Source organism: Humiphilus diazotrophicus, assembly GCF_059726315.1.
The window spans coordinates 346,029-403,699 of sequence record NZ_AP040869.1 but is presented as its reverse complement, the minus strand read 5'-3'; the positions used below and the strand labels follow the sequence as shown (position 1 = coordinate 403,699).

47 protein-coding genes and 2 pseudogenes (1 of these 49 only partly in view) are annotated in these 57,671 nt (G+C 51.9%); 29 read left to right on the top strand and 20 right to left on the bottom strand.

Translation table 11 applies throughout. The annotated features are described in order from the left end of the window. A protein-coding gene (locus AC6I7T_RS01390; protein ID WP_497787993.1) for an SDR family oxidoreductase crosses the window boundary here: on the bottom strand, positions 1-490 show its 5' portion. The gene continues 257 nt to the left of window position 1, outside the view; 490 of the gene's 747 nt are visible here — the first part of the coding sequence; the start codon lies at positions 488-490; the stop codon falls past the left edge of the window. A gap of 297 nt (positions 491-787) precedes the next feature. On the opposite strand from AC6I7T_RS01390, the gene AC6I7T_RS01385 reads away from it, so the two are divergent. Continuing rightward, on the top strand, positions 788-1,810 hold the full coding sequence (locus AC6I7T_RS01385; protein WP_497787992.1) for a GlxA family transcriptional regulator: 1,023 nt from the start codon (positions 788-790) through the stop codon (positions 1,808-1,810). Positions 1,811-2,132: 322 nt separating this feature from the next. On the opposite strand, the gene AC6I7T_RS01380 is transcribed toward AC6I7T_RS01385, so the two are convergent. Further along, a complete protein-coding gene (locus AC6I7T_RS01380) occupies positions 2,133-5,399 on the bottom strand; it encodes a ligand-binding sensor domain-containing protein (protein WP_497787990.1) in 3,267 nt (1,088 codons plus the stop codon). Positions 5,400-5,621: 222 nt separating this feature from the next. Between AC6I7T_RS01380 and AC6I7T_RS01375 the strand changes: the two genes are divergently transcribed. The 3 genes from AC6I7T_RS01375 (at position 5,622) to AC6I7T_RS01365 (ending at position 8,506) form a co-directional block, all read left to right on the top strand. Next, positions 5,622-6,251 carry a response regulator gene (locus AC6I7T_RS01375; protein ID WP_497787988.1) on the top strand — a complete coding sequence of 210 codons (630 nt, stop codon included), beginning with the start codon at positions 5,622-5,624 and terminating at the stop codon, positions 6,249-6,251. Between the two features lie 304 nt (positions 6,252-6,555). Beyond that, positions 6,556-7,524 (top strand): sensor histidine kinase, encoded by a 969-nt coding sequence (locus AC6I7T_RS01370; RefSeq protein ID WP_497787987.1) that lies wholly within the window; start codon positions 6,556-6,558, stop codon positions 7,522-7,524. Positions 7,525-7,786: 262 nt separating this feature from the next. Next, positions 7,787-8,506 (top strand): response regulator transcription factor, encoded by a 720-nt coding sequence (locus AC6I7T_RS01365; RefSeq protein WP_497787986.1) that lies wholly within the window; start codon positions 7,787-7,789, stop codon positions 8,504-8,506. Positions 8,507-8,913: 407 nt separating this feature from the next. Here the strand turns inward: AC6I7T_RS01365 and AC6I7T_RS01360 are convergent, their stop codons facing one another. From AC6I7T_RS01360 to AC6I7T_RS01345, 4 genes are all read right to left on the bottom strand, one after another. Continuing rightward, entirely contained in the window at positions 8,914-9,300 is a 387-nt protein-coding gene (locus AC6I7T_RS01360) for a hypothetical protein (protein WP_497787985.1), read from the bottom strand. 50 nt (positions 9,301-9,350) lie between these two features. Further along, positions 9,351-9,809 carry a DUF6130 family protein gene (locus AC6I7T_RS01355; RefSeq protein WP_497787984.1) on the bottom strand — a complete coding sequence of 153 codons (459 nt, stop codon included), beginning with the start codon at positions 9,807-9,809 and terminating at the stop codon, positions 9,351-9,353. 78 nt (positions 9,810-9,887) lie between these two features. Next, entirely contained in the window at positions 9,888-10,445 is a 558-nt protein-coding gene (locus AC6I7T_RS01350) for a DUF417 family protein (RefSeq protein WP_497788338.1), read from the bottom strand. Positions 10,446-10,581: 136 nt separating this feature from the next. Next, a complete protein-coding gene (locus tag AC6I7T_RS01345) occupies positions 10,582-11,406 on the bottom strand; it encodes an alpha/beta fold hydrolase (RefSeq protein ID WP_497788337.1) in 825 nt (274 codons plus the stop codon). 89 nt (positions 11,407-11,495) lie between these two features. Here AC6I7T_RS01345 and AC6I7T_RS01340 point away from each other — a divergent pair, with 89 nt between their 5' ends. Then, a complete protein-coding gene (locus tag AC6I7T_RS01340) occupies positions 11,496-11,690 on the top strand; it encodes a hypothetical protein (RefSeq protein ID WP_497787982.1) in 195 nt (64 codons plus the stop codon). Here the strand turns inward: AC6I7T_RS01340 and AC6I7T_RS01335 are convergent. Next, positions 11,687-12,418 carry an SDR family NAD(P)-dependent oxidoreductase gene (locus AC6I7T_RS01335; protein WP_497787980.1) on the bottom strand — a complete coding sequence of 244 codons (732 nt, stop codon included), beginning with the start codon at positions 12,416-12,418 and terminating at the stop codon, positions 11,687-11,689. The two genes, AC6I7T_RS01340 and AC6I7T_RS01335, sit on opposite strands and share 4 nt — an antisense overlap. A gap of 122 nt (positions 12,419-12,540) precedes the next feature. Further along, a complete protein-coding gene (locus AC6I7T_RS01330; protein WP_497787979.1) occupies positions 12,541-12,801 on the bottom strand; it encodes a XapX domain-containing protein in 261 nt (86 codons plus the stop codon). 351 nt (positions 12,802-13,152) lie between these two features. Here AC6I7T_RS01330 and AC6I7T_RS01325 point away from each other — a divergent pair, with 351 nt between their 5' ends. The 7 genes and pseudogenes from AC6I7T_RS01325 to AC6I7T_RS01295 all read left to right on the top strand — a co-directional run bounded on the left by AC6I7T_RS01325 (position 13,153) and on the right by AC6I7T_RS01295 (position 20,432). Then, entirely contained in the window at positions 13,153-14,040 is an 888-nt protein-coding gene (locus AC6I7T_RS01325; RefSeq protein ID WP_497787978.1) for an alpha/beta fold hydrolase, read from the top strand. Positions 14,041-14,105: 65 nt separating this feature from the next. Beyond that, positions 14,106-14,410, top strand: a pseudogene (locus AC6I7T_RS01320) (DUF1348 family protein); the annotation flags it as partial. 322 nt (positions 14,411-14,732) lie between these two features. Next, a complete protein-coding gene (locus AC6I7T_RS01315) occupies positions 14,733-15,401 on the top strand; it encodes a cysteine hydrolase family protein (protein WP_497788335.1) in 669 nt (222 codons plus the stop codon). A 519-nt stretch (positions 15,402-15,920) separates the two neighbouring features. Then, entirely contained in the window at positions 15,921-16,433 is a 513-nt protein-coding gene (locus AC6I7T_RS01310; RefSeq protein ID WP_497787977.1) for a cytochrome P460 family protein, read from the top strand. A gap of 109 nt (positions 16,434-16,542) precedes the next feature. Next, positions 16,543-16,611: pseudogene (locus AC6I7T_RS01305) on the top strand (hypothetical protein); the annotation flags it as partial. Between the two features lie 10 nt (positions 16,612-16,621). Then, a complete protein-coding gene (locus AC6I7T_RS01300; protein WP_497788346.1) occupies positions 16,622-17,047 on the top strand; it encodes a hypothetical protein in 426 nt (141 codons plus the stop codon). A 931-nt stretch (positions 17,048-17,978) separates the two neighbouring features. After that, positions 17,979-20,432 carry an ABC transporter permease gene (locus AC6I7T_RS01295; protein WP_497787976.1) on the top strand — a complete coding sequence of 818 codons (2,454 nt, stop codon included), beginning with the start codon at positions 17,979-17,981 and terminating at the stop codon, positions 20,430-20,432. Between the two features lie 1,172 nt (positions 20,433-21,604). Here the strand turns inward: AC6I7T_RS01295 and AC6I7T_RS01290 are convergent. After that, a complete protein-coding gene (locus tag AC6I7T_RS01290) occupies positions 21,605-21,886 on the bottom strand; it encodes a hypothetical protein (protein WP_497787974.1) in 282 nt (93 codons plus the stop codon). A gap of 931 nt (positions 21,887-22,817) precedes the next feature. Next, on the bottom strand, positions 22,818-23,474 hold the full coding sequence (gene trhA, locus AC6I7T_RS01285; protein ID WP_497787972.1) for a PAQR family membrane homeostasis protein TrhA: 657 nt from the start codon (positions 23,472-23,474) through the stop codon (positions 22,818-22,820). A 160-nt stretch (positions 23,475-23,634) separates the two neighbouring features. Between trhA and AC6I7T_RS01280 the strand changes: the two genes are divergently transcribed. Further along, entirely contained in the window at positions 23,635-23,931 is a 297-nt protein-coding gene (locus tag AC6I7T_RS01280) for a hypothetical protein (RefSeq protein WP_497787971.1), read from the top strand. 331 nt (positions 23,932-24,262) lie between these two features. Further along, entirely contained in the window at positions 24,263-25,969 is a 1,707-nt protein-coding gene (locus AC6I7T_RS01275) for a GNAT family N-acetyltransferase (protein WP_497787969.1), read from the top strand. Positions 25,970-26,105: 136 nt separating this feature from the next. On the opposite strand, the gene AC6I7T_RS01270 is transcribed toward AC6I7T_RS01275, so the two are convergent. From AC6I7T_RS01270 to AC6I7T_RS01260, 3 genes are all read right to left on the bottom strand, one after another. Continuing rightward, entirely contained in the window at positions 26,106-26,663 is a 558-nt protein-coding gene (locus AC6I7T_RS01270; RefSeq protein WP_497787968.1) for a DUF4879 domain-containing protein, read from the bottom strand. 525 nt (positions 26,664-27,188) lie between these two features. Beyond that, a complete protein-coding gene (locus AC6I7T_RS01265; protein ID WP_497787966.1) occupies positions 27,189-27,455 on the bottom strand; it encodes a DUF3644 domain-containing protein in 267 nt (88 codons plus the stop codon). Between the two features lie 740 nt (positions 27,456-28,195). Next, positions 28,196-29,518: a winged helix-turn-helix domain-containing protein gene (locus AC6I7T_RS01260; RefSeq protein ID WP_497787965.1), complete on the bottom strand. Its 1,323-nt coding sequence runs from the start codon at positions 29,516-29,518 to the stop codon at positions 28,196-28,198. A 333-nt stretch (positions 29,519-29,851) separates the two neighbouring features. Here AC6I7T_RS01260 and AC6I7T_RS01255 point away from each other — a divergent pair, with 333 nt between their 5' ends. The 3 genes from AC6I7T_RS01255 to AC6I7T_RS01245 all read left to right on the top strand — a co-directional run bounded on the left by AC6I7T_RS01255 (position 29,852) and on the right by AC6I7T_RS01245 (position 37,056). Beyond that, on the top strand, positions 29,852-33,661 hold the full coding sequence (locus AC6I7T_RS01255; protein ID WP_497787963.1) for a TonB-dependent receptor: 3,810 nt from the start codon (positions 29,852-29,854) through the stop codon (positions 33,659-33,661). A gap of 85 nt (positions 33,662-33,746) precedes the next feature. Continuing rightward, a complete protein-coding gene (locus AC6I7T_RS01250) occupies positions 33,747-34,883 on the top strand; it encodes a glycoside hydrolase family 88/105 protein (protein WP_497787961.1) in 1,137 nt (378 codons plus the stop codon). 85 nt (positions 34,884-34,968) lie between these two features. After that, positions 34,969-37,056: a heparinase II/III domain-containing protein gene (locus tag AC6I7T_RS01245; protein WP_497787959.1), complete on the top strand. Its 2,088-nt coding sequence runs from the start codon at positions 34,969-34,971 to the stop codon at positions 37,054-37,056. A gap of 224 nt (positions 37,057-37,280) precedes the next feature. On the opposite strand, the gene AC6I7T_RS01240 is transcribed toward AC6I7T_RS01245, so the two are convergent. Both AC6I7T_RS01240 and AC6I7T_RS01235 read right to left on the bottom strand, forming a co-directional pair. After that, on the bottom strand, positions 37,281-38,207 hold the full coding sequence (locus AC6I7T_RS01240) for a helix-turn-helix domain-containing protein (RefSeq protein WP_497787958.1): 927 nt from the start codon (positions 38,205-38,207) through the stop codon (positions 37,281-37,283). A gap of 33 nt (positions 38,208-38,240) precedes the next feature. Next, positions 38,241-38,540 carry a hypothetical protein gene (locus AC6I7T_RS01235; RefSeq protein ID WP_497787956.1) on the bottom strand — a complete coding sequence of 100 codons (300 nt, stop codon included), beginning with the start codon at positions 38,538-38,540 and terminating at the stop codon, positions 38,241-38,243. A 76-nt stretch (positions 38,541-38,616) separates the two neighbouring features. Here AC6I7T_RS01235 and AC6I7T_RS01230 point away from each other — a divergent pair, with 76 nt between their 5' ends. The 3 genes from AC6I7T_RS01230 to AC6I7T_RS01220 all read left to right on the top strand — a co-directional run bounded on the left by AC6I7T_RS01230 (position 38,617) and on the right by AC6I7T_RS01220 (position 39,884). Further along, entirely contained in the window at positions 38,617-38,790 is a 174-nt protein-coding gene (locus tag AC6I7T_RS01230; RefSeq protein WP_497787954.1) for a ferritin-like domain-containing protein, read from the top strand. A gap of 97 nt (positions 38,791-38,887) precedes the next feature. Continuing rightward, a complete protein-coding gene (locus AC6I7T_RS01225; protein ID WP_497787952.1) occupies positions 38,888-39,496 on the top strand; it encodes an FMN-dependent NADH-azoreductase in 609 nt (202 codons plus the stop codon). 10 nt (positions 39,497-39,506) lie between these two features. Continuing rightward, a complete protein-coding gene (locus AC6I7T_RS01220; protein WP_497787950.1) occupies positions 39,507-39,884 on the top strand; it encodes a VOC family protein in 378 nt (125 codons plus the stop codon). Positions 39,885-40,356: 472 nt separating this feature from the next. Here AC6I7T_RS01220 and AC6I7T_RS01215 read toward each other — a convergent pair whose 3' ends face one another. Together AC6I7T_RS01215 and AC6I7T_RS01210 are read right to left on the bottom strand one after the other, a co-directional pair. After that, positions 40,357-42,198 (bottom strand): flavin monoamine oxidase family protein, encoded by a 1,842-nt coding sequence (locus AC6I7T_RS01215; RefSeq protein WP_497787948.1) that lies wholly within the window; start codon positions 42,196-42,198, stop codon positions 40,357-40,359. Positions 42,199-42,597: 399 nt separating this feature from the next. Then, a complete protein-coding gene (locus tag AC6I7T_RS01210) occupies positions 42,598-42,726 on the bottom strand; it encodes a hypothetical protein (RefSeq protein ID WP_497787946.1) in 129 nt (42 codons plus the stop codon). A gap of 1,546 nt (positions 42,727-44,272) precedes the next feature. Between AC6I7T_RS01210 and AC6I7T_RS01205 the strand changes: the two genes are divergently transcribed. Together AC6I7T_RS01205 and AC6I7T_RS01200 are read left to right on the top strand one after the other, a co-directional pair. After that, positions 44,273-44,575, top strand: coding sequence for a helix-turn-helix domain-containing protein (locus AC6I7T_RS01205; protein WP_497787945.1), 303 nt, complete (start codon positions 44,273-44,275; stop codon positions 44,573-44,575). Between the two features lie 172 nt (positions 44,576-44,747). Next, on the top strand, positions 44,748-46,076 hold the full coding sequence (locus AC6I7T_RS01200) for an NHL domain-containing protein (protein WP_497787943.1): 1,329 nt from the start codon (positions 44,748-44,750) through the stop codon (positions 46,074-46,076). 973 nt (positions 46,077-47,049) lie between these two features. On the opposite strand, the gene AC6I7T_RS01195 is transcribed toward AC6I7T_RS01200, so the two are convergent. Then, on the bottom strand, positions 47,050-48,660 hold the full coding sequence (locus AC6I7T_RS01195; protein ID WP_497787942.1) for a hypothetical protein: 1,611 nt from the start codon (positions 48,658-48,660) through the stop codon (positions 47,050-47,052). Between the two features lie 1,073 nt (positions 48,661-49,733). Here AC6I7T_RS01195 and AC6I7T_RS01190 point away from each other — a divergent pair. The 4 genes from AC6I7T_RS01190 to AC6I7T_RS01175 all read left to right on the top strand — a co-directional run bounded on the left by AC6I7T_RS01190 (position 49,734) and on the right by AC6I7T_RS01175 (position 52,160). Next, the gene (locus tag AC6I7T_RS01190) at positions 49,734-49,898 is read left to right on the top strand and encodes a hypothetical protein (protein WP_497787941.1); all 165 of its coding nucleotides are present in this window, start codon (positions 49,734-49,736) and stop codon (positions 49,896-49,898) included. Positions 49,899-49,918: 20 nt separating this feature from the next. Further along, entirely contained in the window at positions 49,919-50,311 is a 393-nt protein-coding gene (locus AC6I7T_RS01185; RefSeq protein WP_497787940.1) for a thioesterase family protein, read from the top strand. Positions 50,312-50,614: 303 nt separating this feature from the next. Then, positions 50,615-50,947, top strand: a complete 333-nt coding sequence (locus AC6I7T_RS01180) for a helix-turn-helix domain-containing protein (protein WP_497787938.1) — start codon at positions 50,615-50,617, stop codon at positions 50,945-50,947. After that, positions 50,937-52,160 carry a type II toxin-antitoxin system HipA family toxin gene (locus AC6I7T_RS01175; RefSeq protein WP_497787936.1) on the top strand — a complete coding sequence of 408 codons (1,224 nt, stop codon included), beginning with the start codon at positions 50,937-50,939 and terminating at the stop codon, positions 52,158-52,160. Before AC6I7T_RS01180 ends, AC6I7T_RS01175 begins: the two co-directional genes overlap by 11 nt. A 469-nt stretch (positions 52,161-52,629) precedes the next feature. Here the strand turns inward: AC6I7T_RS01175 and AC6I7T_RS01170 are convergent, their stop codons facing one another. Further along, the gene (locus AC6I7T_RS01170) at positions 52,630-54,675 is read right to left on the bottom strand and encodes a S53 family peptidase (RefSeq protein WP_497787935.1); all 2,046 of its coding nucleotides are present in this window, start codon (positions 54,673-54,675) and stop codon (positions 52,630-52,632) included. A gap of 1,104 nt (positions 54,676-55,779) precedes the next feature. Between AC6I7T_RS01170 and AC6I7T_RS01165 the strand changes: the two genes are divergently transcribed. Next, the gene (locus tag AC6I7T_RS01165) at positions 55,780-55,938 is read left to right on the top strand and encodes a VOC family protein (RefSeq protein ID WP_497788334.1); all 159 of its coding nucleotides are present in this window, start codon (positions 55,780-55,782) and stop codon (positions 55,936-55,938) included. Between the two features lie 277 nt (positions 55,939-56,215). Here AC6I7T_RS01165 and AC6I7T_RS01160 read toward each other — a convergent pair whose 3' ends face one another. Beyond that, the gene (locus tag AC6I7T_RS01160) at positions 56,216-56,338 is read right to left on the bottom strand and encodes a hypothetical protein (RefSeq protein ID WP_497787933.1); all 123 of its coding nucleotides are present in this window, start codon (positions 56,336-56,338) and stop codon (positions 56,216-56,218) included. 52 nt (positions 56,339-56,390) lie between these two features. On the opposite strand from AC6I7T_RS01160, the gene AC6I7T_RS01155 reads away from it, so the two are divergent. Beyond that, positions 56,391-56,642: a hypothetical protein gene (locus AC6I7T_RS01155; protein WP_497787931.1), complete on the top strand. Its 252-nt coding sequence runs from the start codon at positions 56,391-56,393 to the stop codon at positions 56,640-56,642. Between the two features lie 119 nt (positions 56,643-56,761). Then, positions 56,762-57,382, top strand: coding sequence for a beta-class carbonic anhydrase (locus tag AC6I7T_RS01150; protein ID WP_497787930.1), 621 nt, complete (start codon positions 56,762-56,764; stop codon positions 57,380-57,382). Positions 57,383-57,671 lie beyond the last annotated feature (289 nt).

Here is a 57,671-nt window from a genome sequence, read left to right as displayed (position 1 = left end):
ACCAACTGCGAGCAAGAGATCGTACTGCGGCCTTCGCGGCTGCGGTCAATGAGAGGCCATGCTTGCCGGTCTGTGCGATAAACGAGGTATTGAGGATGACAGACGAACCCTCTCGTAAGTAAGGCAATGCCGCCTGGAGAGTGAACACCACGCCCTTGATGTTGATATCCATGATCCCGTTATAGAGATCTTCGTCGATATCGTTGAGTGCGGACGGAAAGGCTCGACCTGCGTTAGCGAACACTACATCGAGGCCGCCAAACGTCTCTTTCACGGTAGACGCAATCACCCGCATGTCCTTAATCGAACGTACGTCTCCCTTGAGAACGAGCGCGTTCCCACCAAGCTCGGCCTTCACTCGCTCAAAGACGGCCTCATCGCGTCCTGTGACCGCCACCCTGGCACCTTCCGCAATAAAGAGCTTCGCGGTTGCGAGACCGATGCCACTCGTGCCGCCAGTGACCAACGCCGATTTGTTCTTAAGTCTCATCTTCTGTTCCTTTCTCTGCTTCGTGACTGATCATGCCGATCGTTCAACGCTCAATCTTGTCTGCGCTTGTCTCGGCTTGATTTCCTGAACAAATTATGGAGCGTGAAGTGCTTGGCGCAAAGGACATATAAACCTCGAATTAAGCCATGCAATCGGTTAAACTGATAGCGAAAGAAGAAGTTGCAAACGCCCTTTACAGCATGGCGTGATATGAGGGATTTATGTCATATAGGTCTTTAGGCAAAACGAGTATTCTCGGCGCCGGAATACTCGTTCCTGATTCAGTGGTGGTTACATATGTCTAGGCGCATTGGATTCCTGGTTTACCTCGGCCACCAGATGCTCGATCTGTCGGGGCCCTTGTGTGCCTTTCAGGCGGCCAACATTCTCTCCGGCGAGAAGCTATATCAATTTGAAATCCTCTCGGTCGAGGGGGGCACTATCCAGAATGGTTTGGGTCTTGGCATAGAAACGCTGCGGATTGGGAAGCGGCACCTGGACACGCTCATCGTGGTTGGGGGTACCTTGCCAAATGAGTTCGATCCTTCGATCATCCAATCCCTGCGCGCCCAATCGAAGCGATCACGAAGAATTGCAAGCGTGTGCACGGGAGCTTTTCTGCTTGCTCAAGCGGGCCTGTTAGCCGGAAAGCGTGCGACCACTCATTGGCGATATGCACACCGTTTAGCCAAAGAATTTCCGCTCACGAAGGTTAACGGAGACGCGATTTTCGTGAAAGACGGCAATACTTGGACCTCGGCAGGGATCACGGCGGGGATGGACTTAGCGCTTGCGCTCATCCAAGAGGATCACGGGGTATCGCTTTCAAAGGCTGTCGCCCAAGACCTCGTGATCTATCACCGGCGCCCAGGTGGACAGACACAGTTCTCAGCTTTGGCAGATATGTTTCCCGAAACAGAGAGAATGCAACACATCATCGGATACATCCGAGACAATCTCTCGAACAGCCTGTCCATGGAAGAGTTGGCCGGGGTTGCACACCTGAGCGTTCGTCAGTTTGGGCGAACCTTCAAGGCAGAGACCGGCGAGACCCCATCCAAAGCGGTTGAGCGAATCCGGGCCGAAGTCGCCCATTCGCTTGTCGAAGCGACTAGCGAGCCGGTCGAAGCAATCGCCGAGCAGGTCGGATTTAGCGATCCTGAAAGGATGCGCCGGGCGTTTCTCCGAATCTATGGTCATCCACCACAAGCGGTGCGTCGTAACGCTCGGATAGTCACGCGTGCCTCGGACTCTGCCTGGAGGCAAACAAAAACCGCGTCGCCGTCAGTTCCTGCGGCTCACCATAAGAGGAAGCGGTGAGAGCCGCCCACGAGTTAAGAGCCTGGGGATTGACCATTGGCAGACCTGTTATCGCAGTGCGTTGAGTTGAATAAGTAATCTGTCGCGTGACTTCCGGAATGCTCATAAACGCATCTGCCCTTGCTGATGCATTCCGATTCTCAGTATTTCGTTGGTGTCGCCTGTCGGGTCGAAGCTTTCTCCAGTTGCAGTCTACGCTTCAGCTCGGCACCCGGTAGTCAACATGACGCCATTGGAGCGCGAGATGGTTACAAAAAAGCAGCAAAGAGAAGCACGAAGCAAGCTACGAAGAACGCGACTAGAGCATACCTGTTCGGGATGTTTAACGTTGGGGCCTGCGAAACAGTGCGCGCAACTTTTCGAGCCGCGTGATCATAATGGGTTCCGGCTTTTTGAAAATGAGGCTGCCCGGAATCCTTACCGTGATCTGAGTTCCGGATGCTGCGGACGTGACAAGACTAAATTCTCCTCCGATCCTCGATGCTCTCTCCTTCATTCCTCGTATCCCGAAGTGCCCGGCTTTGCCTTCCTCGACAATGCCCCGGGAAATACCTCTGCCGTTGTCACTTATCCGCAAAATAAAATCCTTGGTATAACATAGTTCCACATCAATGCGACTGCCCGCAGAATGCAAGAAGGCGTTGCGCATTGCCTCGCAAGCAATGCGATAGATCTCTCCACTGAGAAGAGGATGCAGCCCTTTAATTTCACCTAGCACTTCGAACCGGACCTGTATCGGACCACGAGCCTCAAATTCCTGCGCCAATCTCTGGAGCGCCTCCAACATGTCATTTGTCTGAGCTTTCGCGTTACGCAGGGAATCTAGCGCTGCGCGTCCCTCTTCCGTTGCTTGGCCAAGCCAGTTCGACAACCTCTTCATTGCCAGTCGCATGCCAGAAAGATCTGTCGACTCATCCAACGCATCATCCGCAAGCATTTTGCTGGATTGAATCGTTTGCAAAAGGGTGTCATGAAGTTCGCCGGCTAATCGCGTTCGCTCGCTGACACGCTCTTCCAGGCGAATGTTGAATCGCTGAGCTATTTGCTGCAGGCGATAGAGATACGCGATCAGGATCAACGACGCGATTAGGGTGACATAGCTTGTCCTGAACCACCACGTGGCCCACCACGGAGGAAGTATCTCGATGTCTAAGGTAGCGCCCGACTCGCTCCAGGCACCTCTGCTCGTGGCTCCCTCTACTCGAAATGTGTACTTCCCGGTAGGCAAGGTCGTGTAGCTTGCAATTCTCTGGTCGCTCCCTACCTCATGCCATCGGTCATCCAACCCTTCCAATTTGTACCGATATCGGTTCGTCGCCGGATTGAAATAGCTGAGCGCTGAGAACGCAATGGCGAAGATGTTCTGCCGGTGAGAAAGTGTGATTGACTTGGCATAAACGATGGATTCCCTGAGCGGCGAGCCGGACCCAATCGGAGCTGAAGTTCCCGACAACTGCAAGTCGGTCAGAACTATTTTGGGGATAAAGGAACTAGCCGAGATGTTTTTGGGGTAGAAGGCAGTAGCCCCACTGAAGCCGCCAAAGAACAACTCACCAGCAGAACTCTTAAAGCAGGTAGACCAGCCCGAGAGGTCTGGTCCAGGAAGTCCATCGGCCACTGAGTAATTGCTGAACTTCTCCGTGCGGGGATCAAAGTTGGAAAGTCCATTATTGGTTCCCATCCACAGGGTTCCGCGCTCATCCTCAAGGATGCAACTTACAACGTTTCCGGCGAGACCATCCTTCTCGTAGAAGACCCTGGCGGTGCCCGACCGTGGATCAAACTTATCGAAACCGTTTTGAGTCCCAAGCCACATTCCACCAGAATGATCGAAAAGCACAGATGTTACGCGGTGATCGCTTACCGAATGGGGATCGTCGGGATTATGTTTGTAAATAGTAAATTGCCCCGTCATAGGGTCGAACCGCTGAAGCCCCGATTCTCCTCCGAGCCACAATGCGCCGCTGGCGTCCTCTTTGATATCGGAATAGGCTACTGTGTCCTGTGGATTGGGTTTGTAAGTCGTGAATTCCCCATTTGTTGAATTGAATCGTCTGAGACCTCCCCAAGTCGCGGCCCAAAGTGTACCAGCGTGGTCGATAAAGATTCGTATGATCGGGTTGTCGCTTTGGTTCGAGAGAGCACCGCGACTGCGGAGATATGGCGAGGCCTCTCCAGTGGCTGGATTTAATCGCAGAAGTCCCTGCCGGAAAGTGCCGGCCACGAGTGTTCCTGACCTATCCTCGAGAATTGAGAGTATCTCCCCCTTTACGCCCACTTCTGGAGGTACTGAATTCGTACCTTTTATTCGATCGATTCGGTTTAGCGCGCCCGTGGATCCAATCCAGAGTGTTTTCTGTCGATCCTCGTAAATGGATGTTACAAGAGAACCGCGCAAACTTCCCCTTGGCCGAGTAAAGTTTTCGAACACCGGCCGTCGCTCAGAAAAGAAATACGGCTCCATTTGATGCAGGTCTACCCAGATGTTGTCTTCCGCATCCTCATATAGATAAGTGACACTGTCGGCGCCCAGGCTCTCGCTATCCTCAGGATGATTTCTGTAACGGGTGAGGATGTTGTGTTCACGATCATAGCCCAGCAAACCGGCACCCGCTGTGGCCATCCACATTCTGCCGTCACGTGATTCGAGTAACGAGTAGATTCCTGCAATTGTCGTTGTCTGCTGTGGCCCGTCGTAGATAGAAAAGCAGGTGAGCGTGTAGTCCTTGCGATCCAGCACCCCCAACGGGCACTGAGGCGAAGTATTGATGATCCAGAATGTACCAAACTTATCTTCATGGAACATGGACACAATGTGGCCGTCCAAGGAAATATGTGACGTCACCTTCCCCGTAGTTCGATCGAATGCGTCGAGCCCCCCATCTGTCGCGACCCAAAATGTCCCCTGCCGGTCTTCGTCGGAGAAGGTTGTGTCATTACCGCTGAGGCTAGAGGGATTGTTCGGATCATGCGTATACCGGGTTGTGTGCCCGTCGGCCGGATCAAGCATGAATAGTCCCTTGGCGGTCGACAACCATAACTTACCGGACCGGTCTTCGCTAATGTGAAGCGCTGGACCGTCATTCTCATCCGTGTCTTGCTGGCTTATTCGAAAGTGCGTGAATGTTTCCGTGGTCGGGTCGAATTTGTCGAGCGATTGATCACAGCCAACCCAAAGAGTGCCGGAATGGTCGATAAAAAGGCTTCGGACATACACGCCGCTCAGACTGTTTGGTCGCCCTGGCTCATGCCGGAATACTTTGAACCTGTAACCGTCGAACCGATCTAGCCCGTACTGCGTCCCAAACCAAAGAAACCCCAGTCGATCCTGTACGGTAGCCCCGGCCCTGGTCTGCGATAAGCCATTCACGCTCTGAATCTGATGAAATCTGATATCCGCGCCATCAACCAAGGGCAATCTGACTGTCTTGGTGTGGACTTTTACGGTCGTCACACTATGTATGGGCACACTGTGATCATTCCCGCCTGCGGGCTGGTTCTCCGCAGGCGATGTTGGACAAATCAGCGAGAGAAGGGCGACGAGCGCCCAACACAGAACGAAGCGGTTTGGAGGAGAATTCCCCTGCATTTCATTGGACCTTCGGGATTTTCTCGCATTTCAAGGAAGCTGGGCTCCCACCCCTGATAGTAAAGCTCTCCCGAGGCGGAAACGGCGAAGTTTTAGCCTGAAAGAAAGGATAGACCGAATCAGCAGGATTCAGCGGTCCTCAGCCCTTTGCAATCCGAGTTTTTACATGCAGCGATTCCTGCACTTGGCTACAATTGGCGAAAGGCAGAACGGAGTCCGCTTTTGGTGCCAGACACATCGATTCGCATCCTGATCGTCGACGATCATCCGCTCTTCCGCGAAGGATTGGCAACGATCATTGGCTCCAAGCCGGACATGGTGGTGGTTGCCCTGGCGGCTAATGCTCAGGAAGCGATCGAACAGTTTCAGATCCATCGACCGGACGTTACCCTGATGGATCTTAGGTTACCCGGACGCAATGGCACCGATGCTCTTATCGCTATACGTGGTGACTTTCCAAAAGCTCGTGTGATTATGCTGACCACTTCGGATGGTGACGCCGAAATACAGCAGGCGCTAAGAGCGGGTGCAGCGGCCTATGTATTGAAGAGCATGCCCAGGGACGACTTGTTAGCCGTGATTCGGTCTGTACATCAGGGCCGGCGCCATATTCCGCCCGAAGTAGCCTCACGTCTAGCTGAGCATTTTGGCGACGAATCTCTCTCGAATAGAGAGTTACAGGTCCTGCGACTCATCCGGGACGGCCATCGTAACAAGCAGATCGCCGACGAACTGCAAATATCAGAGACAACCGTCAATTTCCACATTAAGAATATTGTCGAAAAGCTCCAGGCGAATGATCGCACCCATGCGGTGACGATTGCGCTGCGCCGCGGCATCCTCCAGATCTGAGTTCAGATTTCAGCCTACAGAAAACTACAGTTATCCAACTGAGAAATTCTATGTTTCTCGGACCGACCCGCAGCGATAGAGTTGAGAGATGCTTGAATCGTGACCCTAAAGCATTTCCCGAAATACTGTGAACTTTCCGCGATAGGTGAAGAGCGGCTTTCTTTGACGGAAAGCCGCGCCAACTTCTATTGCTTCGATCTACATCTTTTCGGAAAATGCGCTAGCGTCTACGAATTCTTGCTCCAGTAACGGACCCTGGACATCGCAGTGAAAAGCATGGAGCTTGGCCCGAAGACGGAGTCACATGACTGGATCGGGAATGGGTTCCTGCAACTCGATGTGGTTTATCATCGCCCTCGCTGCTGCCGATGTAGACTTTCGGAAAACTCCTCTCCTGCGTTTTCCGACCGGGAGCGAGTTCGTATCTACCTCACTCTTCAAAGAGTCTTTCCCTTGGGGCACTTCGATATGGCCTTGCCTCCTTTATAGCGGCGTCGTGCTCCTTTTCGCATATCTGATCCACCGTTTGCGTGTAAGGCAGATCGAAGCGCAGCTCACAACTCTTTTTCATAGTCGTTTGGCCGAGCGCGCCAGTATTACCAGAGACCGGAATGATTCATTGCTTCAAACCATTGAAGCCAGCAAGCTGATTGCTGATGACGCCCTCGACCCCTCCACAGACATGGCTCGCATGCGTGAGGCGATGGAGCGGCTGTCAAATTGGCTTGGGCAGGCGACCGGCGAAGGACAGGCGGCGCTAAATTCTTTAGGTATTGCCGGTTACGATGGAAACGATTTAGCTTCCAGCTTCGGAAGGGTGGCCGAAGAATGCCTCTCTCATCGTTCAACGGAATTTGCATTGTTGGTGACCGGAGCGCACCGAGACATGCATCCGTTGGTGCGCGACGAGGTGTACCGCCTTGGCTGTGAGGTCATTCGTAATACCTGCCTGCGTCGAGATGTTGGCCGTGTGGACATTGAGTTGACCTATGGGTGGACTTTCTGCCTGCGGGTCAGATCGAGCGACCGCTCACTTGGATCGCCAGTCACGAAAACAGGCGAGGGCGAGCATCTCGACATCGATCAGATGCGGCGGCGCGCAGAACGATTTGGCGCTTCGTTCGATGTGACAGCGTCGTCCGGTTCGGTCGTCGAGCTTACGCTTACCGTGCCGGGCGGAGTCATCTTCCAAAACGCATCTTCTGTGCTGCCTCGATGGCTCACGCACCTATGGCATCGTCTTTTCCGTTCAGGAAAAGGCATTGCATCCTAAGCAGGCGCTCCGCTCCCTTTTGCACTGAGGCTCAAATCGCCATGAACTCAAGTGTGGTCGTTTGACTGGAGATAAAGGCAGGAGCCGCACTGCGGTTTCTTATGTTTTCAAGATTTGCGCGCTTGGCTAGGATGCTTCATACGAAGAGCTAGTTCCCATCGAAAGACCACCAAAACTTCCCCAGGTACGAGCTCAGAGGCATCACTCTCCAACTCGTCCCGAAAGTTGGCCTTCAATGCAATCCACTCACCACGAAGCCAATATGGTTAGGTGTTCCCATTTTAACGTGAAGCAGGACTTTCAAATCGCCACCAACGAATGCTGCGGCGACTTCGCATGGAACACCGCCTACCTCATCGATGACGATTTATCGGTGCTCGAAGCACTTTCTGCATTCTTGAGGTCAGCTGGCAGAACTGTTGTCTGTTTCAAATCGGCCGCAGAATATCTCGAACATGGAAAGCCGCAAGAAGCAAGCTGCCTCATCATTGATATGCAATTGCCGAATAACAGCGGTCTTGATCTGCAGCGAAAGATTGCGCAGGAGATGAGTCCTTCCATCATCTTTCTTACCGATCAGCCCGACATAGCCACCACAGTATTTGCAATGAAGGCGGGAGCTATCCATGTTCTCGCGAAGCCGGTAAACGAATCGGTACTGGTTGAGGCAGTGGCCGAGGCTTTCGTTCAGGACAGAAGAGGACGGCTCAGGAAGGCGGAATTGGCTAAGCTTGAACAACGCTTTTCTCTCTTGACGCCCAGGGAGCGAGAGGTTGTCCCACTTGTTGTGGGTGGTCTACTCAATAAACAGGCTGCATCAGTGCTCGGAATTTCAGAAGTGACGTTCCAAATTCACCGAAGCAAGATGATGCACAAAATGCTTGCCGGCTCCGTGGCAGAGTTAGTCAGAATGGCCTTTAGGTTACGGGTTCCCTATTGGAAGGGAACACTCCCAGAGTCCAGGGTTATGCAAAAATATTGATGACCCGAAGCACGGGATAGTCTTCTCCTCGCCTTGCAAGGCATTTGCAACCATTTGTTGTGCGTGGGACGGAATGTGAGTAATGATGAGATTATCTCTGATCGAACTCACGGCTCAACAGAAATCTTCTTCTAATCGTTCGGGCGAGGTCGCTATCTGGAGCCGCGTCTAAGGTCCCCGTGAGGCTGGTTCTTATTACAAAGTACGATCCTCTATCAATTGGGTGAATTCGTCCGTGTCGATGTTAAAGACAAATCCAACGATCTTTACGTTCTTCGGGATTCCCGGCGATGCTCGCAGCAAATCAACATCATGCTTTAATGACGAATGAAAATTGTGAATAGCTAGGATCTCCTTTTCATAGACCTCCGCGAGGTTCACCCCTTGTTCAGCTTTGAATGCCTCGATCAGACCGTCCGCGGTAAACTTGTTGTTCCGCAATTCGTGTGGTGCACAACCACAATATTCTGAACTCCAAATAGATGTTGCCCGATCGAGATCGATCGAAGCGCATCAACGGCGCGGCCTCCCGCGACGACGATCGGAAAGATGGTTGTTGTTGAACCCACTTTATTTCCGGCTGAGTCGAGAATCAACTCACCTGGATAGACTTCATCGGGCCAAATGGCGGTTAGCGCCTTTGGGATGGCTGCAGCACGTGGATCATAGCAATAGATCACGATAGTTCGAAGCGGCACCGTGCGTTGGAACGCTTCGTGAAGTTGAGGTTCGTTATAACCTTCGCGCATGGAATACACGTACTGATCAAAATCTTTCGATGTTGCAGATGCCATTTGACTACTCATATTCAGGTGAAGATGCGGTGAATGTTTTTGTAAGCTGTTCATTTGGCGGTGGAGGTTGAATTGTGAACCTCGGGGACATTGAATTCGATAGTTTTGTTCGCGATTACTTTGTGGGCGGGATCGGCAAGTTCAATCAGAATCGAGTGCGGGCCAGGCACCAGTCCCACAAGAATGATCGTTTCCCCGCTTGCGTCGACGAAGTGCCATGGAGCATGATCAACGGTGATATGGACATGGCCAATGCGAGGAGACACGCTGACGGCGGCCTTGCCAAATACAGGCACAATTCTGAGGTTTTCTGCCCGGTATTGGATGTAAACGCGCCCCGCGGCTAACGCTTCCGGAATTGGCTGGTCGACGATCAGGCGAGGTGCCGGCTCGTTCTCAATCGCGACCAACGGCGATGCTCCGCGAATGTCCCTGGCGCTCTGCGCCAAAGCTCTTGAGTTGAGACTCGTGCTGATCAGGACCGCAGCGACGATAAGCGTAGAGTGCATCTTTAATCCTTTGGAAAGGCGAGCTGGTTGTGAATGGTATGTGAGAAAGGCTCTCTGCCTGACGCGAAGAACAATTCTCTAGCGTCTGCGTAATGGCGCCTTGGCGGAATCAGCCAGCGTCACCATTGCCGCCGCCAGCATGATGCAATCCTTTACGATCAGCCGGCCCGCTCCGGATAGATAAGGAAATCCGTGCTCTGCATCTCCAATGGCGGGTACCCACGCTTCAGGAGTAGTGATCAAGAATGAGAGCGTCGTGCAGGACATCACGATTAACAAGAAGCTGCCAAGTGCGGACAGTTCTGGTTGAAGCGGATAAAGCGCAATCAAGATTCCGATCGACACAATGACGATTCCCAAAACGTGTGAGAACAAATAGGTGCCATTCTCTTCATGCCAGGCACGATGCTGCAGGTTCAGCTCCCCTTCCTTATTCATGTGGAGCCGATACTCTGACGGTTGGTGATAGAGAAACCTCATCAGAGGGCTGTTTGCTACGAGGGGAACAATACTGTCAGCCTCGTAATTCACAAACTTCAGACCGCCTGTCCAAACGAGAACAAGTACAAGAGCAGCCCGCAGCATTCCCATCGCAACCCGGTCCAGCCTTGATGCCGCTGAGAAAATAGTCAGCATCAAGAATTTCGCTTTCGATGACGATTCGTGTTCCCACGTTAGATCCTGACGCATCGAGTGTTCTTCCTCTCCCATTGATGGTCCATCAGATGCACGAATCGGGAAGGGACTGCTGCAACCCTCCCGAGCCTCGTCCCTAGCCCTTAATGAATGCGAGCAGGTCGGTGTTAATGGTCTCAGCATGTGTGGTTGGCATGCCGTGTGGGAAGTTCTTGTAGGTCTTGAGCGTCCCGTTCTTTAGCAGCTTTGCCGACAATGGCCCAGCGTCCGCGTAAGGAACGATCTGATCATCCTCACTGTGCATCACCAACACCGGAACGGTGATCTTCTTGAGGTCTTCTGTGAAGTCGGTCTGTGAAAAGGCGACAATGCCATCATAGTGCGCCTTGGCACCGCCCATCATGCCCTGTCGCCACCAGTTCCGGATGGCGGCTTCGGAGGGTTTCACTCCCGGTCGATTGAAACCATAGAAGGGACCGGACGCCACGTCTAGATAGAATTGCGATCGATTGGCGGCGAGCTGGGCCTGAAATCCGTCGAAGACATCTTTGGGAAGTCCACCGGGATTGGCCGCCGTCCTTACCATCAGCGGCGGCACTGCGCTGATAAGCGCCGCCTTCGCCACGCGGCTTTCCCCGTGTCGTGCCAGGTAATGCGTAACTTCACCGCCACCCGTCGAATGGCCGACATGTATGGCGTCCTTCAGATCAAGATGTGAGGTCAACGTTGCAAGATCATCGGCGTAATGATCCATATCGTGCCCATCGCCTGTCTGAGTGGACCGCCCGTGGCCGCGACGGTCGTGGGCTATGACTCGATACCCGTGATTCAGGAAGAAGAGCAACTGAGCATCCCACTCATCGGCGGAAAGCGGCCAGCCATGGCTGAACACGATGGGCTGACCTGTGCCCCAGTCCTTGTAATATATTTGCACTCCCTCTTTCGTAGTGATCATGTCCATCTTCTCTTCTCCTTGAGCAAAGTTGGGCGAACGGGGAACGCTCGCGGGGTTTGATTCGAGCGCCGATGTGATCGGCGAAGCAGCCATAAGTGCCACCGAAGCCGCGCCGCCCAGAATCATGGCACGTCGTGCAGGTCCGTAGTTCCGACCATGGCACGAGCAGATTCGCCGATCCTCCTACCCTCTGTATCGCCTTTGTTGAATTCCATCTCACTCCTTACTATTTCTGGCGCATCGCCGCGTTCTTCTTTCAATTGCCAATTGCCGTCCGTCTTGGCTACTAAATTTGACTGGTTCCGCCATCCACGAACAGCTCGATCCCATTTACAAAGCTTGAATCGGAAGACGCAAGGAAAAGGGCCGCAGTCGCAATCTCTTCAGGTCGTCCCATCTCGCCGCGGGGAATCGAAGCCTTGAAGCTGTCTTTCGCGTCTTGCCCCAGGGGGTCCAATGCCGGCGTGTCAATAGGTCCCGGACTTATCACGTTAACGCGGATGTTCCGATCTTTGAGGTCCACGAGCCATGTGCGAGCAAATGAGCGAACTGCAGCTTTGCTTGCCGAGTACACGCTAAAGACCGGATATCCTTTGATGCCGGTTATGGATCCATTCAAGATGATCGATCCGCCATCGTTGAACAAGGGCAGGGCTTTTTGTACCGTGAAGAGCGTGCCGCGTACATTCAAGTCGAACGTCTTGTCGAAATGTTGTACTGTGATCTCTCCAATTTTTGCGAATTCGCCGAAGCCGGCGCTTGCGAACAGAATGTCGATCTCCCCCTGTTCCCTCTGGACGGTCTCGTACAAACGGTCCAAGTCATCCAGATTCGAGGCATCACCTTGCACGCCCATCACATTCCTACCAATCGCTCTCACTGCTTCTTCGAGCATTTCCTTCCGGCGGCCCGTGAGAAATACATACGCACCTTCTTCCACGAACAGCTTTGCTGTGGCCAAAGCCATTCCTGAAGTGGCAGCTGTAATCACGGCGACCTTCCCTTGCAGCTTGCTCATAGATGCTCCCTCCTTGATCGTGAATGCCGGTGAATTCTATCTCGACGTTCTACTAATTACCGGAGAGTAGTGAGATCACGACCGTGGCGTCTATCACGCTTTTCTATTAAGGCACTTCTCTATCACTCGCAGGCAGGAGACGAGTGATGGAGAAGTGCCTTCTCGCTAACCACCGTTGCGCCAGTTGAACCGCCACAAAGGTGTGTGGTTGTTGCCAGGCTTCCCTTGCGATTGAGGAGCACATTCGTCGATGAATAGCCAATCGTCATCGCAAGCACCAACAGTGCACCTGGAATCACTGGCGGACTCGGAACTGGTATATCGAAGTATCGACAGCCCACACCGACGACAAAACTGACCACAACGCCGATCAGAAACTTCATGAATTCCTCCAATAATTCTCAAGGAGTTGAAAAGCATGCTGAGTGCGAAAGCGGTGTGCCACATTGTCTTTTGCGCGGCCCGCCTCTAATCCCAAGCTGCTTACTTCATGCGTCACGTTAGCGGGAATTAAAATCTGTAGCAATCACGTGTTTCCATTAGCTACGCCTTTTGCGCTCGGTCAAGAACATTTTGGGTTCGGTGATTGATTGTGTCAGCTCGTGAAGGACGATCTTCAAATGCCTATCAGACAGGGTAATGGAAAGACGTAATAGTCAAGATATTCTGCGGTGGCTATTATCGGGACTAAATGGGAATTCTGCTTTCCCAAAACTTCTCATAAGGAACTCTCCATGACTACCGCTGCCGTTTTACCTGAGTTGACTACGACCGTACACTACAACATAACCCGCATCGGAAATGTTGATGTTTTCTATCGTGAGGCAGGTTCAAAGACTGCACCTGTCCTGCTCCTTTTGCACGGTTTTCCGACTTCATCGAATATGTTTCGCAACCTAATTCCCCGACTCGCAGGATCATTTCGCGTCATCGCACCCGATTACCCCGGATATGGTTTCAGTAGCATGCCGGACCGCAAGGACTTCTCCTACACATTCGAGAACATGACGACAATCGTAGAGCAATTGCTTGCAAAACTCGACCTTAGGGCGTATTCGCTTTACGTGATGGACTACGGCGCGCCTATCGGATACAGGCTTGCTCTTCGCCATCCGGAGCGGATCAAGGGGCTCGTTGTTCAGAATGGTAACGCGTACGACGAGGGACTGCTCAAGTTTTGGGACCCCATCAAGAAATATTGGTCAGACGCTTCTGCCGAGAATCGGGCCGCACTCAATTTCTTGACGGCAGCCGAAGCTACAAAATGGCAATACCAGAACGGAGTGAGTGAGGTGACTCGACTTGATCCCACGACTTGGACCCTTGATCAGGCACTGATGGACCGTCCCGGCAACGGCGACATCCAGTTGGACATGCTCTACGACTACCGGACCAACGTGCCTCTATATCCACAGTTCCAGGACTTCTTTCGTAAGTATCAACCGCCAATGTTGATTGTTTGGGGGAAGAACGACTTCATTTTTCCGCCTGAGGGCGCAATCCCATACAAACGGGATCTCCCCAACGTTGAGACACATCTACTCGACACTGGGCATTTTGCCCTCGAGACTCACGGCGAGGAAATCGCCTCACGGATCGAACGCTTCTTTCACCACAAATGATGCCTATGCCGGCGGAGAGTGACTATTCACGTTCCGCCGGCGACATTTAGCAGGACGGCGCTGCAATCCAGAAAGTGCGTCTGGCAGAAAATGGCTGGAACACACGTGATCCTGAAAAGGTGTCTCTTGCCTACATGATCAATTCCAAGTGGCGAAATCGGGATGAATTCCTTATCGGCAGAGCGCAGATTGGCGCTTTCCTTTCGCGGAAGTGGAGCCGGGAGCTGGACTATCGACTGATCAAGGAGTTGTGGGTACTCCGAGAGAATCGAATCGCCGTTCGATTCGCGTATGAAATACCACGATGATTCTGGCAGCTGGGTATTGAGCCTATGGGAACGAGAATTGTGAATTCGATGATCAGGGTCTGGGCCAAGCAGCTTATTTTAAGGAAACCACACTCGTCTTCAGCATTCATGTCGAATAACCACCGCTAATAGAAACACGTGATAGGCGGATCAGTAAGTTCGGGATACGATCACGTTGTTTATGTGGGAGCCGCATCGGTCTCACCTTGTCTGGTTACATCGGATCAGAGCACTGTAAGGAGTGATATGGAAATCAACGATACTCTCAATACTTCTCGTCGGCGCTTTCTCACAGCCGCAAGTGCATCTGCAGCTGCCGCGCTATTCATTTCACAGAATCTCGCTGCTGAGGCCGGCGAGAGCGAGTCGGCCTCGGCAGAGTCGATGCCCTCTTTGAAATTGGATAAGGCCGACACGGCTGTCGTAATCATCGATCCTCAAAATGACGTACTGAGTGAAAAGGGCCTCGCTTGGCCACTCCTACATGAAAGCCTCAAGGAAATCAACACAGTTGAGAACATTGAGCGTATTTTCAAGGCCGCTAAGGTGCTGGGGTTCGAAGTGTTCATTTCCCCCCACTATTTCTTTCCTGTAGACAAAGGATGGAAGTTTAACGGTCCCCTCGAAAAGGACGAGGCAAACTCTGGCTTGTTCGGTCGCAAGGGCAGATTGACTCTCGATGGTTTCAGAGGGTCGGGCGCGGACTGGTTGGAGCGCTACAAGCCTTACATTGAAGACGGCAAGACTATCGTGGTTTCGCCGCATCGAGTCTGGGGGCCGGAAACGAATGACTTGGTTCTGCAACTACGCAAACGCAGAATCAGCAAAGTCATTCTCGGCGGAATGCTGGCAAACATGTGCGTCGAATCTCACCTGCGGGAGCTCCTTGAGCAGGGGTTCGAGGTAGCCGTCGTGAAAGATGCTACCGCGGCGCCGAAGCACCCCGAGTGGGGATACGGCTACACAGCGGCGCTGATTAACTACGCGTACCTCGCGCACGCGGTTCTTACAACTGACGACGCCGTCAAAACGATGGAGCGAGGTTCGCGGTAGATAGTGATGGCTGGGACGTCGACCTAGTCCGCAGAGAACAACCCACTGCACAAGAGAAATTGCCGAGTGCTAAATGAAACCGTTGTGCTACTTGGCACTCATATTCATTGATGCATTCGGAATCACGCATCCGACGATAGAAGCACGTGATCGCGCCTCCAGACCAGATATGTCGCTTTCCTGATGATTGGGTTCTTTGGTGACTGTTTGCTTGGCTTTTTCCTGGGGTCTGCATCTCCTGTCCGGATGGTCCCGACGCGGCTCCATATTCAGTAGCGCATGCGCAGCCACAATCTCATCCGGCGATGAAGCCTCGCTTTCTGGAGATGGTCACTGGGTAGGTACGGTCGTTGTCTAGCGGTAGCACTGCTCTGCGCTCGGTACAGGGCCGTATTAGTAAGAGTGAATCAACGTAGACCGCAATGAGCCGCACAGAATAATGGGAGCACGTGATAGGCACTAGCTTTTTGTCGGGATACGATCGTATTGCTCAAGTCACCCGTTAGCTCCGGAGGTCTTATGGATCAACTAAAGTACAGACATATTTTGGCATCCATCGCAGCATTGTTATTGCTGGCCACAATCTGTGCGGAGCCCAGGGCCGACGAGATTAGCTTCCCGAGCGAGTTCCGGGATTGGTTTGCAGTGAACTCGATGGTAGTGGAGAAAGACAGCCCGATCTTCAGCCAGATTGGGGGAATGCACATTATCTACGTGAACGCCAAAGGACTTTCGACCCTGAAACGCGGCGGCCCGCTTCCGTATCCCGACGGAACGATGTTCGCGGATGACGTTCATGATTTCTCGGTGAAGGACGGGTCGTACGTTGAAGGTCGCAAGAAGGCAGTAACGGTGATGGTTAAAGATGCAAAGAAGTTTCCAACAACGGGCGGATGGGGATTCCAGGTTTGGGCCGGAGGCGACCGCACGAAACCACTCGTTCCCGATACCGCTCATGCCATTAAGGCTTGCTTCACCTGTCACATACCCCGTAAGGATCAGGATTACACCTTCTCTACATACATCCCGTGACGTAGAGAAGATCTTCGCACTTCGATGATTTTGCCTCGAATCTAGGCCCTTTGACACAGGAAAGACTGGTCGTCGGTGCCTGTTTGCCGAGGCTCCGGAGTTGCCTGTTATGCGCCGGCAAAAAGAAGGGCTCGTCATCTACATCGGCTCGACAACGGCGCGCTTACCGGAGCCCTTTTTAGCGCCCTATGTCGCCAGCAAAGCAGCAGGCGAAGCTCTGGCCGAAGCGATGGCTCCGGGAACTGCGACCATTCGGAGTCGAGAGTGTCGTGGTTGTTCCAGGCGCCTTTCCGGACGGCACAGAGCATTTCGCTCATGCGAACCCGCCTGACTCGCCCGCTGTTACCAGTCAATATGGCTCGCTTTCTCAGATACAAGAGCTACTACCCTCTCGGCTGAGAGAGATCGATGCCGCCAATGGGGGGTCGTTTGGTGTGGCCGCAGTAGGTAGAGCAGTGTGCGGACTTCTCTTGCTGGAGAGAGGTAAGCGTCCATCGCGAGTGCATGTCGATCCGCAGAACAAGGGGCTTGACGAGATCGATCACCTCATTGATGAGAAGCGGAGAGCTTTTCTTGCTCAGCTCGGTCTTGAGGATCTGTTGCTCCTGGCCTGAGTGAACCCTTGCATGAAGGGTACCGCTGCCCAATGCATAGTACTGTGTGCTGTGCATACGTGAAAGTTTGCTATCGCGGCTTAAAGAAGAACCACGAGTGATTGTGTGCCGCCTTTGCGCTGGTCAGTCTTTATCAGAACCGTAAACGGTTGGCAAAGAGCAACCAGCGGCTTGCCCCTCAAGGGGTGTAGTGTGGGTCCTTGGGAGGTTTTACGTGCCTCCCAAGGATAAAAACGAAAAGGGGAATCATCTAAAAAATACTACTTTTGAACCGCTAAGTTAAAAATTCCGCCTCCCGACTTAATAACTCGATATTTTTCAGAAGCTCCTTTATGCGGCCGCTCGGAATGGCAGTTTGTCTTCATGGAGACCGGATCCCCTTCGCTTTTCGCGCCAGCAGGCTTTAAGGGGATCACAGTTCATGTAATCTGTGGACGTCGACCATGCATTTTTGCATCGGAGTATGTCGATCTTGCATCATGATGCCGCCTCTATGGTTTTTGAGGGGAGAACGAGGGCCATGTTGTGACGAAAGGGAGCTTGACGGCCCCAGGTTGAAGATCTACTTCCGCAGGGATGTCGATTCCGAAGCCTCCCCGCTAAAGTGGATCGCTAGATTTTCCGCATATGCAACGCGCGTATTTGCCGCCTTTTCGATGTTTTTTTGAGAACTTATATCCAGGCACTAAGAAGATCTATGGTCGATTGCTGATGCGGGGGCTGGTTATCGCAGGCTTTGCCCTCTTCTGCAGAGCTTGTTTTTTCGCGAGAAGAGTATTTCTATTTATAACTTGTAATTGGTAGTTATAGCGGCTGTACTCACTATCAATTGCCTGATATTATGGCGGTCTATCGAGATGGACGTTGGAAGTTGTGGCCTTCCCTGAAACTGGGTCGGTAAAAACAGTAGCAAGATATTACTTAACATATTATGCTTGCCATAAATTACGATATGCGTATTGCCGTTCGGCAGCTATGCAAGAACGTTGCCTTTAGCCTCACTACGATTTTGACTCTGGCGCTGGCGATTGGTGCCACAACAGCTATCTTCAGTATTGTCGACACGGTAGTTTTGCGGCCATTGCCGTTTCCCGAGCCAGACCGGCTGGTGGCACTGCAGCAAATGGACCGTCCCCCGCAGTCGGCAGCTCATGGGAACTCCGGAGTTCTGGAGTCACTGAGCTACCCCGATTTCTTCGATTGGCGAGCGCAAGCCCATTCCTTCAGTGCGATGGCAAGTTATCGCAATGCCAATTTCACGCTGAGAGGCACCGGCGATGCCAGACATCTGCCTGGAGAAGTCGTGTCGTCGGATTTCTTTAGGGTACTCGGTATACATCCAGTTCTGGGGCGAGGATTTGTCGAGAGCGATGACCGGCAGGGAGCACGGACCGTAGTACTGAGTAATGAGTTGTGGCGATCACAATTCTCCAGTGCGCCGGATGTGATAGGGAAGACGGTGAGTCTGTCTGGTGATTCGTACACCGTCATCGGGATAATGCCGCGTGGATTCGTCTTTCCGATTCGGAATCCTGCGCCTGAGCTCTGGACAAATTGGGGTGAAGATGCTGTTGGGGAAAGACCTGTGACCTCTAAGCGGGGTGTTGATCAGCTGGATGTGATAGGTCGGTTAAAGCCCGGGGCTTCGTTAAGTGAAGCAAAATCGGAGCTGAATGTGACGGTAAACCGACTGTCTGCTGCTTATCCAGCGACGAACAGTTCGCATGTGGCGGCGATTGTGGAGCCGGAATTGGAACACCTTGTTGGCGATGCCAAACCGGCATTGCGGGTTTTGTTCGCCGCGGTTATGTTGTTGCTGGTTATTGCCTGCGCGAACGTGGCGGGATTATATGTTGCTGATAGTTCGCGCCGTGAATCCGAAATCGCATTGCGAGCTGCTCTAGGGGCCAGACCGGCTCAGATCATTCGACAGGTATTAGTCGAGTCATTGGTGTTGTCTGCAGGCGCTGGTGTGTTAAGCATCTTGTTCAACTTTGCGATCATTCGTGGGGTGATGCGTTTTATTCCGCATAATTTGCCGCGAGTCACTGAGATCTCGATCAATTCCCATGTGATTCTTTTCGGATTGCTGGTATCGGTTTTGACTGGACTACTGTTTGGGGTACTTCCAGCGTTCCGCATGTCGCGTGCCGATCCGCAGATGGTGCTGCGACAGGGAAGCAGGAGCGTAGCCGGAGGGCGGCATCAGGGGAGGATTCATAGCATATTGATCGTGGCCCAGACTGCCATGGGAATGGTTCTACTGGTGATCTCTGGCTTATTAATGAGGAGCTTCGTCGAGGTGTTACGGGTGGATCCAGGCTTCGATCCCGAACATGTACTGACGGCTCGCATCGATCTACCGGACAACCAATATACGACGATACAACAATCGCAGTTTTATGATCGCCTGCTGTCGCAACTCAGCGCTCTGCCGGGCGTGACGTCGGCTTCGGCGGGGTGGCCGTTGCCGCTTTCGACTAGCAGTGCCGTTGTAACGTTTACGATCGAAGGACATCCGTCGAACGATGACTTGGCCGAACCGCTGAATGTGGTGACGCCAGACTATTTCAGGACGTTGCGCATCGCTGTGCGCGCAGGGCGTTCGTTTACGGTGCGCGACGATGCGAATTCTCCGCCGGTGATAATGGTGAATGAGGAATTTGCAAGGCATTATTTCCCGGGAGAGAATCCGATCGGGAAACGCATCACGGTGCTTGCCGGAGATAACGTGGTGAAGAAGCCTATGAGGGAGATTGTCGGGGTGGTCGGCAATGTACGTCGTACAGGCTTAACCGCTGCCGTTGACGCGCAGTATTACCTGCCCTTCGCGCAGGCGGTTCTCGTGTCGCCGCCGATTTGTGTTCGAACTACCGGTGATCCTTTGATCTTGGCTCGGCCGCTGCATGATCAGGTGACCAGCATGGATCGTGGTATCCCCGTCTTTCAGGTTCGGACACTCGAAGATTTTGTTTGGCAGTCTGCTGCTCAACCACGGTTTCAGGCGGTGTTGCTTAGCTGTTTTGCGGGAATCTCTCTTTTATTGTCGGCACTGGGATTGTATGCAGTATTGTCCTATACCGTGGCTCAACGAACAAAAGAGCTTGGTGTGCGATTGGCGCTCGGGGCACGCCCGAGATCAGTGTTATTTCTGATTCTGGGGCGCGGCTTGCGGTTGGCGCTGGCAGGACTTGTGATTGGATTAGCTATCTCGGCGATGCTAACAAGTGTCGTTGCCGGGATGTTATACAAAGTCCGCCCTTTCGATCCGATCACACTCGGATCGGTGGCATTGATCCTGCTATCGGTTGCACTGATTGCCTGCTGTGTACCCGCCATTCGTGCAGCGAGATTGGATCCGATAGATACGCTTCGAGATTCGTAGCTAATCAACCGCTCGAGCGTTTTAGATTTCGGGTGCAAACCGAGAACTGGTATCTGCGTGGCCATTCCGATAAAAGGATGGAAGGAGTGTGCAAAAGCGCATGCAGTAGATGTTCTTACGGAGGTGAAGATCTGCCCTATTTTCGCGAGCGAAGCGAGTTAAGGTGGGCTTTTCAAAAACTTCAGTAGAGGTAACCGAACAACACTAAGTATGTTGTCGCTAGATTTACTGTGATACGAATACTCTCCAGTTTCATTCCGAGAAGTTCTAACGTTTGTATGGCGGAGGTGATATCGGGGCTGTCCGCAATGGCGGAATTAACAGCATCAACCAGCTTCAGATAGGCATCGAAATGCTCCCTCGCATGAGCTCTCTCTTTCATTACCGGCTAGAGTAGAGTATATTTTCATTCTTCTCAATGAAAATAGTTCCGGTTGAGAGTTGATTCCCGCTGTTTATAGCTTCTCTAGGATGGAGCCCCTCTTTCAGTAGGTACAAACTTTTCTTTGATTTCCTCTGCCAGCGGAGGACACCGTTGTTGGTGTGTGGGAATATCGAAGCAGAGGAGTCAGGTGGTGAAAAGAAATTGCGAATTGGAGGCCAATTCCGAGAAGATAGCGCTCTTGGGACTAAAGATAATTTCTCTGGATATGACGTCGCATGGTCTCGTCCCTGTGGACACGAGACCATGATCGATGATGAAAGTACCACCATCCAAGTGATATCAATATGCCCAAGAATGCCGCAAGGGAAACACCGATCCAGATATGGGTATGCATTTTCCTGTATACCTTAGTTCAATTGTTTCTGTCATTCAAGAGTTTCCATCTACCTTGTGAATACTGCCCAGTCTGGTCCAACTGTCCAATTCTTTATAGGTTCGCCTGGAAGCCACATGCCTTCTACATCAGTAAACCCACTTCTTTATAGAAGATTGTCTGAAGTCAGTACGTATTAGGAGATCAGAGGGCGGTAGCTAAGAAAGTGTCGTCCAATGCCACGACACAACGTCATGCACGTTGTGTCGTGGCGTGGCATTGAAATAGTTGCTGTTCCTATTAGAGCATCTCCCGCATAGGTATAGACTTGCTGAATATTGCGTAGCGCGGCTTTCTTTGGGCGGAAAGCCGCATAAGCTTTGTGACTTAGTCTACATCTTTCCGAGAAAGCCTCTAGCTGGCCTTTCGCATCTCCATCATGGACAGACTTGCGTCCTTGTATCCGCATCTATATAGCTGTCTCTCAATGGCACCAAGAACAATGTCGTGAAACGAATGATTTCTCCTGCCTTCGTAAGTTGCATGTGGCCAGAAATCGTCGGTGGCGTCCTTGGTGAGTTCCTCCAGGTTCGATACACGAAAAAAGCCGACACCAAGTAGTGCCTCATCGAGCTTTCTTGCTCCGAACGTACCTGGGTTACTTTTGAGAAAGACCTGAATTCTGAAGACGTGCACCGCAGTCACCTCCAGAGTTCACAAATAATAGCACAGTTCTAAATTTTCCTCGGGACTCTATAGGGTGCGGAAGCTGATGTCCAGTGAAATCAATATTCACATTCGCGCATCCTAAGTTCGAGAAGGTTTCCAGCTGCCCGGGTGAGCGGCAGAAAACGTAGAAAATATTAAAGTGAAATTTTAAATCATCCGCGCTTCCTAGATGCGTTCGTACTTACAGCAGGACATGCTGGACAGTAAATGTTGCGACGGGGCCCAGATTATTGTCTTTGGCTTTAGCTTATGGTACTAAGATAAGTTTTACCTGTTATGGCTTGATCCGAGGACTTAACGACGGTGGCCTTTTTATCTCTATTAAGGAACCTCTTAAAAAATCGAGGTATTAAGTAGCGGATGGAGTTTTTTACATAACCAACCCCAAACAGCAATTTGCGGTGATTCCTCCTCTCATTTTTATCCGTCGGTCGGTCTTCGCCGACCATTTCGGGTTGGACAATGAGGGTGCCGATGTACATGTCGAACGATGTCGGTAAAGAGTGCCATCCGATCTCTATTCTCAATAATGCAGGTTCACATGCCTCCGCATGGATTCATCATTCTTGGGCAGTGACCAGGATCTACGGCGTTGATAGCACCATAGCCAAAATGCTAATACAGAAAAAAGAACTGCTGCGCTGATTTCCAAATAGATTTGCATCAATCGAACACCACAAATCTGATTATTGCCCGTTCTCCACAGAACCAGGCGCTCAAAAGACAAGCGCCTGGAGAAGGTGCTTAAAATGGGAACCGTCCCGGAAGGATCGAATAGAGTGCTGTTAAATTTCGGTTCAGCCCCTTGGAAAAAACTGTGCGTTGTGCACCTTCAATTTCTTTCAGAGTGGGCGGGGTCCTGACTGGTTATCATTTGCCTCGAAGTCCTTATTTTGAATCACCTTACACTCCTAGGGACGACATAGAAGAATATCGTGAAGTAATGAAGGATACTTCCAGCCAAGACGAAGACATGCCAAAGAGCATGGAAGTAGCGCAGCCGGTCGTTGGCAAAGAAGAGCATTCCTAAGGTATAGGCAACTCCGCCCGCGCCAAGCCACATGATTCCGTGCCACGTGATAGCACGTGCCAATGGTCCAAGGATCAGTATTGCCAGCCAACCCATTCCGATATAGATCAGCGCGGAAACGACAGCGAACCGATCGACGAACAGACTCTTAAAGACCACCCCTAATACCGCTAAAAACCAGATCAAACCAAAGACGAACCATCCGAGAGGGCCATGCAGAGATATCAATGCAAAAGGAGTATACGTAGCGGCAATAAGCAGGTAGATGGCGGAATGGTCGAGCACGCGCAACACGTGCCGGGCTTTTGTGCGAATGAGGGAATGATAGAGTGTCGAGCTGATATAGAGCAGCAGCAAGCTAGCGGAGTAAATGCTGCAACTTGCAATACAACGAGCATTGCCTCGCGTCGAGGCGCAGACGAGGACCACTGCACCTGCGATGGCGAGGAGAATTCCGAAGCCATGCGAAATCGAACTCGCGAGAATATCTCCCAGTTCCTGTCTCGCCGGTATTTGGGTAATCATGTATCTATTGTTGCGCTACCTTCAAAGCACAACCAGTAGTTTATTCAAGAGAGAACAACGGCAGCAATCACGTTCTGCAGGATAAATCACAACAGTTTTGCATTGAGTGGTCTCCAGAAAGGCAACTGAGCCTCGTTTGACATCGATTGCTGGGAAGGAGATGCACAAAGTACAATCTCCAGTATCTATTATGGATAGCTATACGGGAGATGGAATGTCAGAGGAAGAGTTGAAGGCAAAAGTCGAGAAGACATCTGAGGAAAATGAGCAGCTGAAGAACAAACCAGTACGTGGATTGACCCTCAAGGTCAGTGAAAAGGGTGCGGTTTCGTTATATGGGCTAGGAAGGTTTCCTGTCACGCTCTACAAAGAGCAATGGGCAAAGGTTCTTGGGATGACGGGGGAGATTGAAGCATTCCTTCGCGACAACGACCACCTTCTTAAGAGCAAGGATTGAGCGAGGAAGCTGGTTTCTCAATTCACGCTTTCTTTCATACGTGGCGAGGCATTCCAGGGCTTTCTCCTCCAGTCTCGGATCCGCTGTTTGTATCAGAGAGGAATGTCTCGCTCAAACGTAGCTTCTGCCGAGATTTACGCTCTTGCTCGTTTGGCTACGCTGGAATGAGGGCTGATGCCGGCAGATTCTTTAGCTGCATCTATTACCACTGGCAGCACACGGTGATCGCAGCATATAATGCGTTGCCGCTGAACCCTGGCGAAGAACCCTGTTGAATTTTTCTGAAGAGAATGTGGGATAAGAGACGTTTTGCTTGTTCGGAGGAGGTATTATGTCGGCGCAGCCAGCAAAGCCACTTCTTGCTCCGCGCCTCAATCAACCTCGCCAGCAGGTCAATCACGCGCTGAAAACTTCAATTGCACCACCTTCTCTGCCGTCGACTCCCCGTCCCGTCCCCAATCCTGTTCAGGCAAAAGTGCCGTTCGGATCAAAAGCTGAATATGAGTTGACGCCAGCACTTTGGATTGGGAGCAACGTGCAACAAATCCGAGTCAAGATGAAGGGGTCGCCTACGCCGATTGGATCTGTAGACGTTCACTACAGGCAGTCAGGAGAGGTCTACATCTCTGACCTTCGAATTGCCGAAGCACATCGGCATCGCGGCCTCGGAACTATGCTGACGAAAGCAGCAGTTGAAAGTGGCCGCCGAAACGGTAGCCCCGTCGCCGAACTGGAAGTACGGCCTGGACCCGGCAGTATATCGACTCAGTCGTTGGTTTCGATGTATCAGAAGGCAGGATTCCGGCAATCAGGAATTTCCTCACGCGGTAATCCGCAGATGTCTTTTGGGCATGCTGTGCAGCAAAAACCGCTTGTCCTGCGGCCGCCCTCTCTTTCCCGGCAGGTTCCCGCGAGAGAAGTGCTACCGACAAGGATGAGCCCGGTTCAGCCTCCGATACAGGGGATTCCAGGCTGGTATGCACCGAATGCTGGTCCGCAAGCTCGCGTGAGGCAGGTACCTGATCCCGGACGACACCTTCCGCCACCTCCTTTGGCGTCAAGGCGTGACGTCCAACTCCTACCGCTGGCACCGATCCGAGGTACCGCTGCACCCGTTCAACTGAAGCCAAACGGGGTTGTCCAGCGAATGGAGGAGAAAAATCCATGGCGGCACTTGAGTGCAGCACCGGAAGGGAAGAGTTGGCCCCATCCAGGTACTCCGTTGCCTTTGCTCTACGCCGCTGTTGGCCGACGCGTCGTCGCTTTGCTGAGAAGCAACGGGATAACCGCGCGTCTTGGAGGGAGTGTTGCCGCGCTTGGTTATTCCACCACAAAAGTTCCTGAGGACATCGATATCGATATCCTGCCCAAAGCTCAACATGTCGATCTGGCAAAAGAAGAGCTTAATCAGGCAAAAGAACTCATAAAGGGATTGACCAACCATGTAGTTGATTACGCGGCAGGCAATGCTTGGGGGAGATATCAATTCACTCAGATATTCCAGAAAGGGGCAAGCTCACATGTTATATCCATTGAAATAACCGGATACCTTCTGCAAAATCCCGATACTTCCATAAACCAGACAGTATTCGGCGGAGTTTGCGTCATCACCCTTCAGCTTGTCAATGAAACGGCCTTCACTTTTATGAACTTGACTAAAGATCCGGGTACCGTAACTAAGGAGAAGTACAAAGAGGTTACCGGAGCTTCGCGCCTCATCGCAAACTGTCTTGGCCGCCTCATGCAAAACGGTACTGCCGATTCAAAGAAAGATAGGCAAAGAATAAAGGAAATGCTGCAAATAAAGATTCTGCCAGAGAATGAAAACGCAATCTTACAAAGGTGCTGCAAAATACTTTTTTATTTCAATAATAAGCCTGAAATTACATCGCCAGCAGCCGCCATACTTGGGGCAATAGTACATGAATTAAAGCCAGAAATTGACGGAAAGAAATTCGCTGTAGATCTTGTAGATTTGTTCAACAAGGCAATTGCCCAGGAAACTGTAAATCAGCTGCGGCTATTTGGGCTAATGTAGCCCATATAAAGATGTTGAGGCGAGTGGTAATCGAGGGCCAGAAACAATCTAATTCCAGCTACATTCATGAGTACCATTTGAGCTGTACGCAGCCCCATACAGCGCCAAGCGTGTAGGGGCTGTCGTTCGTTTTAATTTAGTCCAACAGGTTGATTGATGCAGTCTTGGTTGATCCACCATTTATGGATTGCTGTGAAAAGAAGAAGCGGCCAGTCCTCCCTCCTGTCAGCCATTCCGTTCTAAAACCAACGACCGTCTGCCCAGCAGAGCAGGGTCCCACTCCGCTACCGTTATCGCAGACAGGAGTGTCGGAGATTTCCGCACTTGCGGGCAGTTGCGCTCCGCCTATCGTAACGACTGGGGTGTAGCCGTAACCGATGGTAAATACTACGACAGAATAAGTCGGTCCATGACCGCTAATTGATAGCTGGTTATAGACGTTGTAGCAGATTGTATCGTTGCTGTAGCAGACGTAATTGATGATGATCTGAGAAATCGGAGGAGCGGGGGCGTGTGGTTGCATAACGATCTCCTCCGCTTGGCTTACAGCTCCAGAAGCTGTTGAGACGGCCTGCGTTCCGGATGGAGCCAGCCTGGCTTCAGTGGAGGGTTCTGCATTTTGTGCTTGTACAAAAAGTGTAGACAGCAGTAAAGCCATTGTCGTACCCGCAAATTTCAAGCCTTTATAACTCATACTTTCTCCTTTCAACTGCACAATTACTGGTGATAGAACAATCACGAGATTGCATATGTTGTTGGCAGTAACTACAAAACGCAAGTCGGCAACTCGATGATGTCGGCTGAAAGTGTATCCGTTCAGACCCGAACGTCAAGTAACTATAGTCTATGACCTTTAGTAAGCAATAAACATAACTACTCCGACGGAGTTATCCGATGAAGTTATCGTGGCAATGGAATATGGTTCCAGTGCCTGCTGATGTTCATTTAGTACGAATGAAAGCGGTAGGACATAGCGAAATGACGGTCTGGGCAGTGCACTGGATCAAGCAGACGATAGCAAAAATATTCCGCAGGAATCGGATGTTAGTTTCTCTCACCAGCAGAGGATTACCCCCTTACAGGGGAAAAGCTTAGCTATTTCCACCTTCGTTAGGGTCTTGCATCAACTTTAAATCTATTCATATTCAATACCGCGTTTGCGCCATAACGGAGAGCAACGTTCTTCAGTGCCTCTCTTGCCTCATTGGGACTGTTTGATTCACCTCAACCTCAAGAACTTGATTTTTACATCGCACAGTCCCAGGCGAACGCAAGCGTCGAATCCGATTGTCTGTTTAGCACGTTTTTCACGGATACATCCTCCTTTGTGCAAGATTGCAGCTTTCATCAACATTTCGAAAGCATGGTCGAGGAGAATTAGAGAACTCGAAACTCTTGCTCGGTCGTGGGGTCTGTTGAATAATTCCATACTCAAAAAGAGCGAATCGCATGCTTTATTCAGGAGTAATTTTGCTTCACGCTTCACAAGACTTGTGTCCTTGTGTCTTCACTTGTTTTTACTGAAAGAGGTTCGTGTCCGAAAAGAGTGAAGAAACATTCTGTCTATTTCTCGAAGCTTGGGGCTACTGCAGCTGTGCTTAAGCCTCCTGCCATGAACTAGGAAGATGATAGGCCGGAAGAATGTCCTGGAAAATTAGTCTCTGGTGTTCCTTGAGAGCGTCGTGGAACTTCTTCCCGTTGCTCGAGCCAAATCTGGGTTCCCAACGGAACACTTCATCGGCAGAGTCTTGATCTTTGACGGTTCCAAGAGTTGCTGTTTTCCATGAGCCGGTTCCTTTGGCCGCATAGCCAAGTTCGGAGAACTCCTCATCGGAGAGAGGTTCCGAACGAAAATGCGCCGTTCTTCAAGAGCAAAATCCATTGGGAATGGCGCATGGATCCGTCGAAATCAGTATTGGACAGGATGGTGTAATTTTTTGTAGCGACGTTACAAAGACTTCCCCATCCATTACTGCCATTCGCATATCAGTTAACGCAACACTAATCTCTAGTTGAGGAAAGAGCGTAGCGCTTCCTGACCAGCTGACGCCGAGCCGACCACATTAACAAGTCGAATAAACTCAGAATTCCGTGGCGCATAATCGGATGGTCAACAACAAACCGCATAGAAGGCCGAGGATGAGTAGTAGTTATTGCAGCGTAATTAAAAAGGAGCAGGGAATGGTATGGCGCCTCCTATCTGCAAACATGAACGTGTGCAGACAGCTATCTGAATGCCCTTGTTGCGATGATATCCACGGTGATCGTGGCTCCAGCGACGGATTGCGCGTGCAAAAGTGCTTCGAAATACTGTGGGGGATGACCTCCGTTGATGGAGGCCAATGTTTGCTGCAGTTTTGCTCTTGCCGCAGAGTTTTGTAGAAGAGCGATCGCCGCTTTGGTTCCTTCCATCCGAACCCCTTCCAGCAGAAGCATGCTTCCTTTTCCGGTGCTCGCTGGAAGCAGCGCAATGACAGCGAAGTCGTCACCGGAAGCCAGAGTTCCCATGGAAGCACTAGAGTAGACCGATTGTTCCCCGGCCTGAGGATGGCGATTGGCGATGTACCTCGATCCGTGCGGCCCATTCTCAACGACCTGGAAGTTCATTCGAGCATCGAGAAGTTCTACCCAGGGATTCGATGTCTTAGATCCAATGAAAATAAAATCACCGTGGTTCAAGTCTTCGGCATTCACATCTTTTGCAGATCGAATTTGAAGGTTCTCTGCATAGGGTGCCGAGAGGTACGAAAGCACAGCGGCAGCCTGTGCATCCGCTTCTGAGGTGATTCGGGATGAATCGAAATAGTGGAAAACGCTCGCCTCTTCTTCACTCATATGCTTAGGCAGCAGGGGCGGGAGATAGTTGCGGGCTATATAACTATCGAGCGGAACTTCTTTTTCTCCGAGCATTCTGAGCGCGAAGCCGGCGTCTGCCAATACCAGAGTCGTAGCATTCCCTTTATGCAACACGGAACTCAATGGCCATGGTGCCACTGCTGGCCGAGGGTGTGCCGCTCGGTACCATCCAATGGCACAAATCACAGCGATAACTAAAAGCACAGCGGTCGAAATCCCGAGCAGAAACGTCGGATGCGTTGTCGTGTTCGGAGGTCCCTTTTCGATTGGAGGCGCAATGGGTAACTGTTGCCCCGGCGGCTCGATCATCCTGGAAGGACTGAAATCCAGCGTGTAACCACCCTTGGGTACAGATACGATTAACGTCTCACTCGCACCGGCGGACTGATAGTACTCATGTAGGCGCAGACGGAGTTGGCGAACGTAGACGCGTACTGAGCTATCCGCGGCCGGATTGTAATGCTCGCTTTTTCCAAGCACCGCATTACCAATTGCCTGCTCGGTCAGTTTGTGCCGGTCACCTGTAATGGTGTGGTGCGCCAGATACAGGAGCAACTTCGGCAGACGAGAGGACTTCTGAAAGGGCTCGCTCTCTGCGATCCGCTCGACCAACTGCCAACGAGGATCCGATGAAAGTTCCGTGCTCTGGACTCGTGGCGCTGCATCATCTTCCTGGACCGTGGCTGTCTCCATCAATTATCTCCACCCGCGAGACGCCGCTTTGTTTCTTGCAAGTTGGTTTATACGCGGAAACAAAGATCCTACATCAGGGAATTCAGCGCTGACAAGTCTGCTTGCATCCGTGTTTTCTGAAGTATATAAGCCGCTCATTTTAAAAAGTTTAACAATGTTATTAGCACGTTATTTTGCGCTAAACCCTTGGCAGTAGGGAAGGATTTCGAGAACGTCGACATAGCTTCGGATCACCAGAGTCTTCGTGAGAGCCGGATGAGGCCACAGGAGCTGGGAGACGACAAGCTTTTAGCAAATAAGGCAATAGTTTGACTTTGAAAGGAGACGGTGAGAATGGGTGAGGCCTTGTCGACTCAATCGTCAATATCAGGCGGGGGATTGCGAAATAATGCTTTTCCTCCTCCTTCAATTCTTAAAACATACAAATATTTATGTGCATTTGTTCTGCTGCTGATCTCGATCATCTTCTGTGCTACGGTTCGGGCACAGAGCGGCGCAGGCGCAATTCAGGGCACGGTCACCGATTCCACGGGTGCCGCATTGCGGAATGCGGCGGTCCGTGTGGTTAATCCGGAGACGGGAGTGTCGCACAACACGGTTACCAACGATGTAGGCTTCTATTCGGTGCAAGGCCTATTCGCAGGAAATTATGCCGTGACCTTCTCTGCGCAGGGTTTTAAGGAAAGCGAGCAACACATCGCGCTGCAGGCGGCGCAGACGCTCGTGCTCAGTCCATCACTTGATGTAGGGGCTACTTCGGAAAAGGTCGAGGTTCAAACGGAAATAAATCAGTTAGCGACCTACGATAGCGGCACTGTCAGCTCGGATCTGGATGCCACTCGCATCAGTCAGATCCCGGAGAATGGCCGCAGTCTGACGAATTTGTTCTCGATGGCGACCCCTGATGCGTTCTCCAATGGAGGTAGACCGAGGCTCAATGGAGCCCAGTGGCAAGCGACGACAATTGTGCAGGACGGCTCGACGAATGTAGACCTCAACTTTGGTGGCGCACTCGTTGCTCAGCCGGATCTGGATTCGATGCAGGAAGTAAAGGTCTTAACCAGCGCTGCAAACGCCCAGTATTCCTCACCGACCACTGCAGTTGTAACGACCAAGTCGGGTACCAATGAATTCCATGGCTCTTTATTCGAAACGGCCGTCAACAATGCCATCGGTGTTGCGCGATCGCGTGCAAACCCATCCAATTTCGTGCAGCCGCATTATGTTAGGAACGAATTCGGCGCTTCTGTAGGTGGCCCGATTATTCTTCCTAAGCTCTATAGAGGGAAAGATAGATCTTTCTTCTTCTTTGCTTATGAGCGGTATTCGCTACGTTCGGGAAACTATTCGCTGGGGAAAGTACCTACACAGGCAATGCGAGATGGCGACTTCAGCGGGGTGGTCAACGGGAATGGCATTCTGCAGACGCTTTATGATCCCAATACGACCGATCCAGTCACCTGGAAGCGGAAGCCATTTGCAAATAATAAGATCGACCCCAGCCGCAAGAGTCCCTTTGCGAAGGTGATGAACGCAATTGCGCCCATGCCGACGAACAACGCAAATCCGCTGGTGCAGAGCAATATTGCGTATCCAGCTATGGATAACATTACTACACCGACCATCACCTTCCGTCTGGATCACACATTCAATCCCAACAGCACCGCATATCTTCGCTTTTCAAGCGTGCAGTACAACAGAGTGAATTACTACGAGGCGAATAAGCTTCCAGCCACCGTTGCCGGTGGGGGCTTGCCAGCTGGTGTCAGCAACCTGACTGGTACGAAAGAACCTGAATATACCGCGGCTCTTGGTTTTACGCATGTCTTTTCTCCTACGTTTGTTTCGCAGACAATTCTGGGCGGAACCTGGGAGACCGAGTGGTACAACATGCCGCCGGTTGGTGGGATGACAAACTTCGAGAGCCAGCTGGGACTGCCGAACAACTTCGGTGCGCTCAGTATGCCGCAAGTAAGCGGTTCAATTTATTCCCTCTCGGCGACACAGTCTAATTGGGGCGGAGGAGAGGTCATCTCCAGCATTAATGAAGATCTGACCAAAACGCTCGGGCGGCATCAGTTTTTCTTTGGAGGACGTTACGGCTATACGCAGGTAAGCACCTTGCCTGATCGCAGCCCTGACACCGTATCTTTGGGAGGTCAGGCGACAGGTCTTTACGATCCGACCACAGGGGCAAGCCTCGGTAAGACGGCTAATACCGGATTGGCGGATGCCGACCTGTTTCTGGGATCGGCGAGTTCCTATAGCGTCCATCTCCAGCCAGGATATGAACACTGGAGGGCGCAGCAATTTGCCGCCTATTTCCAAGACGATATCCACGTCAACAAGAAGCTAACGATCAATGCAGGACTGCGCTGGGAAGGACTACCTGCGCCAATAGAGATGAACAACCTGATCAACGGCTTCGATGTGAAGAACAAAGCTGTGGTGCTGGGTACGCCGATCGGGAAACTGATCGCGGAGAAGAGAACAACCCAGAGCATCATTACCAACCTGCAGAATCTGGGAGTGGTGTTTGAGACGCCCCGTCAGGCGGGCATGCCGGATCGTATTATCCACGGCAATTACGCTATCTTCGAGCCGCGGGCCGGGTTTGCCTACTCGCTCTTGGGTGGGGGGCGTGGTACGGTGATACGCGCTGGAGTCGGTCGTTATTCGTTTGCGATGCCGATACGGGATATCTACTTTCCCGGGTCTGGTAATGCTCCATACTCACAAGGATACAGTCAGAATTACACTTCGGGAGCTCAGTCGCCTGATGGCTTGAACAACTATCAGTTGCGCTCGAAGCAATCCGTGATTGCGGGCCAGAACAGCGCAAATATAATCGACACGTCGTCGATCAATGCGATTCTGCCCGGGGTCAAGGAAGTTGTGCCGAATCCCAACACTCCGCCAAACATGATGTGGCAGGTCAACGGTACCATCGAACAGCCGCTGAAGCCCAATTCTGTACTGCGGTTGAGCTATGTATATAACTATTCAAACAATCTCGATCAGGAATATTCGTTTAACAACGCCATGTCTTCTTATGTTTGGGAGATGAAGACCGGCACGACGCCTCCGAACGGAACATATTCGTCGGTGGCACTGAACCCATATGACAACAAAACCTATGGAACGTTGGTCAGCATTAATCCCTCCGGGTGGGCAACCTATAACGCACTTCAGGTGAACTACCAGCGACTGTTTAAGAACGGCTACGGATACCAATTGTCCTATGTGTTCAGAAAGGGTATGCGGGTCGGCGGTAATGCAAACCGCGATAGCACTTTGTATCCTGCCGAAGATTATTTGCCAGGGACTGTGCCGGGTAATGGTAGTTTGCATGCGCTCAACCGTTTCCAGAATTATGGAATTGATTCAGCTCTTGGGCCGCAATCAATCGCGTGGAACGGCGTTGTCGATCTTCCTGTGGGGCGCGGAAAGAAGTTTGCGGGAAATGCCAACCGTCTTCTCGACGAGATCATCGGCGGCTACCAGGTTGCCTTCAATGGAACTGCCTGGCTGAACTGGATGGGAGTAACGAGCAGTAACTGGGGAGGTGCTAATCCACAGGGAACAGGCTCCATGGGCAAAATTCATGTCTACAAGCACAAATACAAGGTAACGGATTGCAGTAGCGGCGTATGTCTCCCTGGTTACCTTTGGTACAACGGGTTTATCTCGCCGGTATTGCTCAACAATCCCTGTACTGGAGTGAAGACGATCTCGGGAGTTCCATCGGACTATCAGCCATATCAAACCCCGATTAACATGGACCCCGGCAGCTACACCTGTACGAACGGGACCTTCAAGGCAGGAAATGCTCACTACCTGGACAATACTGTTCCGGTTAAATTGGCCAACGGAAGCACGGTGTATACGACTTACTCGCCGGGTCCATCGATGAATCCGTTCACCCACACGTTCCTGCCGACCCCATGGTTCTGGAACACAGACATCTCGATCTTCAAGGTGTTTCCGATTAAGGATAGTGTGTCGCTGCGCGTGAACGTAGACGCGTTCAATGCGTTCAACGTTCAAGGAAATAATGCTCCGAGCAGCAACGGCATACAGTACTTCACATCGTCCCACAACACGCCGCGTCAATTGCAGTTCTCCATGCGGCTGAATTTCTAATCAAATTACCACCATCCACAATGATGGCCGCCTGCAATAGCATTGGAGGCGGCCACTTCCCAGATAGATAGAAGGAGTGCGCTCGATGAAGAACTTAACCCGGAGGCGGTTCGGCCAAGGACTTTTGTTGTCAGGACCGGCATTGATAGCCGGCTCAATGATCCCTACTCTAATGATGGCCCAGACTGCCGGAAATCCGGTGAATCATAACACCGCTCTTGCGTCATGGCCTAAAGGCTACGCCCCGGAGAAGCTAGGTAAGGACGTAAGCCAGCACTTTTTAAATACGCCGCACCCGCGCACCCCAAGGATTATTTATCCCGAAGTCTGCACGTGGTACGGTGCTCTGGAATTGGCTCGAGTGACGGAGGACCAGGAGCTTCAAGCCAAGCTCGTTGCTCGGTTTGAGCCACTCTTCACCACGGAGAGCGCCTTGCAGCCACCCAAGGGCGAGCATGTTGACTCCTCGATGTTCGGGGGACTCCCGCTGGAGATTTACATCCTTACGAAGGATAAGCGATATCTCGAGCTCGGCCTAAGCTATGCCGATGCACAATGGGCCAAGCCTAATGCACAAGGACTTACGGGCGAGACGCGCTTCTGGGTCGATGACATGTTCATGATCACCTTCGTGCAGTTGCAGGCATATCGGGCGACGGGAGACAGGAAGTACCTTGATCGGGGCGCTGTGGAGATGGCTGCGTATCTCGACAAGCTGCAGCAGCCGAACGGCCTTTTTTATCATGCGCCGGATGTGCCGTTCTTCTGGGGCCGCGGCAACGGATGGTTCGCAGTGGGCATGAGTGAGATGTTGCGCGAACTGCCTGCAGATCATCCTCAGCGTGAACGCATTATGAAGGGCTATCGCACGATGATGTCCTCATTGCTGCGTTACCAAGGAACCGACGGCATGTGGCGTCAGCTCATCGACCGTAACGAGACCTGGCCGGAAACTTCGAGCACTGGGATGTTTGCCTCGGCACTTATTACCGGAGTGCGCAAAGGCTGGTTGGACAAGATACCGTATGAGTCGGCTGCGCGCCAGGCATGGATTGGACTTGCTGGTTACGTGGACCAGAACTCTGACATCACCAGCGTGTGCGAGGGTACGAACAAACTGAATGACTACGAATATTATCTCCTGCGCAAACGTCGCACGGGTGACCTCCACGGTCAAGCTCCGCTGCTTTGGAGTGCCGTCGCGCTGCTGCGGCAGGTGTAGCCGCTATGGCAGGTTAGTAAGTACAGTTGGACCTCAACAAGAATGTTACTGTTCCCAGAAAGTCATAGAAAGGATTTCTTGCCCCATGAAATGCAGACTTCGCCATTTTCTGCTCATGGCTTCCGCTGCATTGATTCTTGCTCTGCCGCTCATAGCCATCGCACAAGATCCGCCACATGTTTTACTGACGTTGCAGGACTTTGCCCGGCTCAATGAGCTGGCCCATCAGCAACCCTGGGCGGCAAAGCAGCGACAGGCAATCCTCGATGAAGCAAATGCGTTTCCGGAGTCTTATGAGAAGCGGTTCGGACTCACCTCCATGGAACTGCCGCCGGAGGGTGGCCAATGGCTGCACTACTATGCCTGTCCCGACACGGGATCGACCTTGCAATTTCATCCTCCGGATCAACACGTCTGCCCAGATACCGGGAAGGTCTTCAAAGGTTATCCCTACGATCAGGCGGTCTATCAGATGCGGGCAGACTTTCTGGAGAAAGCCGCGTTGACGGAGGCGCTTGCATACAGGCTAACTGGCGAGCACGCGTATGCAGAGAAAGGCGCGGCGGTTCTGAAAGCGTATGCAGATAAATATCTGAGCTATCCGATGCATGACAATCACGGCAAAGAGTCGCAGTCCGGGGCGCGTGTGTATTCGCAGACACTGGATGAGTCAATCTGGCTTATCGACCTGGCATGGACGTATGACTTGCTGCGCGATACGGATGTTTTTACGTCTGCGGAGCGTGCTCACATCGAACGTGATTTGCTCTATGCGTCAGCCATGACCGTAACGCGGGCCAACATGGGAATAACCGATAACATCCAAACTTGGATTCTGGGTGCGGAAACGGCAGTGGGCTTTACGCTAGGGGATAAGACACTGGTAGACAAGGCCATCAAAGGACCAAGGGGACTGCACGAGCAGATGCAGACCTTCGTCAATGACGGCTTCTGGGTCGAAGGTTCATGGGGCTATCAATTTTATGCTTTGAGACCGCTCGAATTCATGGCCATGATGTGCAGCAAGGCGGGGATCAATCTGTGGCAGCAAGAACCGAACTTGGGTGCATTGCTAGCTTCTCCGTTAGGAGTGATGTTTCCCAACGGCATGCTGCCGGCATTCAATGATACGTCTGAGCTGAATCTATTTGAGGAGGCTTATCTGTACGAGCCAGCCTACGCGGCACTTGGTAATCCCGCTTTTGCAGCCATCGATGAACACGTGAATCGGGATAACCGCTATGCGTTCCTTTTCGGCGTATCCTCGATCAACGGCACTAAGTTGCCCAAACCTGCAAGCGCAGTGTTTCCCGAGGCTGGGTATGCCACGTTGCGTGCACCCCAAGGCGATCTGACCGAAGTGATAAAGTTCGGACCGCACGGCGGTACTCATGGACACTTCGACAAATTGAATGAGGTGATCTACGCGAAGGGTGGCGTGATGAGTGTCGATCCGGGAACTCATTTCTATGGCATTCCCATTCATGGAAGCTGGGACAAGATGACCGTAGCTCATAACACTGTGAGCGTAGACGAGGCGGTGCAGAAGCCGGCTACTGGCAAGCTCATCCATTGGCAGGCAGAGCCGGAGTTCACGGCAGTAACTGCTGATGCGGGGCCGGTTTATGACAATGTAGCTCTGCAGAGGACCTCGGTTCTTACTTCGGACTATATCCTGGAGATCACTACGGCGCACTCAACCAATGGCAAAGAGCACGATTTTGACTGGAACTATCACAACTTCGGCAAGCAGCACGCCGATGGGAGTTTCGCCCCGTACGGTGGATTTCCGAGAAGCAACGGATACGACAACCTGATCCAGAACCAGAGCTCCGATGCTACTCATGGGCTGCATTCTGTGTTCACCATGGACAGCGGTCGGACGATGAATTTGTGGGTACTGGCAGACGGCAACGAGACGAAGGCGTTTACCGGGCTTGGGCCGGGGCCGGATCTGCGTGTGAGGGTTCCGTACTTGATCGTCAGGCGGCATGGTGAAAGTGCGAAATTTGTAACCCTACTGGAACCGGGTCCGGGTCCAGACATCGTGAGCTTCACGAATGACAATGGCATGATTCGGATCAAGACGGCGAAATGGGAGGATTCGATTGAGTTGGGAGCGAAGGTGAGTTATCGACGGAAGGTGGTTGAAAGCAAGGAACCAACGCGATGAATTTAGTACGATTTTGCCGATCAAATCTAGGATTGATAGCTCTCCTTTGCTCGGCCTGCTTGCCATCGCGTTCCCTTGAGGCCCAAGCCAACAAAACAAATCATGCCGGAGGAATGGTAACTGGAGGTCTCTCAGCTACAGATCTGGGGATCTTCCAGATTATCCGGCGGCTATAAAAAGTTTCGATTTCTTCTATTGCTGCACGGACAGCCAGTCTGTCTAAGCTATCGCTGAGCGATCCGCCGCCAAGCAGCTGGAGAACTCCCGACACTCCGCATGAAGACTCGCGTCAGGTGGCTTTGATCCGCGAATCCACAAGCGATAGCTACTTCGTTCAGCGGAGTAGGATTCTCGTAGAGGAGCCTCTGTGCGAGTGCAATTCTACGGTTCAGCACCCACCGATGAGGTGATACACCAAGCGCGGTCTTGAAACCGCGCGTCAAGGAACTCTCGGAGGTTCCGGAGGCTTCGGCTATGTTGGCGAGGCTCACATCTTCACTTAGATGTGCCTCAATATATTCCAGTGCATGGCGGAGTTGGCGAGCTGTCAGGCCAAGCCTGCGGTGTGAGACGCCTTTCGTGAATCCGCCGTAAGTTTCAGCTATGTGATCCCGCACGGCCAGAAACATGGAGTCAAGGTACAAGGTGCTGACCTCGCGCGGCCGCTCCAGCGTAGGCAACATTGCCTGCATCAGATGTAACATCACGGTGTCGTAGCGGGCTTCCTGAATGTCATACCGAAGTTCCTGAAAGCTATTCGCGCGCTCCGCTGCAAAATCGCGAAAGCTGCTCAGCGGCAAAAAGACATGCAGGCTGTCGAAGGGATCCCGGATATCTGCACACCATGACATGCGCAAGTCGTACAGGGCTAACGCTCCTGGCTCCGATGCAGGTTTTCTTTTGTGCCGACCGTCGCAGAACACGTTGATTGGCCGAAAGGGCCGCATCTCCACCGATATCATGACCTGATCTGCGAGCGGGGTCGGTTCAAGCAAGCCAAAGTTCGGCTTATCGTGCCGATACCTCGCGAAAAACAACGGCTGTTTCGAGCGGCGTGAAACAGAGCGCACGTTTTCAAATTCGGGGCGATTCTCGCTCACGAATCCGGGAATAGCGAACGGCTCTCGGGTCTCATTGTCTTGGACGGTCATCTCTCTCTCCTCGGGAGACGTCACTTGTCTGGATTATATGGCACCTTCATGACACGACAACGCCATGGAAGTGACCGGGATCTTCCACGCCTGCCCGGAATGTCCAAGACCCGTAAGTATCCAGTCACTTACCTTCTGATCTGTCGGGACCATGACGTCGAGCTTAATGCAGTAGGCCAAAACACCTTCAACGACGAGCGAACTCAGGAGGAAGACATGAAGAAGGGCACATACGTTACGCCAGATGGCGTGGAGATTTGCTACAAAGTGGGGTACAGGCCCCGCGTGGTCACTTTCTCCCACGGCTGGCCGCTGAGTTCTGACGCACAACATTGTGTTCAATCAGCGATATCGTCCAGCATCAACGATTGCTTGACAACGATGAGCCCCCTCTGTAGCTCCAAGGGCCATGTTCGAAGAGCTTGCTGCCGACAGTCTCTGTCTTACGAAGCTCATGCGCGGAGCACACGATGTTTGCGACGACTTCAAAGATGTTGCCACGGCAAGTCTGCTCGAAGTCTGGATTGACGAAGCGGAACGCCGTACCTGGTTTCTCTACGAGATCGTGAACGGCAGAGACTGATCGCCGTCGCGTTCAAGAGCAAAGAACTTGAACTTCATCTTCCGCTGCACCAGGCCATAGCAAAACTCCACGATTTTACCCATAGAAGGAATTTGAAATGCAACGAATTCTGATTGTCGAGGCGAGTCCGCGAGGAACAGAGTCAGCCAGCCGTAAAGTCACGGCAAAGTTACGAGAGCGACTGAGCTTGCTCTACCCGGAAGCCACCGTGCTCGAGCGCGACTTGTCGGCACACCCGCTCCCACACCTGAATCATGACACCGTGAAGGGGATCTTCACCAGAGACAAGGTAGAAGCAGAGTCCCTGAGAGACGCACTTCGTCTGTCGGATGAACTCACGGAGGAGCTGCTGTCGGCAGAGATGCTTGTCATTGCGACGCCCTTGTGGAACTTCGGACTACCTTCTTCGCTCAAAGCATGGATCGACCACATCGTTCGGCCGGGAAAGACGTTCAAGTATCTGGCCGCAGGTGTTGAGGGACTGGCAAAGGAGAAGAAAGCCATTCTGGTCCTGGCTTCCGGTGGAGTCTTTACGGAAGGGCCATGGAAAGCATGGGATACAGAAGAGCCCTACCTACGCCTCATTCTCGGTTTTATCGGCATCACGGACGTGCAGACGGTGCGTGCTGAGGGCATCAACATTCCGGACTTGTCGGAGCACGCAGTGCCGAATGGCGAGAAATCAATCGACTCACTTGCACTCTAGAGGAGAAACCATGCTGGACCACATCATCTTGACGGTAAGCAACGTGGAGCACTCGCTCAAGTTCTACGATGCCGCGCTGAAGCCTCTGAACATACGCTTTTTCATGCCTTACAAGGGCGAGAATGGCCATCCCGATCTCTGGGGATTCGGCGATGGCGAGCGGGCATGCTTTTGGCTGAAGCAAGGCACACCCGATCCAGGTTCGATCCACTGGGGATTCAAGGCTGAGAGCAACCGGCAGGTTGACGAGTTTTACAATGCGGCGATAGCTGCTGGCGCGAAGGACAATATCTCGCCACGGGCACGGCTTGAATACTACTCCGGCTATTATGCCGCCGATGTTTTGGACCCGGACGGATATTCGTTCGAAGTGGTTCATAAGAGTTAGTCTCAACAGCTGATGAGCCGGAGATAGCAAAGATCGTTCTTTGCTATCCATCCCAGCACACATGAATTCAATCGAGTGTGGAGAAAGTCCTCTCTGATTTACTGGATAATCACAGCCGAGTGATTTGGTTGTAGGTCAAGATGGTTTTGTCCACGAGAGAAATGCTTCAACAGATTACAGACAGCGTTCGTGTTCCGACCCAATCCACTGTGCAAGATTTCTGTTGCTGCGAGTCAGATTTCCAATGTAGTTCCTGAGCAATCTGGGCATGTGCATTACGGCGGCATACTCCTCTCCAGAAATGGTGGCACTCGTTGCGACAGTTGCAACAGAATAGGGGTTTGGCTTCGGTACTCCCTGTGAGATCCGGAGGCGGTCATCTGCCTCCGGCCATTGGGGGAGAGACGGAAGCTACTCCCTCTTAAGACAATAAGTCTTCGATTGTTCGTGTTGAGACACTTTTGCCCATAGGCTACAACCCTTCGACCATGAGCCTCGTGTCCGGCAATACACTCAGGAATGGCAGCATCAGGTCAGGACGCGCCACGCGGTGGAGAGCATTCAACGCCGAGACAACCGCCCCTTCCTGCCAGCCGGGCAAAGACGAAACCTGATCGCCAATAATGAAGAAAGTTGGATTACTCGCGTCGTCAACTCCTGTGCCCTGAATGATGTGATTGTAATGTCGAACGCTTTCTTCGACGTCGTTCCATTGGGCCCAACCACCCTTGATGAAAGGCATATTCTGCCATGCGACTGTGATCCCGTGTTCGAGACCTTCGGCAAACTTTGCGCCAAATAGCTCTGCACCGGCCCTTGCTTCGCGCAGACGTTCCTCGACGCTCATGCGGCCATATCGAGCGGCATCTTCTGAAAAGTTGTAGGCGCCAGTCAACACCCCTTTTCTGCTGTGATAGCCATTGGAGGGATACCAGATCTGCGTGATTGGGTTATCGGTCCAAGAGATCCCGCCGAAGATGGGCACAACTCCAAGCTCAGAGTCGTCGAATCGCCTCACCAATGAGCCTTCCGCATCAAGGTGAGTGCCGAGCGGCTCTCCTTGCCATAGGCTTCGGTCGGCTTGCCAGCCGACCTTAGTAGTACATGCCAGGAACCGGTTTGTCTCTTCTGCGTTGGCCTGTGCTGCATAGACGGCATGGAGCGCTTGCTTGAATTCATCCGAGAAACCACCGGCTTCGCCGGAAGCCTGCAGACGTTGATCGAGAATTCGTTGCAAAAAGGGAATCGCAAGATTGCAGAAGCAGTAATCGGCATCATACGGCCCTTGAAAAGTGGCAACCCGAAACTGTCCTGTGTCCTGTAAATAGTTGATGGCTATTACTTGCTCATTTAAACGCACCTCTCCTCCGAGTTCAACAACGCGGGTAGCAAAAGCTTCCGCGACCTTGTCCATGCCCCCAATTGGTTGGAATAAGGTTGGCTGCCACACGAAATCGAGAGGTTGATAGAAACGTGTCTTCTCCCAGTACTCTGAAGCGAGCAGCCGATCAAGGTCAATCGCCTCGGCGATCTTGCCAGGACCGACTCCGGGTAGTATGGTGAAGCCCGCGCGATCGGAAGCGTCCTCGTTTTCATCTTGTCCGGGATCACTGGTGCCAACGACATAGCGTCCGTCCGCAGTCAAATCTCCGAAGGTTACCATCAACGAGCGTAATTGTTCGACACGACTCGGATTAATCGAGGAATCTCCGAGCAGTTGTCCTGCATTTTGGTGCACCATTTGAGCGATCCAGCCGCGAGTGTTGTGAGTGAGTTGGCGATTGGCTATGGGGCTAACTCCGTTAGGTCCACCATTCATCTGCGAAAGATTCGATTCACTGGCCATAACATAAATCTCAAGAGGAACTTTGAACTTTCGCAGGTAGTCGAGTAGGAACTTATGGCTCGACGGGATACGTCCAGGACCGGCGTTGAGATAAGGTCGTTCATCTCCAACTAGCTCCTCGAATTGAACCTCTTGTGGAAGGCCAGAGGGACTATTCCAGAGATCGCTATTTTTATCTTCTCTGAGGATATCGCCAGTGCGCAGGGTTAAACAGCGCCCGCCAATGCGGTTGCTCGCTTCAAGAATAGTTACCTGCGCTCCGCTGTTACTGGCAAGTAACTCATATGCGGTGGTTAGCCCACCGATTCCGGCGCCGACGATCACGATTTTCTTTCCGGCAAGACTGCCTCGTGTGATCATGCGTGGGTCGTAAGCGACCTTCATTCGTTCGTTGGTGGCCCGATCAAGCGCAGCCCAGGCACGCGCTGATCGATGGTGGGCGAGATACTCACGACGACTCTCGGACATGTGGGCTCCTACACTCAGATGTGGAATTGCAGAATATGTTATGTATTTCTCAGCGTCAAGTAGTTTTGATCAGCAAGTTAGAACTATGTATTTCAGTTTTTGAAACCACTAACTGGGATAAAGCTGGTGGAATACCACGGAATTTCAATTGCCAGAATAAACAACGTAGTCCTTCGGTACTACCCCCTCCTTCACTCAATTGTCAGATTCTAATAAGGGATCTCTGAAAAACACTGCGTGATTAAGTAAGTATTGGAGCGGAGTTTTTAACATAATCAACTAAAATACAGCGTTTAGTGCACAGCTCAGATTGATTCCAGGGAAGGCGGCGCATCACTGCCGATTCATATGGCACCTACTCTCTCTTCGATTTGGTACGGCTCAACCAGACTCAGAAGCTCACTCCCTGACACCATAGAGTCCACCTCGTCCGGAAACTGCTTCCGCCGTGTCTTCCTCTTGTAGCGATGGAATTTTGTTTGATGGAGCAACGCTATCTGCTGCATACATGATCTTCTCTCGTTTCACCTTACCTGCTACAACCTTGGATCCAAGAGTCTTTGAGATTCCCTTAACGATTTTGGAGTATTTTCAATCTTTTCGAATCCACGGATGGGTCTGAAGCAAAGAGGAGAAATCTGATAGTGGAGCGACTCATTTGAGAAAGAATTTTAGAAAAAGATGCCCTGTCGTCCGGGTCGTGGGAAGGAGGGGGAAATGCTGGAATTCTGCCTCGCCGTAAACTTCCCATTCCTGTTCGAGAATCCGTCGTGTTTCCGAGCCAATTAAGCCCTCATGCCCATGATCCACTCGGGTCAGCAGTTTCGCTATTCCGCAATGTGTCCGTTGCGCAAATCGGTGCCATTTACCGAACTTGACCTTTACGCGTCCGCACTTCCGATAGTGCTCTACCAGTCGTGCCACCTGGGCTTGGTTCAACCCCGTCATATCTTGACATGGATTTTGATTTAAAGATAAACTCCAACCACTAGATTGCAATTATACGATCTGTAAATTGCTAATATGTCGTCTATAAATAATAACTTATAACTGTATATTTTATTCCTGAGCTACGCTAGAGAAAGAAATATCGGAACATAAGAGACGACTTGCATGTGAGATTGCCGAGAGCAAATCGTTGCTCCCGAATTCTTTGTAGTGCTAGGGAAGCTCTGCAAAAATATCGCCTGGCAGCAATATCCTTGGGTTCCTTACACGATGGACAAATGATCTGTGCCATATGATAGTAACTTTCTGGGACGGCATCGTTTGGCGACGGCTCTGCTGGTCTCTAAATTTCCAATACTACTGCGCTCGGACGCTCCGAATTGTTTCTCCTTGGAGGGGTAATGAAAGTTATTCAGGGACTTACATTCGGGTGACAGGCGAGAGTGTGACAGATACTCGTTGGCCCCTAGAGCCTGTTATTAACAGGCTCTAGGGTTGGCCTTGGCTCGCGCGTGTCCGTCTCTTTGAAGTAATCCTTGATAGAAAGGCAGGTTAGCCGCAGACAATGGAAAAGAATGTAAAGAATGTTCTGACTTCAGGATACATAACAGATTTATCCCAGTCTCCAACTCTGACAAAATCCCTCTCGCTACCTAATCGAATGCCTCAATTCCGTCCGCCTGATATGGCTGAAAAACGAGGGAGCCTTGTCGTCTTTTTTTCAGGCCTTTCGGATTTTGACGAAACTGCTATTGCTCGCGAGCTTAGCGCGAGATTTGAGAGTTTTGGATATCGAGTGACACCATTAGAAAATGACGACCTTGGGTTATATCCGTTGCCAGATTCCGAACCCTCGCGATCTACCGACGAAGTGAACCTGCGATGCATAACGGCGATAGCTTCGGAAGTTCTGCGGCACGGTGGGGTAGCGATATGCTTGCTTATGACTCGGAAAGGGACTGTGGGAAAAGAGGCAGTCAAGAAAAGGTGGGCGCGCATCGGGCAGAACACTGCAGCGAGCGATTCGGAATTGCCAGTTGCATGTGAACGGGATGACGAGTGGGAGTCCTTTCGTGTGCACATAAATCGAGACGAAGTATCCTCCTGTCAAAAAAAAGAAAAGTCAATGCAGCTGTTCTCTCGCTTGCTGCAAGCGATGAAGCATCGCCGCTCCAGCTTGAATGATGTTGCACGCGAAACCGGGGTTGAACGGCATGTGGTAGAGAGACTGGTAAGGTCTTTTACGGGAAAGAGTTTTCGTGAACTGCAGCGGGAGGTTCTTTTAGCCCGTTCGGCTGGACTCTTGCGGAGGGGAAAGTCAATCAAAGAGGTTGCATTTGATGTCGGCTTCGGTTCGCCTCAAGCCTTTCATCGTTTTGTCCGCAGAGCTTCGGGGCGTACTCCAACTGCATTGGGCCGCATGGAGTAAGTAATTGGGTCAATTCTTTTACCACAAAAGTTAATAGGTTGTGGTTGTGGTGTCTTCTTGCCTGACCTACTATCTCGCCTGTCGGATGCATTGAGGTGTTTCGCGTTCCTGCGGGAATGGTTACGGTTTACATAAAGGTTTCTGTCTCAAATCTCAGATCGCGAGCCCTGTCATGTACCGCTGGATCCGGCAATGGCCCGTCTGGATCGTTGAGTACCTGAGCGGAAGAGCAAGCCGCTTGAAGTATCACTGTGCATCGTTCTATGCACTTCACCAGGATGCCCGTCGCGGGGCTGAAGGGAATGCAAAAATGACAATGACTGATAGTAAGAGAGTTGGGATGCTCAATGTTTGCGCAACTACAGTCGCCAGGGGGGAGCGGGGCAAAACATTCCTCCCAAGGCCATATAACACCATAGCAATTGCAACCCTGCTGGTTCTACTGTTCTTCGTTGGGTACTGCCGCGCTCAGATCGTGATTCCGGACGCGGGTATCATCAACACTATCGCCGGATCCGGTAAAGGGGGAGATGGCGGTCCGGCGATCAATGCGCGCTTATCGGGGCCGCTTAGTGTAACAGTCGATTCTGGAGGCAACGTTTATATAGCAGACAAGTCCCGTATCCGAAAGGTCTCTGCTTCAACGGGTGATATTAGCACCGTAGCGGGGAATGGAAATGCCGGCTATTCCGGAGACGGAGGCTTGGCTACCAGCGCGAATCTTTTTTCCCCTAATAGGGTCGTAGTCGACGTGAGCGGAAACCTCTTTATAGCAGATACTGGCAATAACCGCATCCGAAAGGTCTCGGCTGCAACAGGTGTTATCAGCACCGTTGCTGGCAATGGAGATAGCGGCTACTCCGGGGACGGTGGTGCTGCGACAAGTGCCGAACTCCATTTGCCAACGGGAGTAGCCGTTGATGCGAGCGGGGACCTCTTTATAGCAGATACTGGTAATAACCGTGTCAGGGAGGTTTCATCTTCAACGGGTATTATCAGCACCGTTGCCGGCAATGGAAATATCTCCTTTGGGTGTTCCGGGAACGGTGGTGCTGCGACAAGCGTGGAACTCAATCTGCCAAGAGGGATAGCAGTCGATGCGTATGGCAACATCTATATAGCAGATACCGAAGGTAGCTGTATAAAGAAAGTGGATACGTCGGGTACTATCAGCACTGTCGCCGGCGATGGGGCTGAGGGGTATGGCGGAGACGGTGGCGTGGCGACAAGCGCCGGACTTGATCGACCTACTGACGTTGCCATCGACGTGTACGGCAACATCTACATAGCAGACCAATTTAGTAATCGCATAAGGATGGTGAACACAATGGGTATTATCAATACTGTCGCCGGCAATGGAGGAGTTGGATCCTATTCCGGAGATGGTGGTCTAGCGACAAGCGCAGAACTCAATCGCCCACAGGGATTAGCACTTGATATGAGCGGCAATATTTATATCGCAGATTCCGCGAATTTCCGCATAAGAGTTGTGGGACATTAATAAAAGTCGGCAATGCTACGGCGTTTTCGGATATGGTTTGAACTTGTGAGAACCGAGGGAGGGCATTTTGTGAAAAAAATGCCCGAATAGCATAGTGACTTAGGTCTACAGACAATCCGAAAAGGAATGCATAAACTAATGCTTGGCTTTCCAATTTCAGGGGTAGAATCCTTGCCACTACCATGCCTCAGAGTTGATGTCGAAGTGCTTAGAACGCTATTGACTTCGATTCGGGTGACCGGGTGCCCCATCCTTCGCGTTTTTTGCGATGGGTGGGGTAGCAGAGGCATAGATATCGGTACTCGAACTCGGTCTATTTCTTCTCGGCATCGGTACAAATCGCCCAGGTTTTGGAGTAACTCCGCTTGTGATACGTATCTCTGAAGTAGCTGGCAAGTTCAAGAAAGACCCCCGGAAAGGCGAAGGCGTTCATTCGCAGGTTGATGCCCGGGCCTAAGGGAAGACACGCTATCATTGCGTTCCCCGAAAAAACCGCTTCTGCTGTCGGTCGCCAAGTATGTTCCTGTCACTCCGGATTCGCAAGCCCGTTTTCGGAGAGACAGACGGGATGTTACTCTCGCCGCCGGACGAGGATTTAGTCGAACGGTGCGGAGGTAAGTCCATACTGAAAGTTTCATTTGGCAGCAATAAAGCCATATCATGGCGATAGAAACTATCTTCTAAGTGCTTGATTTGCTCCTGTGGAATTAACAGAAAATCAATGATCCCAATAAGTCCAAAGACACAAATGACACCTGTGGCACAGATGACCGGTCACCCCACCCTTCGCGAAAGCGCGAAGGGTGGGCATCCCGAAAGCGGGGCTATAACGTAATACCCCTCAGACCGCTGAAGCATTTCCCGCAATTTGCTGGGTTGAAGATCTACTTGAGACCAGCGAAAACCGCTTCCCTTCAGCCAGTTCTGAGTCGCTTTATTGACTCAGACCGCAACGGAGATTGAACCCCTTCCGTCAATCGTGTCTGTTCCAGTGGTGGTGGCTCAGCTCTGACACGAATATGTCTGATGACCCAACACTGTGCAATTTGATGTTTCCGAATGTTGCTGTGCCCTGGTACTCTCCAGTGACAAAAACATTGTCCTCCCGATCGACGGCAATTGCGGGAGTGATGATTGGTTGCGTGGACGGAATTGCAGCGTTTCCAGCCGTCTTTGTCCAAAGCAATTTCTCGCCAGAGTATTTCCGCACGAAAAGATTTCCCAGACTTGCGCCATCAAAGTATCCGGAAATGTAGAGATCTCCTCGCCAGTCGTATGTAACGCCAGTGGCGCCATCTCCCTTGCTTCCTCCCACTCTCACTGCGCGCTTCAATACTCCGTTCGTATCGTAAGTGGAGATCACGCCGTCCCGGTTATAGGGATCGGTGAAATGGCCTCCGCCCAGGTTGATACTTGCTCCCGGCGGCTGTGAGCCAACCACAGTCTTCGCCTCACTTGGCGATCCAAAATCGATATTTCCGATGAAGCCCACAATGCTGATCTCGCCGTGAGGACTTACTGCAACACCGCTCCCGTTGGCCTTGTATCCACCGATATCGTCCACCCATTTCACGTTGCCGTTCTTATCGTATTTGGCCAGAAAGGTATCGCCTGGATAGTCGCTTGTAGTCTGTGCCGGGCTCAATCCAGTCACGGTTATATCGTTGCCATCGGCGCTGGAGAAGGTAGTGGTATCTTCAAACCAGCCGGTAATATAGGCATTGTCTCGGGTATCGACCGCAACTGTGGACGGAAGACTGTTGGGGGCACCCTGGTTTATTTGCCCCCATTGGAAATTCCCATCGGTATTGTACTTAACCAGCAGCATATGCCAGGTACCGGCACCAGGAACGGTATCGATCCTCCCGTTGGCTGAGGAGAATGTCGTATCGCCCTGGCTCAGAACAGCTATATAGATCGTGCCGGTCTGGGCGTTCACCGTTATCCCCCCTCCATAGTTGAGACCATAAAACGGCAAGATGCCCGTTTGCACCCACAGAACAACGCCTGAGGGGCTGTATTTCGCAAGGAAGGTGGTCTGCCCTACCCCCGACACGGTCTTGGTTACACCGTTGGTAGAGCCAAATACTGCGGAGGTCCTGAAGCCTCCGGTCAGGTAGACATTCCCTTGTTTATCAAGGTCCAATCCAAAACCGATGTCATCCTCCGAGCCGCCAGCCCGCACTAGCCAAAGCAGATTCCCGGAACGTCCGTACTTGGCAAGGAATATGTCCGATCCACCCGCAGAAACAAGCGTGGTGCCTGAGAACTTTGCGGTCGAGCTGAAATTCCCCGTCACAAATTGGTCGCCATGAGGTCCCACCTTTATTGCGTTGGCGACGCTTTCACCTGTTCCTCCACCACTGATCGCGCGCACCCAAGACGGGGGATCTGTTCGCCTGCATTTGGCCGAATCGGTGAATGCCGTCGTGCTGTTGGAGTTATAAACATCTGTCGATGTCTGAGCGCTTGCGTGAGAGTTGACCACACTCGGTATCAGCAACGGTGCGATTGTAAGCATCATGCCCACAAACTTAAACAAGGCAGTATTCATCTTGCTGTTGAAGCAAATCGGGGATTTCATTGTTCCGCCTCCACGGGTCCTTGGTATCGGCATGGAGCGAAGACGTCCCAGCGGTGGAGGCGTTGGGTTTTAGCCTCCCCAAAATCGGCGCAGAGCGAACGTCCGCGTTTCTGATGCGGTACGCCCAACGCGTCCTATTCTATCCACTTTTTATGGGTTCTTCCTCACTCAATCGAAGTCTTTCAGTACAGAATCAGCGTTCTATTCGTAGGATTAATGCGAAACAGAATCGAATCATACAAATGCAAAAATGAGGAAGGCCATGAATCCAACGGCAAAGAGACAACCGGCCAACACCCACAATTTGCATGGTCTAGGCATAGATAGAACGAGAGTAATAGCTGCGCCGATTCCTGCTACAAAGCTCAAGAAACGGCTAAGTACAACGGCTACTGGTCTACCATAGCATTGGATAAAACACCGCGATCGCGATGATTCTCATAAACACATCTTCCGTAAAGTTTTGGTAAGAATGATCAACACAGTAGGGCAACCTCGAAATTCGTGCAAAGGGGATAGATCGGGTACGGAGGCTATGCATGCTCGATAGGTTCACTGAAACTCTGATTGCGACAGTAGTCATCCGTTATGCGCCGGGCGTGACATCAATCGCCCTAGAGCGCCAGTGCAAATCGCAATGTCTGGAATTCTCCTTTTTGTGCTACAGCATAGGCAATATACGGGACTCGACGGAATGCCGCTGTACGAATACTGCGTGCCGAATCTCCAAGGTATCTAGCGACGCATTGGACGAGGCCTTTGTCTGTGTCGCAACGACTTCAAAGCCACCTGGAATTAGACTCTTTCCGTAACCTTCCACAAATTTGGCCGAGATTTGGTTCCGGGGTACAACAGCGCCACTCGCGGGAGAACGCCATGAGCCAGGGCACAAACAACGCGGAGTTATGGTAGCCACCACGGCAGAGGGTCCCGGTGCTTGAGGTCACCGAGCGAAGCTCTCGGCGACAGAGCGCCTGCCCCTGGAGATCTACCTTGAGACCGCTTTGAAGGGTGAATCAATCCATCCTCAAGGAGTGGGCTCAAAGACAAGCGATCTCCGTTAAAGACGAAGAATGGAGCAACCTACACCGGCAGCTTCTGCGGACACACTCAGCGGTGTCGCCGAGGCGATTCCTTATTCCGAATTTCAAATCACTGTCGAACTGGTGAAGAGCGGAACCAGATCGCCTGCGAAAAGAGCGAATCAATCTGAATGGGGTAGCCACATGCAAGAATAGATCCAACAGGAGCAATCAAATTGGACCTGAATCTATCGATTGGCATGACAGGCGAAAAGAACGAGATGGTAACCAGCAACAATACGGCGATCAAGTATGGCAGCGGAAACGTTTCTGTGTATGCAACGCCGGCCATGATTGGATTGATGGAGGGGGCGGCTGTCAATGCTATCGATTCTCACCTGCCGGACGGCATGAGCACCGTCGGAATCGACTTGAAGATCAAGCACACAGCTGCAACTCCGGTAGGTTTAGCGGTACGCGCCGTCGCCGAACTTACGGAAATCGATGACAGACGCCTCATCTTTTCCGTGAAAGCGTTTGATGAAAAGGAACAGATCGGCTCGGGTACTCACGAGAGGTTTGTCATCAGCATTAAAAAATTTCTCGAGAAAGCAGAAGCAAAAAAGTAAGTCTTGTCGATCAAACCGATATCAATATTCGATGTGCCTTCCCGAGGAACGGGCTGGTCTCCCGGTTGGTTCGTGCTTCTGGAAAGTTGCCGCAACCCATCCAGTGCACTAGCAAACCTCCCGGCGCCGTCAGATGCCATATCGAAATCGCACTACCGCTTTGACCTTTTCTCGCCTTTGAGAATATTTGAAAATGCAGCTGTAGCTTAGGTATTTCCGGGCCGAGCAGTGTGTTTTGGCTTTCAAAATTATAGTCAATATTTTAACTCTTATTAGGTATAATTAACTATAAGAGGCAATATATTGGCTGTTTATCTTAAAACGGTACAAGAGGTACAGAGAGGAATTTCAGGGCGATTCAAGGCCCGGCGTCTTGCCGTGAACCTGACGCAGAGAGAGTTGTCGGCGCGTTCGGGAGTGACCTTGAGTTCGTTGAAGCGATTTGAGCGCGAGGGACTGATCGCATTGGATTCGCTTTTGAATCTAGCCTTGGTGCTGGGTTGCCTTGACGATTTTGACAAGCTGGCCGTGGGAAGTGAGCCAATCCCGGCCGCCCAGTCGCTCGACGCCCTACTGACTACGCCGATATCGCGTCGCAGAGCGACGGGCAGAAAAGTACGCAGCCATGGCGTATAGCCCGACAGAATTGCTGACCGCCTATCTGGATGCGCGAGACCAACGCCGCAAGATTGGGCGCCTCGCGTTCAAGAATAGACAGGTTTTTTTCGAGTATGATGCTGCATTCATCGCTTCTGACATAGAGATTTCGCCAATCAAACTTCCCCTCCGGTCTGGTGTAGCTGTTGCCGACACCCCAATCTTCGATGGCCTGTTCGGCGTATTCAATGACAGCCTGCCGGATGGCTGGGGCCGCCTTCTACTCGACCGCACGGTGGAAAAACATGGAATTCATCGCGGACAACTGAATCCGCTCGACCGGCTAGCCTATGTGGGACGGCATGGCATGGGTGCTCTCAGTTACGAGCCGGAACTGGGGCAGCAAAACGCCGATGATGCTCCGCTGGCGCTTGACAAGCTTGCTGAGGAATCGGCTGTCGTGCTGGCCGGAGAAAACGAAGAGATATTCGAAGAGTTGCTACGGCTTAACGGCTCCTCTTCCGGTGCCCGGCCCAAGATCGTGGCGCAGGTGAGCAGAGACAAGAAAAGGATCATTCATGGCCAGCAGGAATTGCAACCCGGTTTCGCGCACTGGATGATCAAGTTTCCGTCTTCCTTGGACCCTCGGGACGTAGGGGCTATCGAATTCGCCTATAGCCTGATGGCCAAGGATGCAGGTGTGGAGATGCCTGAAACCCATCTTTTCCGCACTAAAAGAAACAAGTACTTCGGCACGAAGCGCTTCGACCGGGAAGGAGATGCTCGCATCCATATGCATAGCCTTGGTGGCCTGATCCATGCCGATCATCGCAGTCCCAGCCTTGACTACGAAATGGTTTTGCGCGTAACACTGGCGTTGACGAGGAACATTCTGGAGGCTGAAAAGGCTTATGCACTGGCCTGCTTCAATGTCCTTGCTCATAACCGCGATGATCACGTAAAGAATTTTTCGTTTCTTCTCAATGCGAGAAACGAGTGGATTTTTGCGCCTGCCTACGACCTAGTCTTTTCCTATGGCCCAGGTGGCGAGCAAAGTATGCTCGTGATGGGCGAGGGAAAGAATCCCGGCATAACCCAACTTCAGGCGTTGGGCAAGCAGCATGGGATAAAAAACGCGCCGGAGATTCTGGCGAAAGTAAAAAAGGCCGTGGCCAAGTGGCCGCGCTATGCAGAACAAGCAGACGTATCGCGAAAATCCACCAAAGAGATCGCGGAGAAGATCAAGTTGTAGTGATCCTATATCTTTTGCAGAAACTACGGTCGAATCATGCTTATTCCAGGGATAGGTCGAAGTTAGCAAATGATGTAAGGTTATTCTTTGGCAACCAAACAATGTGCTCGTAGAGATTGGTCCGAGCACATCGTTCCGAATCTGTTGCGCTCCATCTTGCCTTTGGTATTTCCACCTACCCCGAAACAAGGAGATTGCTATGAACGCAGATCCGGCCACCGGAACTGCGCCGAAGCGTGCTTTTTCATGGCATCTGCTGTGGCAAAGTCTTAGGATGTTGCGCCCGCAGTAAGAAATCGATGGTGTCACCTGGCTTGGTGCCGATTTTTTGTATGCCTCTACTGAAAACAAATAATTTAACCTTTGTGTTTCCGCGAATGGTCGTCGGCCAAGAAAGGGGCGTTCGGTTTGATTTCCGGACACCCCTGCGGATGTGCAGTGCGAATATTGCCAGGATGGACTGCGCCTTCTACTTTGTCGCCGTTGCTGCCACGTCGGTGATAAAGGTATAACCGTTAGGAACGCCCCATCCGGTTACGTTGTCCCAGCCTGGTGTAACGGTAAGCGAGGTATCGGTCCCAAACGTCTGAACCAGGTAGTCTCCACTGTGATTGAGACTGGAATCATAGAGCGCGCTGTAGAACTGGGTCGTGTTTGCCAGTGGCGCAGCCAGGGTAGCTGCGGAGTAGTAGGTTGGGCCGTCAGTCGTGATATAGAAGCCAACGACATTCTCCGGGCTAGAGGTTGGTACGATATCGGTAATAGCACCCTTGGGCAGAGTCCTGAGCAGCGGCGCCAATTGTCCCAGCGGCGCTCCAGCTTTCTCCGAAGCCAAAGACACGATAGCCGAAAATACAGGACTCGCAAGACTGGTGCCACCGATGGAGCCAAGCTCTCCATAGTAGACGAATATCGCGCCGGTAAATGGATCGGCGATATCAGCAATGTCCGGTTCCTGACGACCGGTTCCAGGCAAGGCCTTTTGCCATTTGGGCTTAGAAATTAAAGTGCTTTCTCCACCGCCTGAGCCACCGAAAAAATATCCAGAACCTGGAGTGATGGGATAGGTCCAGCCAAAGGACAGATCGTCTTGATTGTTTCCCCAACCCACTTCGGAGGCAGTGCCATCGCTATTGAGTATGTCGATGCTGGTTCCGCCGACCGCAGTCGCATATGCGGAAGTGGCCGGGTAGGATGCTCCGCCCGCGTTGGGAGAGCCCGTTCCCTCATCCCCGTAATCTCCGGTGGAGAAGTTTACCGTCACACCAGCCGCTGCTGCGGTCTCAAGCGTCTGCTCGAAACCCAGAACGGTGTGGTAGCCCCAAAGAAACTCAGGGTAGCCGTAGCTGTTGGAAATTACGTTGCCCAGTTTTTTTGTGACTGCGTACTGGATGCCGTATTCCAATTCAGACCAATCCTGCGTGGGGAGAATGAGCAGAACGATTTTGGCCTTAGGCGCAATCGCGTGTGCCCATTGAACATCCAGATCAGCCTCTTCGGTCCAGTCGGTAATGTAGTTGAGTTCATACGAACTTGGTTGTCCATCCGGATAAATAATTTGGAAGTTGCTCTTCGTGGGCGCTGGCAGGCCAGTCCACTGGGAGAAGTTAGCGAAATCCGAGGCTACCTGCGAGCCATAAGATGGACCGTCGACCAGCACTATGGTTTGGCCCTCGCCCTGGTAGCCCGCCTTATACGCCTTTTGTAATCCGTAATAGCTTTGCAGTTGCGCCGGAGTCCAGCCGCAAGGAAGATCTATGGTGTCGTAGACGTTTCCGTAGTACGTGGCTGCTGGCAGCGCGGGAGTTCCTTGGGTCGTAAATTGAACGCTCGCGGCGGAGGTAAAGCATGTATTCGTGAATAGTTTGCTCAGATCCGGATTCGTGCCTTTCTTGACTGAAATGAAAGGCCTCGTTTTGCCAGTCTTCGGGTTCTTAACAACGGCAAGATGCGACTTGAGCGGCATGTTAGATAGACCCGATACAGATTTGACCAGGCTGCCTGCAGCACCGGTGAGCGCTGCTGGCCTAACGTTGGAATGGAAGAAATGGCCCTCCCGTTCAAAGTCATGAATGTTCGTCTGGAAGGCGCTCTCAAGCTGAGAGATCGTGCCGCGCGCGCGAATTGTTGAATGTTGACTATCGGCTTCTATGGTGGCTAGTCCGTGAGACTCGAGTTCTTTCTTGACGACCGCAATATCTTCGGCCGTAGCTCCATAGCGGGCGATCTCCGCTGGCGTCATCCAATGGTGAAAGGTTGGCGATCCGGAACGGTACAGTTCCTCCACGGCCTTATCGAACCCTGCCTGGTCGTGCAGTTTGAGATGAACGGTGATAGTAGCCGTTTTCTCCGGCCGCGACGAGCCATGATCGGAGGCATACTGGGCGACATTGGGAACATCGAGCTGCGTTTGGGCCTTGACGGTAGGCAGAATAAAGGGAGTCAATGCCAACAGCGCAATGCACCGGGTTAGATGCTTCTTAATTAAAATTGAAGTGACGCGCGACTTAGACATGGCAGTTAGTTTCTCCTTCAAGGGGGATAGATACGGTTAGTAAAAACGTGAGGAGTTAGACACAGAGCTATCCGACTGTGCCGCGGGCCAGTAGAGAGCGATAAAATCGGGGACTGCCCTGAGGTTGCAAGTGGCGACGCCTGGAGGCACACCACCGCGATCGCATGCGGAGGCACACAAGAGAAGCGGCATCGGAACTCACGGAGTTACCCGCAGGTCAAGACATAGATCAAAATAGAATCAACACATGGGACGAGATATAACGACATACCTCGTCCACTTGGGCGGAAGAGGTATCCGTGGGAAGACTGAGTTCTCCAGTTGACTGAATCGTCCTGACACGACGCTGGATGGTCAAGGCTCTCAGTAGGGTACCGAATTGTGGGGATAAGAACGGGGCCCTGCAAATTCGCTAAAACGATTTTGTCGTTACCTTGATCTTGTGTCAACAGGAATTTCTTCGCACGCAAAGGTCGCGAAGCCAGATACTGCAGCTGTAGTTCGGATACAGCCGACATACGTATAAGAATAATGGGACATAGGCTGGACGTCGCCTACCTTCGCGATCAGACGCAGAGTAAGATCCTCTGTGGTTACAGCCCGGCTCGAATGCATGAGAATACCGCAGACCGTATGCAGGCACGGTATGCTCCTTTTTTCCTTCCCCGGCCAGTACTGTGTAGTTCGCAGCAAGCCTGCTGGCTCGGTGTGTGTTCGCCTGTAGTTGAACTCAATCGTATCGTGAAGAACCAGGATCGGAGAGCTGTTCCTCGTAACCGTCTGCTCTGGCGGCCATCTTCGAACTGACATCCTGCTACTTCATATTCTATCCATCCCTTCGCATACTCCTCCGACGACTCTCGGTACTCCGCGGTCTGAACCTATCGATGTCTTCTCGTGAAAACCATCAGGCCGCGAGTGGTAGGTACACCATAAGTGCCTGACTTGATGCGGAGTACGGTCCATTAATATCTGCCAATATTACTGTATGAGTTGTGGGTAACTGAAAGTATCTGAAGACCATCTTAATTACAGCGGTCTTTCATGAGAAGGCCCGAGCTTGTCAAGATTTGAAGGTTCCTCTTCTTGGTCAGTCCGTTATGACTGCATCGTTCGCAGAAGAAGAGAGTTTCAAATAGCGCTGAGCTTCGTGGAGTCATTCCGCTGTTTTGGGTTTGCGACATGCTAACTTCAATCCGGTTTTACTGTGACGCACTCGGTTTCGAAGTCTCAGCTACATCTCCGGTCCTGGGCGAAGCTTGAAAGTGGGTGTCTCCCCGTTCGATGGGTTTGCATCTGAGCTGCATGTGGAATCCCCATGCCCCAATTAGCTGTATCCACATCACCAGGGCAGATAGCGGACTCACTCTTCACTCCAGAGACTGCTGATTTCGCCGATTTGAAGAACGGGGGGCAGACTGGTGGCTTACTTATCTTTGAGGGCTGGCGTCCCCAGAGATCAACCCTCACATTAGGATAGGCGTCATTGTTGACGCAATTTCCGGGGATATGCTAATTTCTCCGCATGGTTTTCATGCCTTCATTGCGTGGTTGTTGTTCCATCCGGTAACAACTGGGTGAGCGATCTGCTTCCGGTGCCAGCCTGATTCACCAGCCAACTCATCCAGAAATTTCCATAATCTGCTGCTACACGCAGAGACATGGCAACTGCTCCAGAGCTTATGGCAGACGCTTCCTATTTCCGGAGGATTCTGATGCGTTCTTCGATTCTCTCTCCCAGGTTTCTCGCATGGACCTATTTAGCCCTGCTGTCCGGTTCTTCCCCCGACAGCCGCACGTCTATCGCCCGGCAGCTACCTTCCGCACCCGTCGCACTTGTCGAGAAACCCGAAACTATTGAGTGGGTATATCGGATTCGTTACGGCTATCACGATGAGTGGTTTCGGATCTTTCGCAAATACCAACTCGCGATTGGAGGGAGAACTCGCCCGCCAGTTGTTTCCTGATCTGGAGGCCTTTCATCGGGAGGAGAATCGTCGATGGGAACTTACCACTAATCATTGGGATCTCCCAATCCATGTCATCGACATCAACGCAACGGAGTAACTACCACAAGGAGCAACTTATGAGCGATATTTTGAACGATGTCCTGGCTGCGAACCACGAGCACAGTCAGAATTTCGGAGATAAGGGAAAACTTGCCCTACCACCCGCGCGCCGATTTGCTATTCTCACGTGCATGGACGCACGGCTGGATCCGGCGAAGTTCGCTGGCCTGTCTGAAGGCGATGCTCACGTGATCCGCAATGCAGGCGGTCGAGCCAGTGACGATGCTATCCGCTCGCTGGTGATTAGTTATAAGCTGCTTGGCACGCGCGAATTCTTCGTGATCCATCACACTGATTGTGGAATGCAGTTCTTCACCAACGAGGTGATTCGCGGATTGCTGGCCAGTAGCCTGGAAACAGCAGAACTGACTTCGACAGGTTTTCGCGATGTAGGCCGGGGACCTGGTTCGCGAGCCGGTGAGTACATTGAGTGGCTCACGATCTCCGACGTGGAGCAGTCGGTCGTGGACGATGTCACGCGGATTCGTCATCACCCTCTCGTGCCGGCGACGATTCCGATCTACGGATACATCTACGACGTCCGGAGCGGCCGCCTGATCGAAGTCGATAAGGCCACGCAAGCCGGACGGCCGGATTCAGACGCTAACATCGGTTCGAGACACGAGACTGCTGCGTAACTTCTGCTGTGTTTGAATGACAACGAATCAATTATGGTGGTCGATTTACGCTCGTGATCTCCGGCCACCTCTTCTCCTGAAGATACAATGCGGTTCGCAAAAAGGGGTAAAGGAGAGGGCCGAACTCGGCGCAGCCATTTCACCAAAGAATGACGGCGCCGAACAAATCTAATCCCTCATGCTGTTAACGAAACTGCTATAACGCGCATAGGTCTGTAAAAATCTGTATTAATGGGTTCGATCTCTGCCTGGTGTTCCAGATCTCATGCGCGTAAGGAAGTGAATGATA

What these genes read in the sequence shown, in the direction of transcription:
- AC6I7T_RS01345 (WP_497788337.1), bottom strand. Translation starts at nt 11,406, where the DNA reads ATGGACATGATCACTACGAAAGAGGGAGTGCAAATATATTACAAGGAC.
- AC6I7T_RS01300 (WP_497788346.1), top strand. Translation starts at nt 16,622, where the DNA reads ATGTCGCCAGCAAAGCAGCAGGCGAAGCTCTGGCCGAAGCGATGGCTC.
- AC6I7T_RS01225 (WP_497787952.1), top strand. Translation starts at nt 38,888, where the DNA reads ATGCAACGAATTCTGATTGTCGAGGCGAGTCCGCGAGGAACAGAGTCA.
- AC6I7T_RS01160 (WP_497787933.1), bottom strand. Translation starts at nt 56,338, where the DNA reads ATGTCTCTGCGTGTAGCAGCAGATTATGGAAATTTCTGGATGAGTTGG.
- AC6I7T_RS01360 (WP_497787985.1), bottom strand. Translation starts at nt 9,300, where the DNA reads ATGGCATCTGCAACATCGAAAGATTTTGATCAGTACGTGTATTCCATG.
- AC6I7T_RS01295 (WP_497787976.1), top strand. Translation starts at nt 17,979, where the DNA reads ATGCTTGCCATAAATTACGATATGCGTATTGCCGTTCGGCAGCTATGC.
- AC6I7T_RS01235 (WP_497787956.1), bottom strand. Translation starts at nt 38,540, where the DNA reads ATGTTGTGCGTCAGAACTCAGCGGCCAGCCGTGGGAGAAAGTGACCAC.
- AC6I7T_RS01245 (WP_497787959.1), top strand. Translation starts at nt 34,969, where the DNA reads ATGAAATGCAGACTTCGCCATTTTCTGCTCATGGCTTCCGCTGCATTG.
- AC6I7T_RS01275 (WP_497787969.1), top strand. Translation starts at nt 24,263, where the DNA reads ATGTCGGCGCAGCCAGCAAAGCCACTTCTTGCTCCGCGCCTCAATCAA.
- AC6I7T_RS01355 (WP_497787984.1), bottom strand. Translation starts at nt 9,809, where the DNA reads ATGCACTCTACGCTTATCGTCGCTGCGGTCCTGATCAGCACGAGTCTC.
- AC6I7T_RS01170 (WP_497787935.1), bottom strand. Translation starts at nt 54,675, where the DNA reads ATGTCTAAGTCGCGCGTCACTTCAATTTTAATTAAGAAGCATCTAACC.
- AC6I7T_RS01200 (WP_497787943.1), top strand. Translation starts at nt 44,748, where the DNA reads ATGTACCGCTGGATCCGGCAATGGCCCGTCTGGATCGTTGAGTACCTG.
- AC6I7T_RS01315 (WP_497788335.1), top strand. Translation starts at nt 14,733, where the DNA reads ATGCCCTCTTTGAAATTGGATAAGGCCGACACGGCTGTCGTAATCATC.
- AC6I7T_RS01195 (WP_497787942.1), bottom strand. Translation starts at nt 48,660, where the DNA reads ATGAAATCCCCGATTTGCTTCAACAGCAAGATGAATACTGCCTTGTTT.
- AC6I7T_RS01365 (WP_497787986.1), top strand. Translation starts at nt 7,787, where the DNA reads ATGGTTAGGTGTTCCCATTTTAACGTGAAGCAGGACTTTCAAATCGCC.
- AC6I7T_RS01150 (WP_497787930.1), top strand. Translation starts at nt 56,762, where the DNA reads ATGAGCGATATTTTGAACGATGTCCTGGCTGCGAACCACGAGCACAGT.
- AC6I7T_RS01280 (WP_497787971.1), top strand. Translation starts at nt 23,635, where the DNA reads ATGCACAAAGTACAATCTCCAGTATCTATTATGGATAGCTATACGGGA.
- AC6I7T_RS01240 (WP_497787958.1), bottom strand. Translation starts at nt 38,207, where the DNA reads ATGACCGTCCAAGACAATGAGACCCGAGAGCCGTTCGCTATTCCCGGA.
- AC6I7T_RS01310 (WP_497787977.1), top strand. Translation starts at nt 15,921, where the DNA reads ATGGATCAACTAAAGTACAGACATATTTTGGCATCCATCGCAGCATTG.
- AC6I7T_RS01270 (WP_497787968.1), bottom strand. Translation starts at nt 26,663, where the DNA reads ATGAGTTATAAAGGCTTGAAATTTGCGGGTACGACAATGGCTTTACTG.
- AC6I7T_RS01175 (WP_497787936.1), top strand. Translation starts at nt 50,937, where the DNA reads ATGGCGTATAGCCCGACAGAATTGCTGACCGCCTATCTGGATGCGCGA.
- AC6I7T_RS01385 (WP_497787992.1), top strand. Translation starts at nt 788, where the DNA reads ATGTCTAGGCGCATTGGATTCCTGGTTTACCTCGGCCACCAGATGCTC.
- AC6I7T_RS01220 (WP_497787950.1), top strand. Translation starts at nt 39,507, where the DNA reads ATGCTGGACCACATCATCTTGACGGTAAGCAACGTGGAGCACTCGCTC.
- AC6I7T_RS01255 (WP_497787963.1), top strand. Translation starts at nt 29,852, where the DNA reads ATGGGTGAGGCCTTGTCGACTCAATCGTCAATATCAGGCGGGGGATTG.
- AC6I7T_RS01155 (WP_497787931.1), top strand. Translation starts at nt 56,391, where the DNA reads ATGCGTTCTTCGATTCTCTCTCCCAGGTTTCTCGCATGGACCTATTTA.
- AC6I7T_RS01325 (WP_497787978.1), top strand. Translation starts at nt 13,153, where the DNA reads ATGACTACCGCTGCCGTTTTACCTGAGTTGACTACGACCGTACACTAC.
- AC6I7T_RS01190 (WP_497787941.1), top strand. Translation starts at nt 49,734, where the DNA reads ATGGAGCAACCTACACCGGCAGCTTCTGCGGACACACTCAGCGGTGTC.
- trhA (WP_497787972.1), bottom strand. Translation starts at nt 23,474, where the DNA reads ATGATTACCCAAATACCGGCGAGACAGGAACTGGGAGATATTCTCGCG.
- AC6I7T_RS01215 (WP_497787948.1), bottom strand. Translation starts at nt 42,198, where the DNA reads ATGTCCGAGAGTCGTCGTGAGTATCTCGCCCACCATCGATCAGCGCGT.
- AC6I7T_RS01380 (WP_497787990.1), bottom strand. Translation starts at nt 5,399, where the DNA reads ATGCAGGGGAATTCTCCTCCAAACCGCTTCGTTCTGTGTTGGGCGCTC.
- AC6I7T_RS01330 (WP_497787979.1), bottom strand. Translation starts at nt 12,801, where the DNA reads ATGAAGTTTCTGATCGGCGTTGTGGTCAGTTTTGTCGTCGGTGTGGGC.
- AC6I7T_RS01250 (WP_497787961.1), top strand. Translation starts at nt 33,747, where the DNA reads ATGAAGAACTTAACCCGGAGGCGGTTCGGCCAAGGACTTTTGTTGTCA.
- AC6I7T_RS01230 (WP_497787954.1), top strand. Translation starts at nt 38,617, where the DNA reads ATGTTCGAAGAGCTTGCTGCCGACAGTCTCTGTCTTACGAAGCTCATG.
- AC6I7T_RS01370 (WP_497787987.1), top strand. Translation starts at nt 6,556, where the DNA reads ATGACTGGATCGGGAATGGGTTCCTGCAACTCGATGTGGTTTATCATC.
- AC6I7T_RS01205 (WP_497787945.1), top strand. Translation starts at nt 44,273, where the DNA reads ATGCAGCTGTTCTCTCGCTTGCTGCAAGCGATGAAGCATCGCCGCTCC.
- AC6I7T_RS01350 (WP_497788338.1), bottom strand. Translation starts at nt 10,445, where the DNA reads ATGCTGACTATTTTCTCAGCGGCATCAAGGCTGGACCGGGTTGCGATG.
- AC6I7T_RS01335 (WP_497787980.1), bottom strand. Translation starts at nt 12,418, where the DNA reads ATGAGCAAGCTGCAAGGGAAGGTCGCCGTGATTACAGCTGCCACTTCA.
- AC6I7T_RS01260 (WP_497787965.1), bottom strand. Translation starts at nt 29,518, where the DNA reads ATGGAGACAGCCACGGTCCAGGAAGATGATGCAGCGCCACGAGTCCAG.